We start from the raw sequence: 57197 nt of genomic DNA on the forward strand, positions 1-57197 counted from the left end.
GACCAGCTGGCGCAGGGATTCCTGCCACTCCCCGGTCTCTTCCGGGTCGCTGTCCTGCGGCCCCTGCGAATACGGATCCTGGTCGTGAACAGTCACGGAAGACCTTTCGTCGTCTGGCAGGTCATGCCAGAGAATCGCCATACGAGTGCGGCAACCCTTGTTCGCTCCGCACAATCAACCAGCGTCCAGCCTAGCGAGTCGCGACGACATCGGCTGCGCGCGGCGCTCGCGAGCCCGCCCCGGGTCGCCGCGACGGTTCGACGTCGAGACGACGCGCCCTGCGCCAAGACGTAGAGCGGCGGATGCCGTGTGCCGACGCGCCCGCCCGGTGCGGACGTCCGACCGGTCTAGCCTGAGCGCGTGAGCACGCACGAAGGCTTCCGCACGAGGCCCGAACACCGCTGGCCGGTCCTGATCGCCCTCGGCGTGGGCACGGGGCTCTACGCCGTGCTACCGAGCGAGGCCAGCGGCATCCTGCGCTACGTCGTGGTGGTCGTCGGCATCCTGTGCGCGATTCCGATGGTCGTGACGAACCCCTCACGTCTGACCCGCGACTCCCGAATCGGCCGCGTGTTCGCGATCGCGTTCACGGTCATCCTGCTGGTCGCCAACCAGATCGCGTTCTTCCTGCTGGTGAACCAGCTGCTGCAGGGGCAGGGGAGCGGCGCCTCGACGCTGCTCGGGGCGGCGCAGGTGTGGGCGATCAACGTCATCGGCTACGCCGTCGTCTATTGGGAGATGGACCGCGGCGGTCCCATCGCCCGCCGCCGCGACGCGCGCGACGAGCTTCCGCCCGCCGACTTCCAGTTCCCCCAGGACTCCGACCGCGACGCGGTGAGCGAGGTGGCGCGCCGCTCGTCCGACACCGAGGACTGGGCGCCCGGCTACGTCGACTACCTGTACTTCTCGGCATCCAACGCCATGGCCTTCAGCCCCACCGACGTCATGCCGCTGTCGAGCAGGGCGAAGCTGTTCATGATGGTGCAGGCGGTGTCGGGCTTCATCCTGCTGGCGCTGGTGATCGCGCGCAGCGTGAACATCCTGAACTGACCTGCTCGGATCCGACACGGGCGTCGCCGAGTCGTAGGTGGTGGGCCCTGCCGGGATCGAACCGACGACATCCACGGTGTAAACGTGGCGCTCTACCAGCTGAGCTAAAGGCCCTGGTCCCTCGAGTCTAGCCCGGTAGACGCCGCACTCCTGGGGCGTGGTGTCCGGATGCCGCGACCTCACCGATCCGCCGCGGAGCGATGCGGGCGTCGGCGCTCGCGTGCCGCGGATGTCGGAGGCCCGGGGTAGCGTGGGGGACGTGAATGCCGATCCCGCCGACCAGCGCAAACTGCTCGACCTCGCCGACCTCGACGCGCGTATCCACCGTGACGAGAAGGTCGCCGGCAACCCGCCGCAGGCCGAGCGCGTGCGCGAGCTGATCGCGCAGCGGGCGACCCTCACCCAAGAGCTGACGACGCGTGCCAACGCCCGCGACGACATCAACGCCGAGCTGAGGCGCCTCGAGTCCGACGTCGCCGTGGTCGATGCCCGCATCGCGCGCGACACCGAGCGTCTCGCCGCGTCGTCGAACCCCAAGCAGGCTCAGGGCTTCGAGAGCGAGCTGACCTCGCTCAAGCGCCGCAAGGGCGACCTCGAAGACATGGAGATCGCGCTCATGGAGCGCCTCGAGGCAGCGGATGCCGCTGTCGCCGAGCAAGAGGCAGTGATCGCCGACACCAATGCGCAGGGCGCTCAGCTCAGCGCCGAGGCGAAGACCACCGTCACCGACGCGAACACACGCCTCGACGGCGCGCGTCGCGACCGTGACGCCGTGGCCGCCTCCATCCCCGCCGATCTGCTCGGGCTCTACGAGCGTCTCGCATCGCGTGGCAACGGCGCCGGGCTCCTTCTCGCCGGTGCGTGCGAAGCGTGCCGCATGGTGCTCCCGCCGAGCGATCTCGCCATCGTCCGCCGCGCGCAGACCGACGAGGTCGTGTTCTGCCCCGAGTGCGGCGCGATCCTCGTCCGCACCGAAGAGTCCCGATGACCCGAGACGGCCGTGGCCTCTGACACGGTCGTCGTCGCCCGCGCGGCATCCGGGTCACCCGTCCTGATCGACCTCGACGCCGACGCGAACCCGGTCCGCTCCGTCGAAGTCGACGACCTCGTCGCGGCCGTCCACGAGCGCGAGCAGGCGGGCGACGTCCGCTGGGTCTGGCCCGACACCGCGTCCGCCTACCCGCCGCTGCTCGACGCCGGCGTGCGCGTCGCGCGTGCGTGGGACCTGCGGCTCGTGCACGCGATCCTGCGCGACGCCGTCGCGGTCACCGACGACGCCGGGCTCCGCCGCGCGACCGCCTGGGACGCGGCCTCCAGCGAACCCGACGCGGGCGACGCCCTCTTCGACCTGGGGGAGTCGGCAGCCGGGGTCCCCGAATCCGCCGAAGAGGCCGTCGCCGAATACCGACGTCAGCACTCCGCCCTTGCCGCCTCAGCGACTCCCGGCGCGCTGCGGCTGCTGGCCGCCGCCGAGTCAGCCGGTGCGCTCATCGCCGTCGAATTGCACACCGCGGGCGTGCCGTGGAGCATCGACGCGCACGAACGCCTGCTCGAGGCCGAGCTCGGGCCGCGGCGCGGCGGCGGGCTCCCGGAACGCATCGAGCAGACGGCCGCCGTCGTCCGCGACGCCCTGGGCGACCCGCGGGCCTCTCTCGACTCGCAGCCGCGTCTGCTGCGCTCCCTGCACCGCGCCGGCCTGCTCGTGCAGTCGACGAGTCGGTGGGAACTGTCGGAGCACGATCACCCGGCCGTCGCCCCGCTCATCGCCTACAAGAAGCAGATGCGCCTGTACACCGCGAACGGCTGGGCATGGCTGGCCGAATGGGTGCGCGACGGTCGCTTCCGCCCCGTCTACGTGCCGGCCGGCGTCGTCACCGGGCGGTGGGCGTCCTCGGGCGGGGGCGCCCTGCAGATCCCGCGTGCGCTGCGCACCGCGGTGCGCGCCGACCCCGGCTGGACGCTCGTGACCGCCGACGTCGCCCAGCTCGAGCCCCGCGTGCTCGCCGCGATGGCGCGCGACACGGCCTTGGCCGAGGCGGCCGCCGGGCGCGACCTGTACGCGGGCATCGTCGACCGCGGAGCCGTGGCGAGCCGCGCCGAGGCGAAACTCGCGATGCTCGGGGCGATGTACGGCGCCACGACCGGCGAGAGCGGCCGACTGCTCCCGCGGCTGCGACGTACCTTCCCGCGCGCGATGCAACTCGTCGACGACGCCGCACGCACCGGCGAAGAGGGCGGCGTCGTGCACACGTGGCTCGGCCGCACCTCGCCCGCGGCGGGGGAGTCGTGGCGCGCCCTGCAGTCGCTGGCGAGCGAGTCGGCGGCATCCGGGATTGACGAGAACAGGGCACGCCGTTCCGCGCGCGATCGCGGACGCTTCACCCGCAACTTCGTCGTGCAGGGCACCGCCGCCGAGTGGGCGCTCGCGTGGCTGGCCGACCTGCGGGGGCGCCTGGCGGCGTTCCCCGAGACGGATGCCGATGCCCCGGCCGCGGCCTCCGGTGCGGTGTTCTCGCGACGACCGCACCTGGCGTTCTTCCTGCACGACGAGATCGTCGTGCACACTCCGATCGAGCACGCGGATGCCGTCGCCGCGGCGGTGCGCGAAGCCGCAGCCGCTGCCGGGCGGCTGCTGTTCGGCACGTTCCCCATCGACTTCCCGCTCGACCTGCGCATCGGGGCGACCGCGGAGAAGGGCTGAGGCCGCCCACCGGTAGACTGGCCGATGCGAATGGGTCGGCTGGACGGTCGCGTCACGGGTTCGCCCGTGCCGAGGAACGTCCGGGCTCCACAGGGCAGGACGGTGGGTAACGCCCACCCGGAGCAATCCGCGAGACAGTGCCACAGAGAGCAGACCGCCCCACGGTCCCTGAGCTTGTCGAAGGGCCGCGGGGTAAGGGTGAAAGGGTGGTGTAAGAGACCACCGGGGTCGTGGTGACACGACCCGCGAGGTAAACCTCGTCCGGAGCAAGGCCAGACAGGGGATGACGACGCGGCTCGCCGAGTCCCCGGGTAGGCCGCTGGAGCGTCACGGCAACGTGTCGCCGAGAGAGATGACCGTCCACGGGGTTCCTGAGCTTGTCGAAGGAACCCTCGGACAGAACCCGGCGTACAGGCCGGCCCATTCGCACACACTGCATGACGACAGTCCGCGTCAGTGAGGATCCTCGGGGCTGTCGCCCTTGCGCCGATCGATCAGACGAGCGATCACGGCACCGATCGAGTCGATGACCGACGCGACGAACTCCCACACGACGCTCATCGGCTGCGCCGGCCCCGCACTCGCCAGTACCAGCCGTACGCGATGAATCCGATGCCACCCACCCAGAGCACAGGGAGCGCGAGCCACATCGGGATCCCGCGACCGGTCGTTCCCAACGGGTCTGCGAGGAACAGGGGAAAGCCGAGCAACCCGCCCAGCACGAAGGCGATCCCTAGGCCGATGAGGACGGTGGGGCGCTGGGGTCCGGATGCCATACGCCGGATGCTGTCAGCCACGGCAAGCTGCCGCAATCCTCGGTCGACGCGAGCGCGCTCTCCTATCGCGAGCGCGTAGGGCCCCTGCATACGACGACGGCCCCGCCCGCTCCCTCGAGCGATGCGGGGCCGTCGTGGCGATCGGCGGGTTACGCCCCCGGACCCGAGTCGTATCCGCCTGCCGGCGGCGCCATGCCCCCACCCGGAATGCCGCGACGCGCGCGCTCTTCGTCGGCACGCAGGATGCCGTTCTTCACCGCGGTCCGCATGATCAGGTACGAGACCCAGATCGCGAGCGCGAGGATCGCGATATAGACGATGAACCCGATGATCAGAACCCCGATACCGAGACCTGCGGCCGCGCCGCTGTAGTCGTTGCTCACGATAATTCCCCCTCTGTGTCGTGTGCGTGGATGACGCTGACACTAGGGGGCGGCAGGGCAGGAGCGCATCAGGTTTGACCCGCGGAGCGCGGTTCGGTACGGATGCGCGCAGCGTCCACCACCCGTCGAGTGTCGGACATATGTTCTACACTCGAACTCGGCCGGGGAAGGGGTCCGGTGCATGGGATCGACGAGGGTCAGCGATGAGATGGTCGCTCGGGTACTGGCATCCATCGCCCCCTGCACGCTGCAGCCCGAGACCTGGGGCGCGCGCCCCATCGAGTGGTACGCCGACAAGCGCCCGGTGTGGGCGTGGGTCACCTGGCCGAACCGCGCCGCCACCCGCGAACCCGCGTGGGCGACGGGCGGCAACGACCGCGTCGTCATGCTCGAGGTGCCGTGCGAGGGCGGACACTGGGCGCCGGTGGTCTGGCGCAACGCCGTCAGCGTGCGTCAGGTCGCCGCAGCCTGAGCGGGCTCCGGATGCCGTGCCCTCAGCGACCTCAGCTCGGGTCGGCCTTCGGGGCCACCGCCGGCAGCGCCTCGGGCACCGGCACGGCGAGCGAGGCCGCGCCGATGATGCCCGCGTTGTTGCGGTGCTTCGCCGGCAGGATCGGCGCGCGCAGCTTCAGCAGCGGCAGGAAGTGCTCCGAGTGCTTCGACACGCCGCCGCCGACGACGATGAGGTCGGGGCTGAAGAGGAACTCGACGTAGTCGTAGTACCACTGCAGGCGCTTCGCCCACTTCTCCCACGACAGCTCTTCGCGCTCCAGCGCCGAGTACGCGGCGAAGTGCTCGGCGTCTCTCTTGTGGCCGGCGCGCTGCAGGTGACCGAGCTCGCTGTTGGGCACGAGGACGCCGTCGTAGATCATGGCCGAGCCGATGCCCGTGCCGAGCGTCGTGAGGATCACGAGGCCGTCCACGCCCTTGGCCGCGCCGTAGCGGACCTCGGCGATACCGGCGACGTCGGCGTCGTTGGCGAAGTGGATGTCGCGCGACAGTCCGTGCTCGAAGAACTTCTCGGCCTCGAAGCCGATCCACGACTTCGACACGTTCGCGGCCGAGAGCGTCTGGCCGTTCTTCACGATTGCGGGGAACGCCACGCCCAAGGGCAGGTCCTCGGGGGCCTCGAGGGTCTCGAGCACCTGCTTCACCGCGGCCAGCACGTCGGCCGGCTCCGCACCTTCCGGCGTCGCGACCTTCACCCGGTCGCTGACGAGCTCCCCGGCATCCAGATCCACGATTCCGGCCTTGATGCCGGTTCCGCCGATGTCCACTCCGACCGCGCGAGATGCATTCGTTGCCATACCCCTCAGCCTAGCCAGCCGGACGGTCGGGATCAGTAGGATCGGGGGAGCACCGGCGGTTCGCGCCGAGGGGCGCGACCCATGTGAGGAGCCATCGTGAGCGACGAGAACAAGCAGTACTGGTACAACCTCGAGACCCGCGAGGTCGAGCAGGGGTTCGAGTCTCCGGCGGTCGATCGTGCCGGCCCCTTCGCCACCGCCGAAGAGGCCGCTCAGGCTCCGGAGCTGCTGAAGAAGCGTTCGCAGCAGTGGGCCGAAGAAGAGGCCCGCGACGACTGGGGCTCCGGCTCCGCCCGCTGAACGCCCACCGAAACGAGGGATGACGATGGACAAGCAGCGCGATTTCGTCTTGCGCACGATCGAGGAGCGCGGCGTCAAGTTCGTGCGCCTGTGGTTCACCGACGTGGTCGGCACGCTTAAGTCGGTGGCGATCGCCCCGGCCGAGGTCGAGGGTGCCTTCACCGAGGGACTGGGCTTCGACGGCTCGGCGATCGAGGGGCTGACGCGGTCGTACGAGTCCGACCTGCTCGCGCACCCCGACCCCACGACCTTCCAGATCCTGCCGTGGCGCGGTGAGATCGACCCGACCGCGCGCATGTTCTGCGACATCACGACGCCCGACGGGCAGCCGGCGGTCGCCGATCCGCGGCACGTGCTCAAGCGCACGCTCGCCAAGGCCGCCGACGCCGGGTTCACGTTCTACACGCACCCCGAGATCGAGTTCTACCTGCTGAAGTCGTCGCAGCTGGGTCCCGACGGACGCCCGCAGCCCGTCGACTCGGCCGGCTACTTCGACAACGTCCCCGGCGGAACGGCGCACGACTTCCGTCGCCGGTCGGTGCGCATGCTCGAAGACCTCGGCATCTCGGTGGAATTCAGCCACCACGAGGGCGGCCCGGGCCAGAACGAGATCGACCTGCGGTACGCCGACGCGCTGACCACGGCCGACAACATCATGACCTTCCGCACCGTCGTCAAAGAGGTCGCGATCGAGCAGGGCGTCTACGCGACGTTCATGCCGAAGCCCATCAGCGGCCAGCCCGGCAGCGGCATGCACACGCACCTGTCGCTCTTCGAGGGCGACATGAACGCCTTCTACGAAGAGGGCGGCCAGTATCAGCTGTCGAAGGTCGGGCGTCACTTCATCGCGGGCCTGCTGCGTCACGCCAACGAGATCTCGGCCGTGACCAACCAGTTCGTGAACTCCTACAAGCGACTGTGGGGCGGCGACGAGGCTCCGAGCTTCATCTGCTGGGGCCACAACAACCGCTCTGCTCTCGTGCGCGTGCCGCTGTACAAGCCCAACAAGGGGCAGTCGACGCGGGTCGAGTACCGTGCGCTCGACTCCGCCGCCAACCCCTACCTGTCGTACGCGCTCATGCTCGCGGCCGGCCTCAAGGGCATCGAAGAGGAGTACGAGCTCCCCGCCGAGGCCGAAGACAACGTGTGGTCGCTGAGCGACTCGGAGCGCCGCGCCCTCGGCTACGCGCCCCTGCCGGCGAGCCTCGACCACGCTCTCGAGTACCTCGAGGAGTCGGAGCTGGTCGCCGAGACGCTCGGCGAGACAGTGTTCAAGTACGTGCTGCTCAACAAGCGTCGCGAGTGGCAGCAGTACCGCGCTCAGGTGACGCCGTTCGAGCTCGCCAGCAACCTCGAGGCGCTCTGACGGAGGGTCCATGACCTCGGGCGATCGGTCGACCGCGCTCACCGCGCTCGCCCGCACCGGCTTCTCGCGGCTCGCCAAAGCAGATTCCCTGCTCGGTGAGCTCGAGGAGCAGCTCGGTGCGGAGCGGGCGGATGCCATGGCGCTCGCGCAGCGCGTGGCCGACCCCGATCGGGCGGTGCTGGCGATCCTGCAGGTCGCCCGGCGTGACAGGGAGGCGGTTCGCTCCGTCTCAACTGACGCCGGCGCGTGGCGTGCCCTGTGGGATCTGGTGGGCGCGTCCGACGGGTTCGCGGAGTTCTACCTGCGACACCCCGACGAGCTGGTGCACCTCTCGGGTGCCGGGCTCACCGTGCCCGACGAGCAGACGATGCGCGCCGAGCTTCTGGCATCCGTGCACGATGTCGACGGGTTCGCGGGAGATGCGACGGATGCCGCGTGGGTGGCGCTGCGCGTGCGCTACCGGCGCCTGCTGGCCCGCATCGCGGCGTACGACCTCGGCCAAGACGACCCGGCCGGCGCGATCAGCGTCGTGTCGTCGGCCCTCGCCGACCTCGCGGGGGCGGCCCTGGAGGCGTCGCTCAGTGTCGCGCGTGCGCGGGTGAGCGGCGCGGGGCCCGGCGCGTTCCCGCGCGAGCAGGTCGAAGCAACGCGCTTCGCGATCATCGCGATGGGCAAGACCGGCGCGCGGGAGCTCAACTACGTCAGCGACGTCGACGTGATCTTCGTGGGCGGTTCGGCCGACGAAGAAGTGGTGACCGAAGCCCGTGCCATCGACATCGGCACACGCTTGGCCGTGCAGACGATGCGCGGCATCTCCGGCGCCGAGATCGAGCCTCCGCTCTGGGAGGTCGACGCGAACCTGCGCCCCGAGGGCAAGCAGGGCGCCCTGGTGCGCAGCCTCGCCTCGCACGAGCAGTACTACGCGCGCTGGGCGAAGAGCTGGGAGTTCCAGGCGCTGTTGAAGGCCCGTGCGATCGCGGGCGATGCGACGCTCGGCGCCGAGTACGTCTCCGCGATGCAGCCCCTGGTCTGGCACAGCGCGGAGCGCGAGAACTTCGTCGAGGGCGTCCAGCGCATGCGCGAGCGCGTCACCGACAACATCCCCGCGGCGGAGGTCAACCGTCAGTTGAAGCTCGGGCCCGGCGGCATCCGCGACGTCGAGTTCACCGTGCAGCTGCTGCAGCTCGTGCACGGCTTGACCGACGAACGCATCCGCCAGCGCGGCACGCTCGAAGCCCTCGACGCGCTGGTCGCCGAGGGGTACATCGGTCGCACCGAGGCCGAGGCCTTCGGCCGCGACTACCGCCTGCTCCGCCTGCTCGAGCACCGTCTGCAGCTGCGCGGCCTGCGCCGCACGGCGCTGCTGCCTGAAAAAGACGACGACCTGCGGGTGCTCGCGCGAGCGTCGCGGCTGGCCGACTCGGCATCCGGAGTGCAGGCCGTGTGGGAGGGCATCAAGCGCGAGGTGCGCGACATCCACGTGCGCCTGTTCTACCGCCCGCTGCTGTCGGCGGTGGCCGCGCTTCCCGAGGGCGAGCGCACGCTGTCGACCGCGCAGGCCCGCGATCGCCTCGCCGCGATCGGCTTCCGCGACCCGGCCGGTGCTCTGCGCCACATCGCCGCCCTCACCAGCGGGCTGAGCCGCAAGTCGACCATCCAGCGCCACCTCATGCCGATCATGATCCGGTGGTTCGCCGACGGGGTCGATCCCGACTACGGGCTGCTGGTCTTCCGTCGCATCAGCGAGCGCCTCGGCAACACCCCGTGGTTCCTGCGGATGCTGCGCGACTCCGCCGGCGCGGCCGAGAGCCTCACGCGGGTGCTCTCGGGCTCGCGCTACATCGGCGAGCTGATGGAGTGGATCCCCGAGTCGGTCGCGTGGCTCGACGACGACGCGCTGTTGCGCCCGCGCTCGGGCAAGGCGCTCGAAGAAGAGGCGCGAGCGATCCAAACGCGCTGGCAGAACATCGACGACGCGATGCGCTCGGTGCGTGCGCTGCGACGTCGCGAGATGCTGCGCGTCGCGATGGCGGCGGTGCTGGGCACGGTGTCGCTCGAAGAGCTGTCGGATGCGCTCAGCACGATCACCGAGGTCACGATCCAGGCGACGCTGCGGGCCGTTCGCCGCGTGGTGGTGCCCCCGGAAGACGACGACCTCGACTTCGCCATCATCGCGATGGGGCGCTTCGGCGGTCGCGAGCTCGGCTTCGGGTCGGATGCCGACGTGATGTACGTCTACCGGGCGAACGGCGTCGACCCGCAGCGCGCCAGCCAGTTGGCCCTCAAGATCGTCGCGGGCGTGCGCGAGCAGTCGGAAGACCACCGTCTGCCGCTCGATCTCGATGCCGAGCTCCGACCCGAGGGTCGCAGCGGCCCCCTGGCACGCTCGCTCGACGCGTACGCCGAGTACTACCGGCGCTGGTCGCTGTCGTGGGAGGCCCAGGCACTGCTGCGGGCGCGCGGTGTCGCCGGAAGCGTGAAGCTGATCACCGCGTTCATGGAGCTGGCCGACGAGGTACGCTACCCGGTCACGGCCGACCAGAACGGATTGCGCGAGATCCGCCGCATCAAGGCACGGGTCGAGAACGAACGGCTGCCGCAGGGTGCCGACCCCGCGCGTCACCTGAAGCTCGGCCCGGGCTCCCTCAGCGACGTCGAGTGGCTCGTGCAGTTGTTGCAGCTGCAGCACGCGCGCGCGGTTCCGGGCATGCGCACGACCTCGACGCTCGATGCGCTGAGCGCGGCGGCCGACGCGGGCATCATCGAGCACGACGCCGCCGACAAGCTCGCCGCGGCCTGGCACCTGGCCAGCCGCCTGCGCTCGGCGAACACCCTTCTCTCGGGCCAGACGAGCGACGTGCTGCCGGTCGACCGCGGAAAGCTCGACGGCATCGGCCGCATTCTGGAGTACGCGCCGCGCTCGGCGACGCAGGTCGAAGAGGACTACCTCGGCGCCACTCGCCGTGCGCGCCGCGTGTTCGACAAGCTCTTCTACGGGTGAGATCGGCGGATGCCGCATGCGTGGCATCCGCCGATCTCGACCTCACTTCATCAGACGCTCGCGCACCTCGCGCCGCAGGACCTTGCCGATCAACGAACGGGGGAGGTCGTCGACCACGATGACCCGGCGCGGCACCTTGTAGGCGGCCAGGCGGGTCTTGCAGAAGTCGCGGATCGCTTCGGGCTCGAGCTCGACGCCGTCACGCAGCACGATGGCGGCCGCGACGTCTTCTCCGCCCTGCGACTTCGGCAGCGCGACGACGGCGGCCCCGGCGATGTCGGGGTGCGAGGTGAGCACGTCTTCGACCTCGCTCGGCGAGACGTTGAAGCCTCCGGTGATGATGATCTCTTTCAAGCGGTCGACGATGGTGACGAAGCCGTCGGTCGAAACCGTCGCGATGTCACCCGTGCGCAGCCATCCGCCCCGCAACAGGGTCTCGGCGGTGTCGCCCGGTCGGTTCCAGTACCCCTGGAACACCTGGGGTCCGCGCAGAAGCAACTCACCGGCCTCACCGAGCGGTCGGTCGACGGACGGGTCTTCGGGGTCGACCACGCGGATGTCGGTGCTCGGGAACGGCACGCCCACCGTGCCGGGACGACGTGACGGCCCGATGGGGTTGCCCAGCGCCACCGGGGACGACTCGGTCATGCCGTACCCCTCGACGAGCAGGCCACCGGTCGCGGCCTCCCAGCGGTCGACGGTCGCGACCGGAAGGCTCATCGCCCCGGAGATGGCGAAGCGCACGCTGGTGAGGTCGATCGTGCCGCGGGCGGCGGCGCGGGCGAGCTGGTCGTAGATCGGCGGAACGGCCGGCAGGAACGTCGGCGGGCTCTTCTTCGCCGCGGCGGCCACCAGCTCGAGGTCGTACTTCGGGAACAGCACGAGCTTCGCGCCGATGCTCATCGCGAAGGTCAGGCACAGGGTGAGCCCGTAGGCGTGGAACAGCGGCAGCACGCCGTAGAACGTCTCTTCGCCGTCATGCAGCCCTGGAACCCAGGCGCGCCCCTGCATCGCGTTCGCGCGCAGGTTGGCGTGGGTGAGCACGGCGCCCTTCGGAGTGCCGGTCGTGCCGCTGGTGTACTGCAGCAGGGCGATGTCGTCGAGCTGCGGGCCTCGATGCTTGCGCGAGAGCGCGCCCCGGGTCAGCAGCTTCGCCCACGCCGTCGGGCGCTTCGAGGTCGGCTCGGCGGTGAGCTGGGCACGTGCGGCGCGGGCCTTCGCGATCGGCAGTCGCAGCGCGAGGCGCTTTCCGAGCGGGAGCGCGGCGGTGATGTCGACGCTGACGATGTGCTCGAGCGCGAGATCGGAGGGGAACTCGGCGACGGTGTCGGCGATCTTGTCCCACACGATCGCGAACCGCGCGCCGTGGTCTTCGAACTGATGGCGCAGCTCGCGCGGCGTGTAGAGCGGGTTGTGCTCGATCACGATCGCGCCGAGCCGCAGCGTGGCGTAGAACGCCACGACGTGCTGCGGGCTGTTCGGCAGGATGAGCGCGACGCGATCGCCCGCGCGCACGCCGAGCCGGCGCAGCCCCTCGGCCGCGCGCGATACCTGGTCACCCAGTTCGCGATAGGTCGTCGTCGCGCCGAAGAACTCGAGCGCGGCCTTCTTGCCGTACGCCGCGACGCTCGCGGCGAGCATCTCGGGCAGCGTCTGCGACGGTGCGTCGATGTCGAGCGGCACTCCCTCGGCGTAGGAGGTCGACCACGGACGCGAGGCGTAGGGGGAGTCCTGCATGCTCCCATCCTTGCGTGGACCTCCGACATCGCGGCGGAGGGGCGCCTGTGCGGATGCCGGGAACCCGGCCGGTCTCGCCATCCGGCGCCGCGAGGCCTACCCTGGCGGGCATGTGCCGCAACATCGTCCCCCTGCACAACTTCGAGCCTCCGGCGACGGATGCCGAGTGCCACGACGCCGCGCTCCAGTTCGTCCGCAAGATCGTGGGCACGACGAAACCGTCACGGGCCAATCAAGAGGTCTTCGATCGCGCTGTCGCCGAGATCTCGGCATCCGTCCGGCATCTGCTCGACGACCTAATCACCGCTGCCCCTCCGAAGGTGCGTGAGGAGGAGGCCGCCAAGCGGCAGGCCCGTTCCGCGGAGCGCTACGAGGCGATCCGGGTGTTCCAGGAGCAGAAGCGCGCGGCGCGCGCCGGCTGAGAGCTGACACGACGAAGCGACGCCCGCCCTCACCGCGAGGGCGAGGACGGGCGTCGAGCAGGCCGAGCTCAGACGAACTCGGTGTGACGACGACGACGCGAACGCAGGTACGCGCCGAGAGCGAGCAGACCCGCCGCGAGCACCGCAGCGCCGATCGGCAGGGCCGCACCCGTGGTGGCGAGCGGCGATCCGCTGCCGCCCTGACCGGCACCCGTGCCGGCACCGGCACCCGCGCCCGCCGACTGCGAGGGCTCGGGGGAGGGAGCCGTGGTCGGGGCGGGCGAAGCAGCGGCCGACACGGTCACCGAGGTGGTCTTGGTCGTGCCGGTCTGCGCACCGCGGACGGTGACCTCGTACGTGCCCTCGGCCTCGGGGGCGGTCGCTTCGAACCGGGCCGATCCCCGCAGCGCGTCGCGCTGACCGAGGTCCGCGGCATCCGTCACCGCACCCGTCAGCTGCCAGTCGGCCGCGAAGCCGTCGGCCGCCACGATGAAGGTGTCGCCGGGGCGCACCTCCGACGGAACCGACACGGTCGCCTCGGCGCTCAGCGCGACCAGGTTCTGGTTGAGCGCGAGACCGTTCGCGGCGGTGAAGAACAGGTCGGTCTGATCGGTCAGCCCCACCACGTTGGCCGCGCCCGGACCGTAGCCCGCGATGCGCACCTGCGCGCCGGTGTGCTGCTGGGAGCCACCCTCGGGCGAGGTGCCGTACGCGACGATCATCGGCTGACCGTCGGCGGTGACGAGGTGCGTGTTCAAACCGGGGATCGCCGAGCCGACGATCTGGCTGGTGTGGGCGTGGTCGGCGGTCACGACCACGAGGGTGTCGCCCTGGGTGCGTGCGAAGTCCATCGCGACCTGCACGGCCTCGTCGAGGTCGACGGTCTCACCGATCTGGCCGCACGCGTTGGCAGCGTGATCCTGCTTGTCGATGCTCGCGCCCTCGACCTGTAGGAAGAAGCCCTCGTCGCCGTCGAGCAGGTCGATCGCCTTCGAGGTGAGGGATGCCAGCGACAGGCCGCTCGCGAGACGCTCGGGGTTCTCGGTGCACGACACGGCCTCGGGCAGGTCGCCGCCCGCCGTGAGGTCGGTGGCCTCGGGGCCGTTCCACCGCACGGGGAAGTTGCCTTCGCTGAACAGCCCGAGCAGCGGCTGATCGGCGTCGGCCGCGGTGACCGCGTCGAGGCCGGCGGCGTCATCGACGAGCGTGTACCCGCGGTCCTCGGCCTGCGCGAACAGCGTCTCGCCCTTCCAAGCGCCGGCCGCGGCGGTCTGCGTGAAGCTCGCCGAGCCGCCACCCAGGGTGACATCGGGGCGCACGTTCAGCAGCTGCTCGCTGATCGAGCCGAGGCCACCGTTCTCGAGAGCCTCCGACGAGCACTTCTCGGTGGTCTGCTCGGGGCCGTAGCAGCCGCGCGCCGAGATGTGCGCAATCTCGGCACCGGGGGTCGCGTCCTGGATCTCGGCGGTCGAGACGTTGCCCGTCTTCAAGCCGTTTGCCTTCGCGATCTCGAGCAGGGTGGACTGCGGCTTGTTCTGGAAGTCGACGCTGAGGCGACCGTTGACGGTCTTGGTGCCGGTCGACCAGGCGCTGGCCGTCGACGCCGACTCGGAGGCGTAGTTGGGCTGACCCTGCTCGTTCACCGAGTAGGTCGTGTACTGGCCCGTGAGCGGCAGCGCGTCGATGCCGGCGAAGCGTCCGCCCGCACCCTCGGCGTAGTTGCGGGCGACCGTGATCTCCGAGTCGCCCATGCCGTCACCGATGAGCAGGATGACGTTCTTGGCGGGGCCGTCGACGATCGACTCGCGCAGGGCGTCGGTCATGTCGCCGTCGTTGCGCGTGGCGCCGCCGTGCTCGGCCACGTCGCCGGGGGTCGCCGCGAGGGCGGGAGCTGCGAGCATCGCCACCGAGGTCGAGGCGGTCAGCGCCACGGCGACCGCGGCGGCGGCCGTTCTGAGGCGTCGAGAAGTGCGTGAGTCCATGGGGGGATTCCTTCGTCCTATCGAGGCGGTCGTCGACCGCTGTTCCAGACCATCCGCGTCAGGGCACCTCCGACCCGCGCGCAGGTGAAGATCAGGTGTCCGATCGGTTGCCACTCGCCCACTTCGGCCCGGTGTGAGGGGTTCGTCCGTAGGCTCGCAGCGATGACCTCCGCCGTCTCGCCTCCCCCCGGCCGGCGCGCCGTCGGGCGCGCGATGCGACTCGTGTTCGCACTGTTCCTGCTGTGCAGCGCGTGGGCGACCACGCACCTGGATGTCGATGCCGGCGATCACGAAGGCACCGCCCACACGGCCGTCACCGTGGGGTCGTGGGCGCACACCGACCAGGACGGCACACCGGCGGTCGATCTCGTCCCTCCCGTCGAGGCGGATGCCGTGCACACCTCGACCGCTGATGGCACGACGGTCCTCGTGCTCGCTCTGGCCGCCGCGGTCGCCGTGGTGCCGTTCGTCACGCGGCGCGAACCGCTTTCCGTCGACGTCCCCGGCGCGCCACCGCCGCGGCATCCCCTCCTCCTCTCTTCCATCTCCCGTACCTGATCCGACACGCAGCCGCGCCTCCGCGGCTCGACGGCCGTCGTCCGATGGCCGGTTCCGTGTCGATCAGCGTCGGGAGACCTCCATGTCCTCTGTACCCGCGGTGCCCCGCACCGTTCGTTCCGCGCCGCGCGGTCGTCGGCAGGTCCGCCTGGCCGCTGACGACCTGGCCGAGATCATCGAGCTCGCTCTCGCGAGCCCCGGCCCCTCGACGGTCGCCGTCCTCGAGCAGATCGCCGGTCATGACGGCGACGGCGCGAGCGAGGTGATCGCGCGGATCCTCGCCCGCACTCGTCCTACCCCGCGTCGCGCTGCCGCCGGTCGTGGCCCACGCCGCGGCATCCGAATCGAGGGAACGGTGCCCGCGAGCCCGAGACCCATGACCGGAGCCGACGCGCCCGCGCGAGCTGACGGGACTATCAGCGTGGTCGGCAGCCCCGGAACCGGCAAGTCCACCCTCATCCGCTGGATGGCGCACCGACGGGCACGCCCGCTCGCGACGATCGACCTCGACTCGGCCGACGCGGTCGATCAGCTCGCCGACGGGATGCGGCACGAGGTCGGCCCCGGCATGACCGTCGCGCTGCTCCACGCGCACACGCGCGAGCCCTCGCTCGTGGCGACTCTTCTGGCCGCCGTCCCGCGGGGATGCCTGACCCTGGTCGAGACAACGGTTCCGGATGCCGTGCCCCCGACCGACCACGTGATCACCGTGCAGCTTCCCTCGGTCGACGCGATCGATGAGCTGCTGCGGACCGAGATCGACGGACTCGACCCGCGCGAGGCGCGGATCCTCGCGGCGTTGAGCCTCGGCGAGACGCCCCGCGCGCTCATGCGCGGGATCGAGCGCGCCCGCCGCTTCGCCGCGGCCACCACCGTGCCCGGGGACCGGGCGCTGCGCACGGTGACGCAGGAGAGGTTCGCGGCGCTGCCGCCCGCACGACGACGCGCGGCCGCCGAGGCGCTGCTGCGCGACGGTCAGCTGAGCCAGCGGGCCGTCAGCGAGCTGACCGGGGTCAGTCGCGACACCTTGCGGCGTTGCGCGGTGTGAACCGGGCGGCGTGCGGCTTCACCGTCGAGTGCGCGGGGAACGGCATCCGGAATCGAGTGCCGAGCAACCGGCGCGTGAGAGGGGGAGCGACCGGTGTCGCGCATGCGAAGACACCCCCGCCGAACGCGGCGATGCCCGCCCCCGCGAAACGGCGGGGACGGGCGTCGACGTGGATGATCGGGTGATCAGACCCCGAAGTACAGCTCGTACTCGAAGGGGTGCGGGCGCTGGGCGATCGGCTGGATCTCGTTCTCGATCTTGTACTCGATCCAGGTGTCGATGAGCTCCTGCGTGAAGACGCCACCGGCGAGCAGGAACTCGTGGTCGGCGCGCAGAGCCTCGAGCGAGTCGAGCAGCGAGTTCGGAACCTGCGGGATGTTCTTGGCCTCTTCGGCGGGGAGCTCGTAGAGGTCCTTGTCGACGGGCTCGTGCGGCTCGATGCGGTTCTTGATGCCGTCGATGCCGGCCATCAGCTGCGCCGCGAACGCGAGGTACGGGTTGCCCGAGGCGTCGGGAGCGCGGAACTCGATGCGCTTGGCCTTGGGGTTGGTACCCGTGATGGGGATGCGGATGGCCGCGGAGCGGTTACCGGCCGAGTACACCAGGTTGACCGGAGCCTCGAAGCCCTTCACCAGACGGTGGTAGCTGTTGAGGGTCGGGTTGGTGAAGGCGAGGACGGCGGGCGCGTGCGCCAGCAGACCACCGATGTACCAACGGGCGACGTCGGAGAGCCCGCCGTAGCCGGTCTCGTCGTAGAACAGCGGCTTGCCGTCGTTCCACAGCGACTGGTGCGTGTGCATGCCGGAGCCGTTGTCACCGAAGAGCGGCTTGGGCATGAAGGTCGCGACCTTACCCCACTGCTCGCAGGTGTTCTTGACGATGTATTTGAACTTCAGGATGTCGTCGGCCGCGTGCAGCATCGTGTCAAAGCGGTAGTTGATCTCCTGCTGACCACCGGTGCCGACCTCGTGGTGCGAACGCTCGAGCGCGAAGCCCGCCTCGATCAGCTTGAGGGTGATGTCGTCACGCAGGTCGGCCGTCTTGTCGACCGGCGAGACGGGGAAGTAGCCGCCCTTGTAGGGGGTCTTGTTGGCGAGGTTTCCGCCTTCTTCTTCGCGACCGGTGTTCCAGGCGCCCTCTTCGGAGTCGACCGAGTAGAAGCTCGAGTTCTGCTTCACCTCGTAGCGGACGTCGTCGAAGATGTAGAACTCGGCCTCGGGGGCGAAGAACGCGGTGTCGGCGATGCCGGTGGAGGCGAGGTACTTCTCAGCCTTCTTGGCGACCTGGCGCGGGTCCTTGCCGTAGATCTCACCGTTGCGGGGGTTGTAGATGTCGAAGATCATGACGAGGGTCTTGGCCTCGCGGAACTGATCGACGTACGCGGTCGTCACGTCGGGGATCAGCTGCATGTCCGACTCGTGGATGTTCGCGAACCCGCGGATCGACGAGCCATCGAACAGCTGTCCGACGGTGAAGAACTCCTCGTCGACGGTCGAGGCGGGGATGTTGAAGTGCTGCTGCACACCAGGAAGATCCGTGAAACGGATGTCGAGGAACTTGACGTCCTCGTCCTGGATGAACTTGAGCACCTCGGACGAATCTTTGAACATGAAGACTCCAGAGGTAGAACATTCGGGATCATGCCGGCCTCGGCCAGCCTCCTCGACCCTACCCAGAACCGGTGTCCCGGTCATATCTCGCGTGTTTCCGGGATGTTACGTCGGCCCGATTACGCTGGATGCCGTGACCCTCCCCGCAGAGAACGACTACCCGGGCCAACGGCTCGGCCTTCCCCGCGAAGGACGCGGCTCGATCGCCCGTCCGGGCCGGAGGATCGCCGCCCTCCTGATCGACGTCGCGAGCGCGGGACTCATCGGGTTCGCCTTCTTCTCCACCCCCGACCCGGTGACGGGAGTGCCGTTCGCGAACCCCGTCGCGACCAACCTGATCTTCTTCGCCGTGCAGATCCTGTTCATCCCGCTCATCGGCGGAAGCCCCGGGCACCGGATCATGGGGATGCGCCTCGAGCTGGCATCCGGAGGCTGGGTCGGCCTGTGGCGCCCGATCGTCCGCACGATCCTTCTGGCCCTGATCATCCCCGCGGTCGTCTTCGACTCCGACCAGCGCGGCCTCCACGACAAGGCCGTCGGCACGATCCTCGTCCGCGGCTGACACGAAACGGCCCCCGCCTGAGCGGGGGCCGTCGTCGTGTGGGGGTCAGCGCGGGCGCGGAGCGCGCATCTTGGTCGGGTCGACGCCCTTGGGGATCGGCAGCGACGACAGGCCCTGCGACACCGACGACACGCGCTTGATGACGGCGGCCATCGTGGAGCGGTCGACCTTCTTGGGCAGCGCCTTGATGGTCGAAGCGAGCTTGGCGATCGGCACCTCGTCGTCGCCGTGTCCGACGTAGAGCACCGTGACCGGCACACCGGCGGCTACGCGCAGCACGCGCGAGCGCTCTTCGCCGACCAGGCGGGTCAGGCGGCTGCGGTTGCCCTCGCCGATCAGCACGACGCCACCGCGGCCGATGGCGCGGTAGAGCGCCTCCTGCGTGCGCGGGTTGACGCCGACGGGCGCCTCGGAGGCCTGCCAGTTGCGGCCGAGCGACGACGACAGCACGTGACCGGTCGCGCCGGGCATGCCGTCGATCTTCTTGTACATGGCCGTCGTCGACAAGCGGGTCATCGTGATCATGCCGGCCAGGATGCCGGCGAGCAGACCGGTGACCGCCCAGAGGATGACGCTCCACACCGCCAGCGGCGGGATCAGGAAGCCGACGAGCACGCCGAGGGCGATGCCCACCAGCACGATGCCGGCGAGCAGGAACGGCAGCCACTTGTACTCCTTCTGCGTGAAGGTGTACAGGGTTTTGATCTGCGAGAAGAAGCCCGGACGCTTCTCGGGCGTGGTGGTGCGAGCGGCCATGGTGACGATTCTATCTTCGACGCGGACTCCTCCTCCCCAGTGCGTGGATCGGACACATCGTCCACGGATCGAGCGAGCGGCTCCGCGCAGTCGTGTGGAGGTCGACGACGATCGGCGCATGAGCACTGCCACGGCATCCGTCCTCGTCGAATCCTTCGACGCCTACCTCCGGCGTCGCGCCCTCAGCGCCGTCGCACTCGTCCCCGGCGAGGCCGTGACCGCCGCCGTCGGGTTGCTGCGCGGGTGCCGCTCCGTCGTCGGGAGGATCGCGCGCACAACGTGGTGGCTCACGGCGGAGGGGCGCCCCGTCGCCATCCCCGACGAGGCCGGAGGCGACCCCATCGAGGAGACGGCGTCGTGTCTGGAGCGATTGACGGATGCCGCTGCAGACGACGACACGCGAGGTCTGCTGACCCGCGCACACGAGACGGTGCTGACGAGACCCCCGCGCGAGTGGGACGCCCTCGAACGGCGGCTGTTCGCGCATGCCGCACCCGAGCCGCTCGTGCTGGGACCATTGACTCCCGCGCACGTCACCTCGCCGCCCCCGAGCATTCGCTCGGACGAGGGCGAGTCGCCACTGGCGCTGCGGCTCGTCGACGCTGATCTGGCCGAGGCCGTCCGTGAGAGTCTCGCCCAGCTGCGCACGCGGTGGCGGTCTTCGCCAGGGATGCGCATGGCGCTGATCGGTACGGCGACGGCGGCCGTCCTCGCGGTCGCCCTGGCGCTGCTGCTCCCGGCAGGCCAGCACGACCCCGCCGCGACCACTGCGACGACGATCGTCGCGGATTCAGCGTCGACGCCCACGCCGACCGTCGTGCTGTCGACGGCCGAGCCCGCCGACGAACGCCTTCCCCTGATCGACGACGTGGTCGAGGGCGCTCGCGCGCTGTTCGGCGAGATCGACGCCTGCCAGGACGAACCGGCCTGCGTAGCGGCTCACGAGGAGGACTCGGCGTTCCCACGCGAACCGCTGCTGCCGATGGCCGCGGGCGGGCAGATCTCGTTGATCGACGACTTCGGGGGAGTGGCCGTCGTCTCGCTCGAGAGCGCCGACGTCACGCAGTACGTCACGCTCGTACGCCAGAAAGACCGATGGCTGGTCCGCGCCGTCAGAACGGTCGCGGACCAGCCATCATGAGCTGGGGCTCGGTCGGATCAGATCCCGAGGTCGCCCTCGAACTGCGCCGCCTCGAGACGGGCCTTGACCGTGCCCAGGAAGCGGGCGGCGTCGGCACCGTCGATGATGCGGTGGTCGTACGACAGGGCGAGGTAGACGTACGAACGGACCGAGATCGCGTCCTTGCCGTCGACCGAGACCACACCAGGCTTCTTCACGACGGCACCGAGGCCGAGGATCGCCGACTGCGGCAGGAACACGATGGGCGTGTCGAACAGCGCGCCGCGCGAACCGGTGTTGGTCAGCGTGAAGGTGCCGCCAGCGAGCTCGTCGGGCTTCAGCTTGTTGTCGCGCGTGCGGGCGGCCAGATCGGCGATCTCGCGAGCCAGCTGGGCGATGTTCTTGTCGCCTGCGTCCTTGACGACCGGAGTCAGCAGGCCGCGCTCGGTGTCGACGGCGATCGACACGTTCTCGTGGGCGGGGTAGACGATCTCGTCGCCCTCGACCGTCGAGTTGATGATCGGGTAGGCCTTGAGACCCTCGATCGCGGCGATCGCGAAGAACGGCAGGAACGAGAGCTTGTCGCCCGTCTTCTGCTGGAACTCGCCCTTCATGCGGTCGCGAAGCGAAGACAGCTTGGTCACGTCGACCTCGACGACGGTCGTCAGCTGGGCCGTGGCCTGCATCGACGCGACGGCGCGCTCGGCGATGACCTTGCGCAGACGCGACATCTTCTGCGTCGTGCCACGCAGGGGCGAGACCTCGACGGGAGCGGGGGCTGCGGTCGGGGCCGACGCGGCGGGAGCCGCAGCAGCGGGAGCCGACTTCGCGGCCTCTGCGGCCTTGAGCACGTCTTCCTTGCGGATGCGTCCACCGACGCCGCTGCCCTTGACCGAAGCCAGGTCGACGCCCTGCTGCTGAGCGAGGCGACGCACGAGCGGGGTGACGTAGGTCACATCGTCGTTGGACGACGCGGCCGGAGCCGATGCCGGAGCGGACGCAGCCGGGGCGGGCTGCTCAGCGGGCTTCTGCTCGGCGGGCTTCGCCTCGGCGGCGGGGGCGGGCTGCTCGGCCGGCTTCTCCTCCGCCACGGGGGCGGGCTGCTCGGCCGGCTTCTCCTCGGCGGCCGGGGCGGCGGGCGCCTCGGGCTGCGCGGCCGGAGCGGCACCGCTGCCGATGCGGGCCAGAGCGGCACCGACGTTCACGGTCTCGTCTTCCTGGACCAGGATCTCCTGCAGCGTGCCGGCGACCGGCGACGGGATCTCGGTGTCGACCTTGTCGGTCGAGATCTCGAGCAGCGGCTCATCGACCGCGACGTCGTCGCCGACGGCCTTCAGCCAGCGGGTGACGGTGCCCTCGGTCACGCTCTCGCCGAGCTCGGGGAGCTTGACCTCGGTGGAGTCGCCGCTCGCGGCGGGCGCGGACTCGGCGGCGGGCTGCTCGGCGGCCGGCTGCTCGGGAGCGGCCTCGGCGGGGGCCGCCTCTTCGGCGGGAGCGGACTGTTCCTCGGCCGGGGCCTGCTGAGGGGCGTCGTCGGACGAGGCGGCGCCGGAGCCGTCACCGATCTTCGCCAGGACGGCGCCGACCTCGACGGTCTCGTCTTCCTGCACGAGGATCTCTTCGATCACGCCCGAGACGGGCGAGGGGATCTCGGTGTCGACCTTGTCGGTCGAGATCTCCAGCAGACCCTCGTCCTCCTGGACGGTGTCACCGACCTGCTTGAGCCAGCGGGTGACCGTTCCCTCGGTGACGCTCTCCCCGAGAGCGGGGAGGACGACGGAAGTGCTCATGAATATGTCTCCTTCGTACCGGATGCGGTATCTAGCTTAGTGACCGGTTTGTGGTCAGAGTGCGTGCAGCGGCTTGCCCGCGAGTGCCAGGAAGGCCTCGCCGAGCGCCTCGCTCTGCGTGGGGTGTGCGTGGATGAACGGGGCGATGTCTTCCGGATGCGCTTCCCAGCCCACGGCGAGCTGGGCCTCCGAGATGAGCTCGCCCACGCGGTCGCCCACGAGATGCGCGCCCACGACCGGGCCATCGACGCGGCGGACGATCTTGACGATGCCCGAGGTGCCGATGATCTCGCTGCGGCCGTTGCCCGCGAGGTTGTACTCGTACGCCTTGACGGCCTCGGATCCGTAACGATCCTGAGCCTGCGCCTCGGTGAGGCCGACGGAGGCCACCTCGGGGTGCGAATAGGCGACGCGCGGAACGTCGATGTCGGAGACCAGCACGGGGGAGAGCCCCGCGATCTCCTCCGCGACGAAGATGCCCTGCTGGAACCCGCGGTGGGCCAGCTGGAGTCCGGGGACGATGTCGCCGACGGCCCAGACGTGCGGTGCGGCGGTGCGCAGGCGCTCATCGGTCTGCACGAAGCCGCGGTCGAGCACGACGCCTGCCTCCTCGTAACCGAGACCGGCGGTGACCGGACCGCGACCGACCGCGACGAGCACGCAATCGGCGACGAGTTCGCTGCCGTCGTCGAGCGTCACCGTCACGGCGTCGGCCGTCTGAGTGAGCGTGTCGTAACGACGACCGAGCTGGAACGCGATGCCGCGCTTGCGGAACGCGCGCTCGAGGGCCTTGCTCGACGAGACGTCCTCGGCCGGGAGCAGGTGGGGGAGAGCTTCGACGATCGTGACGTCGACGCCGAACGAACGCCAGACGCTCGCGAACTCCACGCCGATCACGCCACCGCCGAGCACCACCACGCGGTCGGGGATCACGTCGAGGTCGAGGGCTTGCTCGCTGGTGAGCACGCGTCCGCCGATCTCGAGGCCCGGAAGGCTGCGGCTGTACGAGCCCGTCGCGAGGATCACGTCGGTGCCGCGGTACACATCGTCGCCGACACGGACGGCGGGTCCGGCCTCGAGCGAGCCCTCGCCCGACACGACACGGATGCCGCGGGCGGAGATCAGTCCTTCGAGGCCCTTGAACTTTTTCGCGACGATCCCTTCGCGGTACGACCGCACGCGCGCCGGGTCGATGCCACCGAAGGTCACGTCGACGCCGATGTCAGCCGCGCCGCGGGCGGCGTCGGCCACCTCGCCGGCGTGCAGGAGCGCCTTGGTCGGGATGCACCCACGGTGCAGGCACGTGCCGCCGAGCTTGTCCTTCTCGACCAGCACGACGTCCTTGCCGAGTTCGGCGAGACGCAGGGCCGCCGCGTAGCCGCCGCTGCCGCCGCCCAGGATGACGACGTCGGCGGTGTGATCGGTCATCGCGCGCCGCCCGCGGAGATCATCTCCACCAGCGAACGCACGGTCGCGCCGGTGACGCCCTTGTCGGTGTACCCGAACGGCGCCGCCTTGTTCATGCCGACGCCGGCGATGTCGAGGTGCACCCACGGGATGCGAGGCGCGTCGGCCGCATCGGACACCCGACCGACGAAGTGGCGGAGGAAGAGCCCCGCGAACAACGATCCACCGGCGGGGTCGCCGATCTTCGCGTTCTGCAGGTCGGCGATGGGGGAGTCGAGGTCGTCGACCATGTGGTCGGGCAGCGGCAGCTGCCACGCGAGCTCGGCGGTGCGCGCCGACGCCGCGAGGTACTCGGCCACTGCCGCTTCCTCGCCCATGACGCCGGTGTGGCGGTTGCCGAGGGCGACGGTGATGGCGCCCGTGAGAGTCGCCACGTCGACGATGAGGTCGGGGTTGTCACGGCTGGCCGCGGCGAGACCGTCGGCGAGCACGAGGCGCCCCTCGGCGTCGGTGTTGAGCACCTCGACGGTGGTGCCGTCGAGGGTGCGCAGCACGTCACCCGGGCGCGTGGCGCGACCCGACGGCATGTTGTCGGCGATGCACAGCCAGGCGCTGACCTTGACCGGCAGCTCCATCTCGGCCGCAGCCTTCAGCACGGCGAGGACCGTGGCGGCTCCGCACATGTCGTACTTCATGCCGACCATGGATGCCGGCGGCTTCAAGGAGAGTCCACCGGTGTCGAACGTGATGCCCTTGCCGACGAGGGCGACGTGACGCTCGGCGCCGGCCGGTGCGTAGTCGAGGCGCACCATGCGCGGCGGGCGGTCGGATCCCTGCCCGACGCCGAGGATGCCGCCGTAGCCGCCCTCGCGGAGGGCGTTCTCGTCGAGCACCTCGACCTCGACCGGCAGGCCCTTGACGGCCTCGACGGCCGCGTCGGCGAAGTCGGCGGGTCCGAGCCACTCGGCGGGGGTCGTCACGAGGTCCTTCACCAGGGCCACGGCGCCCGAGACGGCGGCCACGGCCGCGACGTCGGCGTCGGACGGGGCGTCGGTGCCCGTGACCGTCACCTGGGTGGCGCGGGGTTTGGCGGACTTCTTCTTGTAGTCGGCGAACCGGTAGCCACCCAGGGCGGCTCCCTCGGCAAGCGGCTTCCAGGCCGAGGCGACCAACGACTGCACGGCGACGTGCGCGAAACCGGTGAGCTGTCGCAGCCCGGTGCCCGCGGCATCGCGCAGGGCGGCCTCGCTCGGGTCGGTGCCGGCGCCCGCGACGGCGACCGGGGTCGACACACCCGGAACGTGCACGCGCTGGAACGAGCCGGAGGCCCCCGTGAAGCCCACCGCCGACAATGCGGCGAACAGTCCGGACCAGCCGTCCGGATCGGCCGCTCCTTCCGAAACGGTCGGGACGATCAAGAGGATCGCGTCGGCGTCGGATTCGAGGGAGGGGGCGGAGGTGTACGCCACGGAGGGGAACGGCATGAGATCCATCCTAGGTTCGCCCGTGTTCGCTAGCAGCGGGACGCACCGCCGCCGACGCATTCGCGACCGCTCGTAGAGTGGAAGCATGCCCTCATCCGTCCCGCTGTACGACCGCGCCCCCGCGGCGCCGCCCGTGCCGTCGGGCCTGCCGCTCGTGATCGCTCTCACCGGGTTCACCGACGCAGGCGGAGCCGTGTCTCGTCTCGTGGAGTACTTCCGCGACGACCTCCAGCCGAACCCCGTGTTCGTCTTCGACAACGACGCGCTCCTCGACTACCGGGCGCGTCGGCCGGTCATCACCTTCGTCGAAGACCACCTGACCGACTACCGCCCCGCGCGCCTCGAGCTGTCGCTCGCGCACGACTCGCTGGGGCACCCCTTCCTCCTGCTCGCCGGCTACGAGCCGGACTTCCTCTGGGAGGCCTTCGCCGAGACGGTCCTCGAGCTGTCGGCGGGCCTGCAGGTGTCGTCGGTCAGCTGGGTGCACGCGATCCCCATGCCCGTCCCGCACACGCGCCCCATCGGCACCACCGTCAGCGGCACACGCCCCGACCTCGCCGAGGCCCACTCCGTCTGGCGTCCGCACACGCAGGTGCCCTCCACCGCCGGACACCTGCTCGAATACCGCTTCGCCGAGGCGGGCGCCAAGGTCGCCGGCTTCGCTCTTCTCGTTCCGCACTACCTCGGCGACACCGAGTACCCCGCCGCCGCCCTGGCCGGTCTCGACAGCCTCACGGTGGCGACCGGCCTGGTCTTCTCCGGAGAAGTGCTGCGCGAAGAGAACCGCGAGTTCATCGCCAAGGTGACCGAGCAGGTCGAGGGCAGCGACGAGCTGACCCGCATGCTCGAGGGACTCGAGGAGCGCTACGACGCCTACATGGCCGGCTCCACCTCGGCCACCCCGATCATCCACACGGGCGACCTGCCGAGCGCAGACGAACTGGCCGCGGAGCTCGAGCGCTTCCTCGCCTCGCGCCCCGGCGACGACGACCGCCGCGGCAAGCTCGGCTGAACCCGGCCTCGACGGTCCCGGATACCGGGGGACTCGGCATCCGCCCGCACTGCTCTCCCCGCGCCGTGTTCGGAGATCCCGGATGCCGAGAACTCGGCATCCGGTTCGCTCTTCTCCCGCAGCGCTGGGCGATGTTCCCGGCCTGACCGGGCCGGCGGGAATGCACGGGGGCGCCGAGGCGTTCTCTACGCATAGATCCCCGGTCCACGTCAAGTCCCGGTCTGGGGATGTGAGACAATGAAGAACCTGACCCGTTGTCACCCGGTCCAGGAGCCCCGCTCCTCGGCTCGGGACTTGACAAGGGTCTTACTAGTGTCCGAGAACGACCGGCGGCCGTGCAACGTACGTTCCCGGTGAAAGGCGAAACGTGGCAGGCACGACAACCAAGACCCGCTCCCGGAGTGCGAAGGACACCGAGCTCGAGAACTCCGAGGAGACCGTGACGGCGTCGACGACGACGACCGCGAAGAAGGCTCCCGCGAAGAAGGCCCCCGCCAAGGCCAAGGCTGCGCCCGCGAAGGCGAAGACGAAGGCCAAGAAGGACGACGACCTCGAAGACGAAGAGGACGCCGAAGTCGAAGCCGACGTCGACCTCGAAGCCGACGACACCACCGACGCCGACGATTCCGACGACGCGGCCAAGACCGACACGAAGAAGACCGACGACGACGAGGACGACGAGACCCCGGCGGCGCCCGCCGAGGCTCTTCCCACCGGCGCGATCGTCATCTCCTCGAGCGACGAAGACGACGTCCCCGTCTACTCCGCGCAGATCACCGGCGCCACCGCCGACCCGGTCAAGGACTACCTGAAGCAGATCGGCAAGGTCCCGCTCCTGAACGCGGCCGAAGAGGTCGAGCTCGCGATGCGCATCGAGGCCGGCCTGTTCGCCGAAGAGAAGCTGTCGAACATGTCGGCGGCCGAGAAGACCGGCCAGCTCGGACTCGACCTGCAGTGGGTCGCCCGTGACGGTCAGCGCGCCAAGAGCCACCTGCTCGGCGCCAACCTCCGCCTCGTGGTCTCGCTCGCCAAGCGCTACACCGGTCGCGGCATGCAGTTCCTCGACCTCATCCAGGAGGGCAACCTGGGCCTGATCCGTGCGGTCGAGAAGTTCGACTACACCAAGGGCTTCAAGTTCTCGACCTACGCCACCTGGTGGATCCGTCAGGCCATCACCCGCGCCATGGCCGACCAGGCCCGCACCATCCGCATCCCGGTGCACATGGTCGAGGTCATCAACAAGCTCGCGCGCGTCCAGCGTCAGATGCTGCAGGACCTCGGTCGCGAACCCACGCCCGAAGAACTCAGCCGCGAGCTCGACATGACCCCCGAGAAGGTCATCGAGGTGCAGAAGTACGGCCGCGAGCCCATCTCGCTGCACACGCCCCTCGGCGAAGACGGAGACAGCGAGTTCGGTGACCTCATCGAGGACACCGAGGCCGTCGTCCCCGCCGACGCGGTGGGCTTCACCATGCTGCAGCGCCAGCTCGAGTCGCTCCTCGACTCGCTCAGCGAGCGCGAGGCCGGCGTGATCCGCATGCGCTTCGGCCTCGGCGACGGTCAGCCCAAGACCCTCGACCAGATCGGCGACACGTTCGGCGTCACGCGCGAGCGCATCCGCCAGATCGAGTCGAAGACCATGGCGAAGCTGCGTCACCCCAGCCGCTCGCAGTCGCTGCGGGACTACCTCGAATGAGCGCGGAGGCCAACGCCGGCAAGGCGCTCACCGTCACCGTCGAGGGCACCTCGTACGCCCGCATCCCGATCCGCACGCGGGTCGTCATGCCGGGCGACGACCTCGACGCGTTCATCCTCGAGTACGCGAAGGATGCCGTGCAGCCGGGCGACCTGCTGTTCGTCACCGAGAAGATCGTCGCGATCACGCAGGGCCGGTCGTTCAAGCTCGACACGATCAAGCCTCGCAAGCTCGCGCTCTTCCTGTCGAAGTACGTCACCCGCACGCCCTACGGCATCGGCCTGGGCATGCCCGAGACGATGGAGATGGCGCTGCGCGAGTGCGGAACGCCCCGCATCCTGTTCGCCGCGGCCGTGTCGGCCGTGACCAAGGCGTTCGGGCGCAAGGGTGACTTCTACCGCATCGCTGGCGACAAGGCACGCGCGATCGACGGTCCGACCAAGGGCACGATCCCGCCGTACAACCAGGCCGTCGTGCTCGGTCCCGAGCGCCCCCGCGAGGTGGCCGCCCGCCTCAAGTCGCTGCTCGGCGGCGACCTTCAGGTGGCCGTCGTCGACATCAACGACCTGGGTGGCAACATCCTCGGCTCCACGATGGACAAGGCCGGCGAGAAGCGCCTCGTCGCGATCCTCAAGGACAACCCGCTCGGTCAGGGTCACGAGTCGACGCCGCTCGGCATCGTGCGCCACAACTGACAGAACTCGTCGAAAGGCCCGTCCCGTTCTCGGGGCGGGCCTTTCGCGTTCCCGGATGCCGGCAACTCACGGAACCGAGGTGGCTGACCCTGTCGAAGCCACCGCAATCCGCAGAGCCCCCAACCCAGGTGGCTGAGCCTGTCGAAGCCACCGGACCCCACGCCACTCCCGACCCAGGTGGCTGAGCCTGTCGAAGCCACCGGACCCCACGCCCGCCCCGGCCCCTTCCGACAAGCTCAGGGACCTCGCCAACCCAGGTGGCTGAGCCTGTCGAAGCCACCGGACCCCACGCCACTCCCGACCCAGGTGGCTGAGCCTGTCGAAGCCACCGGAGCCCACGCCCGCCCCGGCCCCTTCCGACAAGCTCAGGGACCTCGCCAACCGCTCCGACGACGAGAGGCCCGGCCCCACGCGGGGGACGGGCCTCTCGGCATCCGGATCAGAACCCGATGGCGGCCTGGTAGCGCGGCTTGTGTCCGGTGCGGATTCCGGTCACGCTCGGCTTGTTCTCGTACACACCGGCGCCCCAGTTGCCCTCGACGAGCACGGGGCCGTCGGGGCCGACGACGATGTCCCAGCCGACGTACTGCACCTGCGGAACGACGCGCGCGACCTCGTCGACGAACGCCTTGACCTCGTCGATCATCGGCAGCTGGAAGTCGGCGATGCGCGCGCCCGAGTCGGGGTGCAGCTCGTGCACGTGACCGTGCGAGTCGTAGCCGGCGCCGAGGGCGTGGCCGTTCTCGTCGAGCATCGTGTAGAAGCCGCCGAAGGTCATCTGGTCGCTGACCGCGCCGCGGCCGAACTTCTGCGCCATGGCGAGGATGTGGGTCTTCTGTCCGTCGAAGAACGCGGTGACGCGAGTGGTGTTGACAGTGCCGGGGCAGACGGCCGCGAGGTCGTCGTGCTGGCGGATGACCTCTTCGACGAGGATCTCGCCGCGCTCGAGCAGTCCGCGGTGGAAGGCGCTCCAGTCCTCGACCTCGGCCGCATGGTAGCGGTGCACGCCGGTGCCCGCCTGACCGACCGGCTCCTTGGTGACAATGGTGCCGAGGCGCTCGGTGAAGGCGCGCAGTTCGTCGGCGTTGCCGGCATCCACCACCATCCACTCACGGCGCAGGAACTCGCTGAACCGCCGGTCGAACTCGACCTTGTCCTGGAACAGGCCGCGGAAGTCGGGGTGGTCGTACTTCTGCGAGATCTGGTTCGACACCGGGTGCGTCATGTACGTCGAGCGCTCGGCGGGGGTGAGGATCGCGAAGTCGTAGTCGATGTAGTCCTGGAAGCCGACGTTCTTCACACCGGCCTGGTAGAGCATGTCGGCGACGACGAGCGGCAGGGCCTTGCCGTGCTGGCTCGAGGCCTCTTTGGCTCGTTCGACGACCGAGCCGACATCGATGCGGCGGGCGCGTCCGGCGAGGTAGCGGAGGCGCGTGACGGGGGAGAAACCCTTGTGAGGCATGAGGCTCCGGGGTCGGGGATCACGGACCTCGTTAGTCTAGAGGGGTGACCTCCACGCTCCCTGCCCGCTCGCCCGAGGCCGGGGGAGTGGCACCCGTGGCCCTCGTCTCCGAGTCCGCCTTGCGCCGCAATGCGCCCCTCGCCCTTGCCGCCGGCATCGCGACCGGCGGCGACGACGTGCTCGCCGCCGACGCGTGGGGGCACGGCGCCGAGTGGGTGCGCTCGGTGCTGGAGGATCTCGGAATGGATGCCGCCCCTCTCGATGCCGCGGTCCTGTTCGGCATGCCCGGCTCGCACGCGCAGCCCGTTCTGTCGCTGCGCGGGCGCGCGCTGGGCACCAAGCCGCTGCTGCGTGGAGAGGGCGTCTCGTATGGCTACACGCATCGCGCGCCCCATGACACCACCGTGGCCCTCGTCACCGGCGGTTACGCCCAGGGCGTGGTGCGCTCTCTCGGCAACGCCGCCACCGTCGCGATCGGCGGGCGTCGGCACCGTATCGTCGGGCGCGTCGCGATGGACGTCTGCGTGGTCGACGTCGAGGAGGCGACGGTCGAGCGCGGGGCCGAGGTCGTCTTCTTCGGCGATCCGGCGGAGGGTCATCCTTCGCTCGAGGAGTGGACGGATGCCACGGGCCTCGGCGCCGCGGAGATCGTCGCCGTCGTCGGTGTCCGCGCCGATCGGCGGGTGAGCGCATGAGCGCCGTCTACCGCGTCGACCTCGACGCCTTCGCGCGCAACCTCCGTCGCGTGCGCGAGGCCGTGGCCCCCGCGGCGCACATGCTCGTCGTGAAGGACGACGCCTACGCCCACGGGCTGGAGCCGATCGTGACGCGCGCCGTCGCGGAGGGCGTCCGCTGGATCGGCGCCTTCGACGTGGTCACCGGGGCCGCTGTCCGGCGCATCGCCGGGCCCGACGTGCGGATCTTCGTGTGGCTCATCGGCGGACCCGACGACCTGGCGGCGGGTATCGCGGCCGACCTCGATCTCGGTATCGGCGACGAAGCGCTCCTCGACGATCTCTCCCGACTCGAGGCCGATCGGCCCGCCCGCGTGCACCTCAAGATCGACACGGGCCTGCACCGCAACGGCATCCGTCCGGAACGGTGGGAGGCCGCTCTCGCGCGGACCGCGGAGCTGGTCACGGCGGGGCGCGTCGCGTTCGAGGGAATCTGGTCGCACATCTCCGAGGCTTCGGACGCCGATGACGACGACGCCCGGGCGCTGTTCCTGGCGGCGCGCGAGACGGCCCGCGCAGCGGGACTCGACCCGCGTTTCTCGCACCTGGCCGCCAGCGCGGCCGGTTTCGCGAGAGGCGAGTTCCGCGAAGACCTCGTGCGGGTCGGCGCGTTCTCGTACGGCATCCGTCCCGCCGGAGGCCCAGGGGAGCAAGAGCTCGGCATCGAGCCGATCGCGACGCTGTGGGCCTCGGTGACAGCGGTGGATGCCGCGGGCGTGCACCTCGACGTGGGGAGCCTGCACGGGCTGCCCAGCGCTCTGGGCGCGCGCTTCGACGTGCTCACCCCCGAGGGACCGCGACGGGTCGAGGCGATCGCACCGACCGAGACGGTGCTCGCGCCGTGGGTCGGCGCTCAGGCGGGAGACGTGATCGCTGTGTTCGGTCCCGCGGCCCTGCATAGCGCGACCGATCTCGCCGAACTCATCGACACCATCGGTGAGGAGATCGCGCTCCGCGTGTCGCCCACCGTTGCGCGCACCTACGTCTCCACCGCCCCCTGAAACGCGGAACGGGCCCCGTCGCACTCGATGGAGTGCGCGGGGCCCGTTCCGACGTGATGGTCTCAGTCGGCGGCGTTGAGTCGCGCCGTCTCGTCGTGCCACGAGGTGGCGATGCTACGGAGCTTCTCTTCGTACTTGCGGCCGTGGTGTGCGCAGAACAGCAGTTCGCTGCCGTTCACCTCGGCGGCGATGTAGGCCTGCGCGCCGCAGGAGTCGCAGCGATCCGCCGCCGTCAGGCGGTGATCGAGGACGGCTGACGCTTCGGGTGCAGTCGTGGTGGTCATGTCGGGTGCCCTCCTCAGGTGGTCGTGGGCGAGTCTCCATATACAACCACGCGGATGTTTCCCTTATGCCGCGGCTTGATCACATTTCGCTGTGCGCGTACGGTGACCCGACCTCGCTGTGTGTCTGGCAGGCGATGTCGGTACCCCCGATTACGCTGGGAGATCGTGACGTCCGAGTACTCCGCCCATCATCTGCAGGTCCTCGAGGGCCTCGAAGCCGTGCGCAAGCGCCCGGGCATGTACATCGGGTCCACCGACTCGCGTGGTCTCATGCACTGCCTCTGGGAGATCATCGACAACTCCGTCGACGAAGCCCTCGGCGGCCACGGGTCGCGCATCGACATCGTGCTGCACGCCGACGGCAGTGTCGAGGTGCGCGACCGCGCCCGCGGCATCCCGGTCGACGTCGAGCCCCGCACCGGCCTCACCGGTGTCGAGGTCGTGTTCACTAAGCTGCACGCCGGCGGCAAGTTCGGGGGTGGCTCGTACGCGGCATCCGGTGGTCTGCACGGCGTCGGCGCCTCCGTCGTCAACGCGCTGTCGGAGCGCCTCGACGTCGAGGTCGACCGCGGCGGCAAGACCTACGCGATGTCGTTCCACCGCGGCGAGCCCGGGCAGTTCGCGGGCGACACCCCCGACTCGACCTTCACGCCCTTCGAGCGCAGCAGCGAACTGCGCGTCATCGGCAAGGCGCCGCGCGGGGTCACCGGCACGCGCATCCGCTACTGGGCCGACCGGCAGATCTTCACGAAAGACGCCGCATTCGGTCTCGACGAGCTCGTGCAGCGCGTGCGCCAGACGGCGTTCCTCGTGCCGGGCCTCGAGATCGTCGTGCAAGACGAACGGAGCGAGGAGCGCGTCGAGACGAGCTACCGCTTCGACGGCGGCATCTCGGAGTTCGCGGAGTTCCTCGCGCCTGACGCCGCGGTCACCGACACCTGGCGGCTCACCGGAACCGGCACGTTCACCGAGACCGTGCCGGTGCTGCAGCCCGGCGGATCGATGATCCCCACCGAGGTCGAGCGCGAGTGCGAGGTCGACATCGCGGTGCGCTGGGGCACCGGCTACGACACTACGACCCGCTCATTCGTGAACATCATCGCCACCCCCAAGGGCGGAACGCACCAGCAGGGCTTCGAGCAGGGGCTCATGAAGGTGCTGCGCGCGCAGGTCGAGCAGAACGCCCGCAAGCTCAAGGTCGGCAATGACAAGATCGAGAAAGACGATCTGATGGCCGGCCTCACGGCCGTCATGACCGTGCGCCTGCCGGAGCCGCAGTTCGAGGGACAGACCAAGGAGATCCTCGGCACGCCCGCGGTGCGACAGATCGTGGCATCCGTCGTGCAGAAAGAGCTCGCGGTCCGCTTCGCCTCGCCCAAGCGCGACGACAAGGCGCAGACCGCGCAGCTGCTCGAGAAGATCGTCTCCGAGATGAAGGCGCGCATCTCGGCGCGCACCCACAAAGAGACGCAGCGGCGCAAGAACGCCCTCGAGTCGTCGTCGCTGCCGGCCAAGCTCGTCGACTGCCGCTCGAACGACGTGAACGATTCCGAGCTGTTCATCGTCGAGGGCGACTCCGCCCTCGGAACGGCCAAGCTCGCGCGCAACAGCGAGTACCAGGCGCTGCTGCCCATCCGCGGCAAGATCCTCAACACGCAGAAGGCCTCGATCAGCGACATGCTGTCGAACGCCGAGTGCGCCTCGATCATTCAGGTGATCGGCGCCGGCTCCGGCCGCTCGTTCGATCTCGACGCCGCCCGCTACGGCAAGATCATCCTGATGAGCGACGCCGACGTCGACGGCGCGCACATCCGCACGCTGCTGCTGACGCTGTTCTTCCGGTACATGCGGCCGCTGGTCGAAGAGGGCCGCGTGTTCGCCGCCGTGCCGCCCCTGCACCGTGTGATCGTCATGAATCCGGGCTCCAAGCCCAACGAGACGGTCTACACCTACAGCGAGCAGGAGCTGCACGCCCTGCTCGCCAAGCTCAAGCGCGGCAACAAGCGCTGGCAGGAGCCGATCCAGCGATACAAGGGTCTGGGCGAGATGGATGCCGACCAGCTCGCGACCACGACCATGGACCGCGCCGGCCGCATGCTGCGCCGCGTGCGCGTGCAAGACATGGAGGCCGCGGCATCCGTGTTCGACCTGCTCATGGGCAGCGACGTCGCCCCGCGCCGCGAGTTCATCATCGACTCCAGCGACCGCTTGGCGCGCGAGCGCATCGACGTCTGAGCCTGCCGGGGTCCGTCGTCGAGCGGGCTCGCCGTCCTGCGGATTCGAGCCCCGACACGCCCCGACTCCGTGAGGCCGGACCGGCGTGTCGGTCACCGGTTCCGCACGACGGTCGACCACATCACCGGCCGCGCCGCGAGCCGCCGTCCTGCGGACACCAACCGCGACACACCGCCGCCCCGGTCGCCGGACCGGCGTGTCGGCACCCGCGTCCGCACGACGGCAGCCGTGACCGACCCGGCCCCCGCCCGGCCGCGGGCTCAGCGGACGACGGTGCCGATCGCGCCGACGACGGCGTCGAGGGGCTGACCTGAGGCGTCGCGCTTCGCGCCGGCATCCGGCAGCGCACGCACCGAGCCGTCGGGGCCGACCGCGCGGGGATCGGTGCCGACCCACGCCAGCACGAGGGCGTCTTCGCCGCGCAGGAGGCGCTGAGCGCGCACTCCGCCAGTGGCGCGCCCCTTGGCGGGGAACTCCGTGAAGGCCGACACCTTGGCGCTTCCGGCATCGGTGCCCGGCAGCGCGGCCGACGAGCCGGCCACGGTCACCACCACCGCGTCGAAGGCCGAGGCCCCGACGACGGCGAAGTCGATCACCCGTGCGCCGTCGGAGAGGCGGATGCCGGCCATGCCGCCCGCCGATCGTCCTTGGGGCCGCACGGAGGAGGCCTCGAAGCGCAGCAGCTGCGCATCGCTCGCGATGAACACGAGCTCGGCGTTGTCGCCGGCGGGAGCGGCGCCCACGACCCGGTCGCCGTCGCGCAGCGAGATGATCTCGATCTCGTCCTTCGTGCCGAGCTCGGTCGCCGCGACCCGCTTGACGACGCCCTGCTCGGTGCCGAGCGCGATGGTGGGGGAGTCGATCAGGGGCACGAGGGCCACGACCTTCTCGCCCTTCGCGAGCGCCAGGTACTGCTCGACCTTCGTGCCCGCGGCGACCTGCACCGAATTGGCCGGGACCGACGGCAGATCCACCGGTGAGAAGCGCACGAGACGCCCGGCGGAGGTCACCGCGCCGATGTCGCCGCGCGTGGTCGTGTCGACCGACGAGCGGATCGCGTCGTGCTTCGACCGGCGCGCGGGCGGCACCACACCACCGGCGGGGGCGTCGGCGACGAGCTCGGCGCGCACCATGCGGCCGGTGGCCGACAGGTACACGCGGCATGGGGCGTCGGCGATCTGCAGGTCGGCGGCGGCGGCCGCGGCCCTCGCCGAACGGGGCTGCACGGGTCCGCCGTTGAGCAGCATCGTGCGGCGCGGGGTGCCGTAGGCCTCGGCCGCGGCATCCAGTTCTTTCGCCACCTGCTGGCGCAGCAGCGTCTCGCTGCCCAGCAACTCGACCAGCTGCGCGATCTCGGCGTTCAACTGGTCGCGCTCGGCCTCGAGCTCGATGCGCGAGAACTTCGTGAGGCGGCGCAGCCGCAGCTCGAGGATGTACTCGGCCTGCGGGTGCGAGAGGTCGAAGACCTCCTGCAGGCGCGTGCGCGCTTCTTCGCTGTCATCGGACGAGCGGATGACCTGGATGACCTCGTCGATGTCGAGGATCGCGATGAGGAGGCCCTCGACCAGGTGAAGGCGCTCGCGCTTGCGCGCCAGACGGAACTCGCTGCGCCGCGTGACGACGCGGATGCGGTGATCGATGTACACCCGCAGCATCTCGCGCAGTCCCAGGGTCTGCGGCTGGCCGTCGACGAGGGCGACGTTGTTGATGCCGAAGGAGTCCTCAAGCGGCGTGAGGCGGTACAGCTGCTCGAGCACGGCCTTGGGGTCGAAGCCGGTCTTGATGCCGATCACCAGGCGCAGGCCGTTGTTGCGGTCGGTCAGGTCGGTGACGTCGGCGATGCCGGTGAGCTTCTTCGCCTGCACGGCGTCTTTGATCTTCTCGATCACGCGCTCGGGGCCGACGAGGTAGGGCAGTTCGGTGATGACGATGCCGGTGCGGCGCGGACCGAGCGACTCGATCGACGCCTTCGCGCGGGTGCGGAACGTGCCGCGACCGTTCGTGTACGCGTCTTTGATCCCGTCGAGACCCACGATGATGCCGCCCGAGGGCAGGTCGGGGCCGGGCACGAACTCCATGAGCTCTTCGACGGTGGCATCCGGATGCTGCAGCAGGTGGATCGCGGCGGCGACGACCTCGATGAGGTTGTGCGGCGCCATGTTCGTCGCCATGCCGACCGCGATGCCCGTCGCGCCGTTGACCAGCAGATTGGGAAAGGCGGCCGGGAGCACCTCGGGCTGCTGGAATTGACCGTCGTAGTTCGGGATGAAGTCGACGACATCTTCGTCGAGGTTCTCGGTCAGCGCCATCGCCGGGGGAGCGAGGCGCGCTTCGGTGTACCGGGGCGCGGCGGGACCGTCGTCGAGCGAGCCGAAGTTTCCGTGGCCGTCGACGAGGGGCACCCGCAGCGAGAAGTACTGGGCCAGGCGCACGAGGGCGTCGTAGATGGGGGCGTCGCCGTGGGGGTGGAGCTTTCCCATCACCTCGCCGACGACGCGGGCGCTCTTGACGTGCCCGCGGTCGGGCCGCAGCCCCATCTCGGCCATCTGGTAGAGGATGCGGCGCTGCACCGGCTTGAGTCCGTCGCGGGCGTCGGGGAGGGCCCGCGAGTAGATGACCGAGTAGGCGTACTCGAGGAACGACCCCTGCATCTCGGTCGAGACATCGACGTCTTCGATGCGCTCGACGACGGGTGACGTCGCGGAGGAGGAGGAACGGGAATCGGGCATAGGTGCGGCCTCGGGTCGGGCGGGCGTCGCGTCAGGACGGGGATCGGGAGTCGTGTGGAAGACTTGCCGAGATGTCACTCAGCCTACCGGCGGACCCGCCGCGCTCCCGGAGCCTCACCGGTGTGGTGGAGCAGTCGATCGCCGCCCTCACCGGCGAATCGGAGTGGTTCGCCCCCGCGCGCAGTGCCATCGTGTTCCTCATCGACGGCCTCGGCTCGCACAACCTCGCCGCCCGTCGCGGCCACGCGCGCTTCCTCGGCTCAGTCGGGGGGCGGCGCGACGTGGCGCGCACCGTCTTCCCCTCGACCACCGCGGCGGCCCTGTCGAGCCTGCTCACGGGCACCGATCCGGGCGTGCACGGCATCGTCGGCTATCGCGCCCGCGTCCCCGGCACCGATCTGGCGCCCAACCAGCTGCACGGGTGGGAGACCGACGGCCTCGACCCGCACACCTGGCAGCGCAGCGAGCCGCTGTTCGCCCGCCACGCCGCCGCGGGGCGCCCGAGCTTCGTCGTGTCCCGCCCGTCGTACACCGGCACCGGCTTCACCGAGGCGACGTTGCGCGGGGCGGAGTTCTTCCCCTCCGACGATCTCGACGAGCGCGTGCGTCTCGCGGCCGACCTGGCGGCGCGGCATCCGGGATCGATCACCTATCTGTACGCCCCCGAACTCGACACCGCCGGTCATCGCGACGGGTGGGAGTCCGACCGCTGGACCGACACCCTCGAGCGGGTGGATGCCGCTGCCCGCCGCCTCGCCGACGGCATCGACGCGCACACGGGCGTGCTGGTCACGGCCGATCACGGCATGGTCGACGTGCCGGCGCACAAGCACGTGCTGCTGCGCGCGGGCGACGCGTTGCTCGACGGTGTCGAGATCGTCGGCGGCGAGCCGCGCATGCTCCACCTGTACACGGCCGAGGGGCGGGCGGATGCCGTGGCCGCGGTGTGGCGCGAGAGCGAGGCCGCACGGGCCTGGGTCATGACCCGCGACGAGGTGATCGACGCGGGGCTCTTCGGCCGGGTCGACGACGAGGTGCGCCCCCGCATCGGAGACGTGCTCGTGGCCGCGCGCGGCCGATTCGCCTACTACGACGACCGCGAGGCCGACAAGCGACCGCAGCGCATGCTCGGTCAGCACGGATCGCTCACCGACGAGGAGCGCACGGTGCCGCTCCTGCGCCTCGGTGCCTTCGCCTGACGCGGGGCCGAGACACGGCATCCGGATGCCGTCGTGCGGATGTCACGCGCGACAGACCGTCGACGGGCACGACCGGTCCCGCGGGTCGGATGTCCGATCCGCAGGACGGCGGGGTGTCAGCTCTCGTCGGAGCGGGCGCCGAAGACGATCTCGTCCCACGACGGCATCGACGGACGGCCCTTCGTGCGTCGGGCGCCATCCGCCTGCGGGCGCTCGGGCTCCGACGTCTTCTCGTCGACGTCGTCGACGTAGCCCGACTCCGCGGCGTCGAACAGCGCCACCGGCGGGGCTGCGGGACGCGGCTCGGGCTCGACCTCGGTGACGCCGGGCAGCGGCTCGCGCTGTCCGCGGCGGCGGCGCAGGGCCTCGAGCAGATCGGCCGTCTCGGATGAGGCGACCGGGGCGTCGGGGGAGCGCTTGATGGCCGCGGCCTGCACGGCCGGAGCGACGGGACCGGTGGCCTCGACGCCCGGCTCGTCGTCGATGTCGAGGCGACGCGGGCCGAAGGCTCCGCTGTCGAAGCGCGAGTCGTCCTTGGTCATGCTGTCGAGGGCACGCAGTCGCGGGATGAGCCCCTCGGGCAGCGAGCCCTGGCGGGACAGCTGGATCGCGTCGGCGTTCTGCGGCGACAGGCTGCTGCGGCGCGGGTCGAAGCTCCAGCGGGCGTCGTGATCGATGCCGTTCGCGGTGAACTCGAGCTTGACCATCCAGCCCGTGCTCTCCTTCCAGCTCGTCCAGCGTTCGGCCGACGCGCCGGCCTCGGCGAGCTTCGCGCGCACGGCGGCGCCGAAGGTGACGGGGGCGTCGTGCTCGAGGGTGCCGCCCAGCAGCACGGGCACGGCGAGGGCCTGAGCAACGACGTGCTCGCGCTCGGCCAGCACCGGGCCCTCGAAGCGCTCGACGTCTTCGACGCGGGCGTTCAGCAGAGTGGCGACCTCGCGCGCCGACATCCCGGAGCGGATGTGCGCCTGGATCTCGCGGGGGCTGGGCCGGGGGGCACGATCGTCGTCGGCGCGGTCACGGCGTGCGCGGCGCGCCTCGGCGCGCAGCACATCGTCGATGGCGAGGGCGAATCGCTCGCCCGCCTGCGTCGCCACGACGAGGACGTCATCTTCGGTTCCGATGACTTTGAGCTGTTCCATACGAAACACCCCTCCGATCTGCGGTCAGGGCCCATGCTGACATGCGCGCCCCGCGCTTTCGGGAATATCGCGGGCGCGCCGCGAGTTTCCCGTCTCGCCAAGACACGCACGCCCACCGGCGAGCATTTGCTTATCGGGATCGGGTCATGCAAACTATGGCCGCCCGATCGGGCACCCGATAGGGCACAGCACCACGAAATCCGGAAGTAGAGACCTGCACGCATGGCAACCGATTACGACGCACCGCGCAAGACCGAGGACGACAGCGAGTCGATCGAGGCCCTCAAGGAGCGCGTGCCCGACAAGGCGTCGGGGTCGATCGACAACGAGGATGCCGACAACCCCTCGGGCTTCGAACTGCCCGGCGCCGACCTTTCCGACATCGAGCTCGATGTCGTCGTCCTGCCCCCGCAGGAAGACGAGTTCACCTGCATGAACTGCTTCCTCGTGAAGCACCGCTCTCAGATCGCCGAAGAGAGCGGCCCCGGCTTCATCTGCCTGGAGTGCGCAGCCTGACCTGAGCGCGCTGGATCGCCGCCACCAGGCGGTCCGGCGTGCGGGTGGACACCACCCACATCGGGGTTGGATCGTCGGGATCGGTCACGGGAACCGTGACGATGCCGTCGATCCCGCCCCGGATCACATGCCACGCCTGATGGTCGAGACCACTCCCACGGGCAGTGCGGGCCTGTTCCGCGACGACGCCGGCGGGAACTCCCAGCAGATCGACGGGAATGTGCGCGCGACCGGCGCGCAACTCCCCGTCGCGCACCTCCACCACGGGCGAGAACGCCAGCAGGGCGACGACGATCGCGACCGACACCACCAGCCCGATGAACAGGGCGAGTGTCGTGTCGAGCGGCGAGAAGACGACGGCGGCCATCGGGCCGCAGACGGCGGCTGCCACCAGCGCCCACAACGACGGACTCAGGCGCTCGCGGTACTCGGCTGCGGTGCGGATGCCGCACCTCCTCTTCTGCATTACCCTCGGGGGGTGACCGAAACGGTGGACGTCCCAATTGTCGCATCCGAGCCCCCGGTCTTCGCCCACCCCGGCGACGCCGGAGCCGACCTGACCGCCGCCGAGGCCGTCCGTCTCGAGCCCGGCCGGCGCGCGCTCGTGTCGACCGGCGTGCGCATCGCCCTGCCCGAGGGATACGCCGCGTTCGTGGTTCCGCGCAGCGGCCTGGCCGCCAAGCACGGCATCACCATCGTGAACTCGCCCGGCACCATCGACGCGGGATACCGCGGCGAGATCAAGGTCGCCCTGCTGAACACCGACCTCGACGAGGCCTATGACATCGCGGTCGGAGACCGCATCGCCCAGCTCATCGTGATGCCCGTCCCGCCCGTGCGTTTCGTCCCCGTCGACGAACTCCCCGACAGCGTGCGCGGCGACGGCGGTTTCGGATCGAGCGGATACCAGAGCTTGCAAGGGAGCACCCGATGACCGACGACGAGTCGCAGACCACCACCACCGCCGCAGACGAGGCGGGCACCGAGCTGGCCCCCGCGATCAAGAGCGCGCCGCTCGACCGCGAGAACGCGGGCCCGTTCGACGAGTCCGAGGCCAACCCCGTGCGCCCCTACATCGACCTGGGCGGCATCAAGATCCTGCCGCGAGAGGGCCTCAACCTTCGTCTCGAGGTCGAGGAGCAGACCAAGCGCATCGTCGCCGTCGGTCTCGACTACGCCGAATCCACGCTGCAGGTGCAGCCGTTCGCCGCGCCGCGCACGAGCGGACTCTGGGAGGAGACGCGCGAGCAGATCCGCCAGCAGGTGAAGCAGCAGGGCGGCCGTGTCGAGGAGCGTGAGGGCCCGCTCGGGCCGGAGCTGCTCGCCGAGGTCCCCGTGGCAGGAGCCGACGGCGCGGGCAAGCGTCTCGCGCGCTTCGTCGGCGTGGACGGACCGCGCTGGTTCCTCCGCGGCGTCATCGGGGGAGCGGCGACCAGCGACGTCGAGGCCGCGGCCGCCGTCGAAGACCTCTTCCGCTCGATCGTCGTGGTGCGCGGTTCGTCGCCCATGCCCCCGCGCGATCTCATTCCTCTCCGGATGCCGTCGACCCCCGGCACGGCATGAGCGACGACTCCGTCCGTCCCGGGCGCGAGGACGACCGCGTCCCCCTCGACCCGCCGTCGGCGGCCGACAGCGTGAGCGCGGCGCTCGGCAACGCCGCGCGCCGCGCGGGCCTCGACCCCGCCAAGCACTCCAGCACCGGCGCGGTCGTCTGGGCGGCGATGGGCGGGGTGCGCGGCATCCTGGAATCCGTTCTGCCGTCGCTGGCGTTCGTCGTGCTCTTCACGGTCACCATCGACCCCGAGACGCGCCAGGGCAACCTCTGGCTCAGCCTGGGCGTGTCGGTGGGTCTCGCGGTGGTCTTCACCCTCGCGCGCCTCATCGCGAAGTCGCCACCCAGCGCCGCGATCGGCGGTCTGCTGGCCACGGTCGGCGCCGCGGTGCTGTCGCTGGTGACCGGCCGCGGGCAGGACAACTTCGTGCTCGGCTTCTTCACCAACGGCGCGTACGGCACCGCCTTCCTCGTGTCGGCGCTGGTGGGCTGGCCGCTGATCGGTCTCGCCGCGGGGTACCTGCTGGGCGAGGGCACGCGGTGGCGCGCCGACAAGCGCAAGCGCCGCGCGTACACATGGCTGTCGATCGCCTGGGCCGCGCTGTTCGCCGCGCGCCTGGCCGTTCAGCTGCCGCTGTATTTCGCGGGAGACGTGACCGCGCTGGGCACCCTGAAGATCGTGATGGGCCTGCCGTTGTTCGCGCCGATGCTCGCCGTGACGTGGCTCGTGGCGCGTGCTCTGCACCCCAGGCGCGAGTCCTGATAATATCTTGACATCAAGATAAATCCGACGCCCTGCGCGGTTAGGTCGACCTTCCTGGTTTCGACCGAGCGGCACGGGGAAGATGGAGAAATGCGGGCCTGAAGCCTGCGCATTCGCCGACGAAGGAGACGATCGTGTCCACGGTTGACAGCTTCGGTGCAAAGAGCACCCTGACGGTCGGCAGCACCGACTACGAGATCTTCCGGGTCGACACGGTCGCCGGTTACGAGAAGCTCCCCTTCAGCCTGAAGGTGCTGCTCGAGAACCTGCTCCGCACCGAAGACGGTGCCAACGTCACCAAGGAGCAGATCCAGGCGCTCGGGTCGTGGGACCCCACGGCCGAGCCCGACACCGAGATCCAGTTCACGCCCGCCCGCGTGGTCATGCAGGACTTCACCGGTGTGCCCTGCATCGTCGACCTCGCCACCATGCGCGAGGCCGTCACCGCCCTCGGCGGCGACCCGAACAAGATCAACCCGCTCTCGCCCGCCGAGATGGTCATCGACCACTCGGTCATCGCCGACCTGTTCGGCAGCGAGAACGCCCTCGAGCGCAACGTCGAGATCGAGTACGAGCGCAACGGCGAGCGGTACCAGTTCCTGCGCTGGGGCCAGACGGCGTTCGACGACTTCAAGGTCGTTCCCCCGGGAACCGGCATCGTGCACCAGGTCAACATCGAGCACCTGGCCAAGGTCGTCTACGACCGTGCTTCGACAAGCTCAGCAACCGGTGAAGAGGTCCTCCGCGCGTACCCCGACACCTGCGTCGGCACCGACTCGCACACCACGATGGTCAACGGCCTGGGCGTGCTCGGCTGGGGCGTCGGCGGCATCGAGGCCGAGGCAGCCATGCTCGGCCAGCCCGTGTCGATGCTCATCCCGCGCGTCGTCGGCTTCAAGCTCAGCGGCGAGATCCCCGCCGGTGTGACCGCGACCGACGTCGTGCTCACCATCACCGACATGCTCCGCAAGCACGGCGTGGTCGGCAAGTTCGTCGAGTTCTACGGCGAGGGCGTCGCCTCGGTGCCGCTGGCCAACCGCGCCACCATCGGCAACATGAGCCCCGAGTTCGGTTCGACCGCCGCGATGTTCCCCATCGACGACGTCACGATCGACTACCTGCGCCTGACCGGCCGCGACGAGCAGACCATCGCGCTCGTCGAGGCGTACGCCAAGGAGCAGAAGCTCTGGCACGACCCCGACCGCGAGCTGGCCTTCAGCGAGTTCATGGAGCTCGACCTGTCGACGGTCGTCCCCTCGATCGCCGGCCCGAAGCGCCCCCAGGACCGCATCCTGCTGTCCGAGGCCAAGTCGCAGTTCGAGAAGGACATCCTCAACTACGCCGACACCTCGATCTCCGACTCGATCGTCGACCTCGAGGTCGACGGCACGTTCCCGGCATCCGACCCGGGTTCGGTCCCGGGTGAAGAGCACGAAGACGTCACCGACAGCGACGTGCTCATCTCGTCGGGTCACCCCGTCAACGCCTCGAAGCCCGTCAAGGTCACCACGCCCGACGGACAGTCGTACCTCCTCGACAACGGTGCTGTCACGCTCGCGGCCATCACCTCGTGCACGAACACCTCGAACCCCTCGGTCATGATCGCGGCGGGCCTGCTCGCCAAGAACGCCGTCGACAAGGGCCTCAAGCGCAAGCCGTGGGTCAAGACGACGCTTGGACCGGGCTCGAAGGTCGTCACCGACTACTACGAGAAGTCCGGCCTCGACAAGGCGCTCGAGGGCCTTGACTTCTACACCGTCGGCTACGGCTGCACCATCTGCATCGGCAACTCGGGACCCCTCATCGAGGAGGTCTCCGAGGCCGTCAACGAAAACGACCTCGCCGTCACGGCAGTCCTCTCGGGCAACCGCAACTTCGAGGGCCGCATCAGCCCCGACGTGAAGATGAACTACCTGGCCTCGCCGCCCCTCGTGGTCGCGTACGCTCTCGCCGGCTCGATGAACTTCGACTTCGAGACCGACGCCCTGGGCAAGGACCAGAACGGCAACGACGTCTTCCTGAAGGACATCTGGCCCGCTCCCGACCAGGTGCAGACGATCATCGACGCGTCGATCTCGCGCGAGCAGTTCATCCAGCAGTACGCCACGGTCTTCGAGGGCGACGAGCGCTGGAAGAACCTGCCCACCCCGACCGGCCCGATCTTCGAGTGGGATGCCGACTCCACGTATGTCCGCAAGGCTCCGTACTTCGAGGGCATGACCATGCAGCCCGACCCGGTGCGCGACATCACCGGTGCGCGCGTCATGGCGACCCTGGGCGACTCGGTCACCACCGACCACATCAGCCCGGCCGGCAACATCAAGGCGGGCACCCCCGCCGCGCAGTACCTGATGGAGCACGGCGTCGCGCAGAAGGACTTCAACTCCTACGGCTCGCGTCGTGGAAACCACGAGGTCATGATCCGCGGCACCTTCGCCAACATCCGCCTGAAGAACGAGATGGTCGCCGCCGTCAACGACGGTCAGGTCATCGAGGGCAGCTGGACGCGCGACTTCACGCAGGCGGGCGGCCCGCAGACGTACATCTACGACGCGAGCCAGAACTACCAGGCGCAGGAGACCCCGCTGGTCATCTTCGGCGGCAAGGAGTACGGCTCCGGCTCGTCGCGTGACTGGGCGGCCAAGGGCACCAAGCTCCTCGGCGTGAAGGCGGTCATCACCGAGAGCTTCGAGCGCATCCACCGCTCGAACCTCATCGGCATGGGCGTCGTCCCGCTGCAGTTCCCCGCTGGCGAGAGCTGGAAGTCGCTGGGCCTCGACGGCACCGAGATCATCTCGATCGAGGGGCTCGAGCAGCTCAACGAGGGCGTCACCCCCAAGACCGTGAAGGTCACCGCCGAGCCGAGCGAGTTCTCGCCCGAGGGCAAGCAGACCATCACGTTCGACGCCGTGGTCCGCATCGACACCCCCGGTGAGGCCGACTACTACCGCAACGGCGGCATCCTGCAGTACGTGCTGCGTTCGCTGGTCTGATCCACGCACGACGGTGCCCCGGGAGCCTCGAGCTCCCGGGGCACCGTCGTTCGCGCAGAGAGTACACGGCGGCCGAACGCAAGCCGTTGCCGGGCCCGCAGCAGCCCCGGAGACTAGAATCGACCCGTACGCGCGCCCCCGCGCGCACCGCACGAGAGGAGTCGTATGGCTCTCCTACCCGGTATCCATGGACCGCGCGACCTCGACGCGCTGAACCCCGATCAGCTGCGTCAGCTGGCCGCCGAGGTCCGGTCCTTCCTCGTCGAGAACGTCGCCCGCACCGGCGGGCACCTCGGTCCGAATCTGGGCGTCGTTGAGCTGACGATCGCCCTGCACAAGGTCTTCGACTCGCCCTCCGACCCGATCATCTTCGACACGGGACACCAGTCGTACGTGCACAAGATGCTCACCGGGCGCCAGGACTTCTCGCTGCTGCGCTCGCGTGGCGGCCTCGCCGGCTACCCGCAGCGCTCCGAGAGCGAGCACGACGTCGTGGAGTCGTCGCACGCCTCCAGCTCCCTCAGCTGGGCCGACGGCGTCTCGCGCGCCTTCAGCCGCACCGGTCGCCGTGACCGTCACGTCGTGGCCGTCGTCGGAGACGGTGCCCTGACGGGCGGCATGACCTGGGAAGCACTGAACAACATCAGCGACGACAACGACCGCAACCTCGTCATCGTCGTCAACGACAACGGTCGCTCGTACGCCCCGACGATCGGCGGCATGGCGCGCTACCTCAACCGCGTGCGCACGAACGAGGCGTACCGCACCCTCCATCGCGGCTCCGACACGCTCTTCCGCCGCCTCGGGCCCGCCGCCCGCGCGGTGTACCGCGGCGTCCGCGGCGGCACCCACGGCTTTTTGTCGCGCTTCACGAACAACGAGGCGCTCTACAGCAACCTCGACATCAAGTACCTCGGACCCATCGACGGCCACGACTTCGAGTCGCTCATCGAGACGCTCGAGCTGGCCAAGTCGTACGGCGCCCCGGTCATCGTGCACGCCATCACCGACAAGGGCAGCGGCTACGCCCCGGCGATGAGCGACGAGGCCGACCAGTTTCATGCGGTGGGCAAGATCGACCCGATCACCGGCGAGGCCCTCGGCTCGGGCGGCGGTCTGCAATGGACCGACGTCTTCGCCGAAGAGCTGGTGAAGGTCGGCTCCGAGCGCAGGGAGATCATCGCGATGACCGCGGCGATGCTCCGCCCCACCGGTCTGCAGCAGTTCGCCGAGCGCTTCCCCGAGCGCGTGTACGACGTGGGCATCGCGGAGCAGCACGCCGTGGCATCCGCCGCCGGTCTCGCCTTCGGCGGCCTGCACCCGGTCGTGGCGATCTACGCGACGTTCATGAACCGCGCGTTCGACCAGGTCATGATGGACGTCGCCCTCCACAAGGCCGGCGTCACGTTCGTGCTCGACCGCGCCGGGGTCACGGGCCCCGACGGTCCGAGCCACCACGGCATCTGGGATCTCGCGATGCTGCAGCTCGTCCCCGGCATCCGCATCGCCGCTCCGCGCGACGCCGCTCGCCTGCGCGAGGTGTTCCGTGAAGCGACCTCGGTCGAAGACGGTCCCACCGTGGTTCGCTATCCCAAGGGCAAGGTCAACGACGACGTCGAGGCCGTCGAACGCCTTCACGACGGCGTCGACGTGCTGAGCCGCGGCTCGAGCGAAGACGTGCTGCTGGTCGGCATCGGCCCGATGGTGCACCTCGCCCTCGAGGTCGCCGAACGGCTGAAGGCGCAGGGGATCGGAGCCACGGTCATCGACCCCCGTTGGGCGATCCCCGTGCAGCCCTCGATCGTCGAGCTGGCGCGCGAGCACCGCCTGGTGATCACGATCGAAGACGGCATCCGCGTCGGCGGCGTCGGCACACGTGTGCGGCAGGTGCTGCGCGAGGCGGGCGTCGACACGGCCGTCGACGAGCTCGGCATTCCCGACGAGTTCATCGACCACGCCACGCGCGAGCAGATTCTCGACGACGCCGGCCTCACGGCATCGAAGATCGCCCACGACGTGGTGGCGCAGGTGCTCGGCACGCGCATCCCCATGGCGCGGCAGACGCCGACCGGCTCGATCCCCACGATCGAGCAGTGGGAGAAGTCGCGCCCGTAGGCCCTTGATCGACGCGAACAGGCCGGGATGCCAACATCCCGGCCTGTTTCACGTCTCGGGCCCCACATCACGGCGTCACGAGAACAGGGCGGTGCATCGAATACAGGACGATACGCCCGCAAACGCCCTGTTCTCGTCGCGCCGCCTGTTCTGATGACCGGACGGCGGGCGAGCCCCGCCGTCACGAGAACAGGGGAGAGCACCGAGAACAGGCAGAAATCGCCGCAATCGCCCTGTTCTCGTCGCGCCGCCTGTTCTGGTGACGCCCGCACGAACGACGGCGGCGCCGCCCCCTCGGGGACGGCGCCGCTGTCGTTTCGGGGGTCAGGCCCCGATGCCGCGGATGGGCGGGTGGTGGAACGTGTCGCCGAAGGCGCGCTCCGATGCCCCCTCGCGGTCGAGGTAGGGCGAGGCCCCACCGTCGATGAAGGGCCAGCCGGCACCGAGGATCAGGCACAGGTCGATGTCCTGCACCTCGGGGACCACGCCCTCATCGAGCATGATCTTGATCTCCTCGGCGAGGCCGTCCTGCACGCGGGCGAGGATCGTCTCGGGCGCGACGGGCGTCTTGCCGGTGACGAGCACCTTCTGCGCAGCTTTGGTCCAGCCGGTCACCCGGCCGCCCTTGTCCTTCTCGACGACCTCGGGCAGGGCCGCGAGCTCGTGGAAGTTCTCCGACGAGAAGAACCGGTCGGGGAACGCGTGCGCCATCGTGTCCTGCACGTGGGCGGCGACCTTCCAGCCGACCAGGTCGATGAGCTGGAACGGCCCCATCGGCAGACCGAGGGGCGCGAACGCCTTCTCCACCACCGTGATCGGTGTTCCCTCGTAGACCGCGCGAGCGGCTTCCCCCATGACCTTGGCGAGCAGGCGGTTCACGACGAACCCGGGTGCGTCGGCGGTCAGCACGGCGTTCTTGCCGAGTCCCTTCGCCACGACGAAGGCGGTGGAGAGAGCGGCGTCGGATGTGGCATCCATCTTCACGACCTCGATGAGCGGCATGACCGCGACGGGGTTGAAGAAGTGGAAGCCGACCAGGCGCTCCGGGTTCTGCAGCACCGAGCCGATCTCGGCGACCGAGAGCGACGAGGTGTTCGTGGCGAGGATCGCGTCGTCGGCGACGATCTTCTCGATGGCCGAGAAGACCTCCTGCTTGACGCCCACCTCTTCGAACACGGCCTCGATGACGAAGTCGCAGTCGGCGAACTCCGACCGGTCGGTCGTTCCGTGCACGAGGGCGCGCAGCTGGTTGGCCGTGTCGCCGTCCAGGCGGCCCTTGGCCTCGAGCTTGCCGATCTCGTCTCGAATGGATGCCACGCCCTTGTCGACCCGACCCTGATCGAGGTCGGTGATGATCACGGGCACCCGCAGCTTGCGCACGAACAGCAGCGCGAACTGCGAGGCCATGAGGCCGGCGCCGATGACGCCGACCTTGGTGACCTTCTTCGCGAGCGCCTTGTCGGGGGCCCCGACCGGACGCTTGGCGCGCTTCTGCACGAGGTCGAAGGCGTACATGGATGCCGCGAACTGGTCGCCCGTGATGAGCTCGGCCAGCGCTTCGTCTTCTCGCGCGAAGCCCTCGGCCTTGGTGCCGCTCTTCGCCTTGTCGAGCAGGTCGAGCGCGACGTAGGGGGAGCGGGGCACGGTGCCGATCTTCGACTCGAGCATGCCGCGGGCCATCTTGATCGCGATGGGCCACTTCGTCAGACGCTCGAGCTTGCCAGGCTCGTTCTTGCGCTCCACGCGCAGTCGACCGGTGAGCACGCCGTCGGCCCACCGCAGCGAGTCCTCGAGGTAGGAGGCCGCCGGGAAGATGGCATCCATGATCCCGAGGTCGAACGCCTGCTGGGGCTTGAGCATGCGGTTCTGCTTGAGCGGGTTCGAGATGACGACCTCGAGCGCGTTCTCGATGCCGATGAGGTTCGGGAGCAGGTAGGCGCCGCCCCAGCCGGGGATGATGCCGAGGAACACCTCGGGCAGCGCGACCGCCGCGGCCGAGGAATCGACGGTGCGGTAGGTCGAGTTCAACGCGATCTCGAGACCGCCGCCGAGGGCGAGGCCGTTCACGAACGCGAACGAGGGCACGCCGAGCTCCGACAGCGAGCCGATCACCTGGTGACCGCGCTGCGCGATGAGACGGGCCACGTCTTTCGAGGGCAGCTTCGCCACGTCGGACAGGTCGGCACCCGCCGCGAGGATGTACTGCTTGCCCGTGATCGCGACCGCGTGGATCTCGCCCTTCGCAGCACGCTCCTTCAGCGTCTCGAGCGTCTGCCCGAGCTCGGCGAGGGTCGCGGGTCCCAGCGTGTTGGGCCGGGTGTGGTCGCGCCCGTTGTCGAGCGTGATCAGCGCGAGCACGTTGCCCGAGGGCAGCCGCACGTCGCGAACGGGGGAGTGGGTCACCACCTCGTCGCCGGTGAGGGCGTCGAGGGGCGTGAAGTCGATCGAGGTGTAGTCGGTCACTTGCGCTTCTTCTTTCCGTCGAAGAACGGGTTCTCCCAGATGACCGAGCCGCCCTGGCCGAGACCCACGCACATGGCGGTAAGGCCGTAGCGCACGTCGGGACGCTCGGCGAACTGAGCGGCCAGCTGGATCATGAGACGGACTCCGGATGCCGCGAGCGGGTGGCCCAGGGCGATGGCACCGCCCCAGGGGTTCACGCGCGGGTCGTCGTCGGCGATGCCGAAGTGATCGAGCAGCGAGATCACCTGGATGGCGAAGGCCTCGTTGAGCTCGAACAGGCCGATGTCGTCGATCGTGAGCCCGGCCTTCTTGAGGGCCTTCTCGGTCGAGGGGATCGGTCCGATGCCCATGATCTCGGGCTCGACGCCCGCGAACGCGAACGAGACCATGCGCATCTTGGGCGCGAGGCCGAACTCCTTCACGGCGCCGGCGCCCGCGAGCAGGCTGATGGTCGCGCCGTCGGTGAGCGGCGACGACGTACCGGCCGTGACCCGCCCGTGCGGGCGGAACGGCGTCTTGAGCGTCGCGAGGCCCTCGACGGTGGTCTCGGGCCGGCGTCCCTCGTCCTCCGTGGCGAGGCCCCAGGCGCCCTCGGCGTCCTTGACGGCGACCGAGACCAGGTCGGGCTGGATCTTGCCCGCCTCGTAGGCGGCCTGCACCTTGTGCTGGCTAGCGGCGCCGAAACGGTCGGCGCGCTCCTTCGTGAGGTGCGGGAAGCGGTCGTGGATGCGCTCGGCGGTGACGCCCATGTTCAGCGCGCCCGGGTCGACGAGCTTCTCGGCCACGAAGCGCGGGTTGGGGTCGACGTTGCCGCCGATGGGGTGACGGCCCATGTGCTCGACGCCGCCGGCGAGGGCGAGGTCGTACATACCGACGCCGATCGACGCGCCCATCGTGGTGACGCTCGTCATGGCGCCGGCGCACATGCGCTCGATCGCCAGCCCCGGCACGGTCATCGGCAGACCCGCGAGGATCGCCGCCGTGCGTCCGAGGGTCAGTCCCTGGTCACCGGTCTGCGAGGTCGCGGCGATCGCCACGTCGTCGATCCGGTCCTTGGGCACGTCGCCGTTGCGTTCCATCAACCCGATGATCGCCTTGACCACGAGGTCGTCGGCGCGGGTGTTCCAGTACATGCCTTTTTCGCCGGCGCGCCCGAAGGGGGTGCGCATTCCGTCGACGAAGAAGACGTCCGTCATCTCGGCCACTCTGCCTCCATAGTTTGGGATGACCCCAGCCTAGGAAGACCGATCAGGGGAGAGGAATCGGTTGTCCGAACCTACGAATCCGTGCCGGACGGCTCGTCGACGTCGTTGACGGAATCTACAAAGCTATCGACGATCACCTGTGCGGTCTGCTCAATCTGCCACGGGCGGGCGCCGAGCTCGGCGAGAGCCGCACCGACGGCCTCGACCGTCAACTCCGCCGGCGGCGCCCACGCCACGCGGCGCAGCGTCTCGGGAGTGAGCAGGTTCTCGGTCGGCATCCGGAGTTCTTCCGCGCGCGCCTCCACCGCCGGACGCGCCGCCTTCAACCGCTGGTCGGCATCGGGATTGCGATCGACCCAGGCGCGGGGCGGGGGGAGCGTGTCGCTGGGCACGCGGTCGGGCGGCAGATCGGTCGCCTCGCGGCCGGCCACGATCGCGTTCCACCAGCGGTCCAGCTGCGTGCGGCTCGCGCGGCCGTTGAACTCCTTGACACCGGCGAGCGCCTGCTTCGTGGCGGGGTCGGCCATCACGGCGGCGACCAGGGCGCGGTCGGGCACGAGGCGGCCGGGGGCGACGTCCTGCTCGCGGGCGTAGTCCTCGCGCGCCTGCCAGAGCGAACGGGCCACGGCGAGCGACCGGCGACCGCGCACGCTGTGCAGACCGCTGAGGCGGCGCCACGGGTCGTCGCGCGGCGGCTTGGGCTCGCGATCGAGCACGGCCTGGAACTCCTGGCGGGCGATCTCGGTCTTGCCCTGCTCGATGAGTTCGGCGTCGAGCACGTCGCGCACGTCGATCAGGTGCTCGACGTCGAGGGCGGCGTACTCGAGCCACGATGCCGGCAGCGGGCGCGTCGACCAGTCCGCGGCCGAGTGGGCCTTGGCCAGCGTGATGCCCAGCGTCTGCTCGACGACGGCCCCGAGGCCCACGCGCTCGTGACCGAGCAGGCGCGCGCCGAGCTCGGTGTCGAAGATGCGCGGCGGCTCCAGACCCCGCTCGCGCAGCGACGGGAGGTCCTGGCTCGCCGCGTGGAACACCCACTCCACGTCGCCGATGGCCTTCTGCAGGGGCGAGAAGTCCTCGATCGTCGACGGGTCGAAGAGGAAGACGCCCGCCTCACGGCGGAAGACCTGGATCAGGTAGGCGCGCTGCGAATAGCGGAACCCCGAGGCGCGCTCGACGTCAACGGCGACCGGGCCGGTGCCACCCGCCAGGGTCTCGCAGGCGGCGAGGAAGCGCTCGGCGTCCTCGATGACGTTGTACTCAACCACGCGTGGGCCTCCGGGCTCCGAACACGGCAACGCCCTCCGACCCCGGGGGGAGGCCGGCGAGCATGCACACGAGCTCCGCCCACGCCTCGAGGTGCGGGCGGAAGGGACCGCGCGGCGACCATGACGCGCGAAGTTCGATCTGCGAGCCCTCACCCTGGGCGGCCAGCGCCCCGAAGCCGGTGGAGAGCGTCTTGGTGGCGGTGCCCGACTCGGAATGCCGGTCGGCGCCGCGGGAGTCGAGGGCGTCGATCAGCCATGACCAGGCGACCTCGGCCAGCAGCGGGTCGATCCCGATCTCGGGCTCGAGAGGAGCCTGGGCGAAGCAGACGATGCGCCACGCCCCACCCCACGGCTCGGGCTCGTCGGGGTCGTGCAGCAGGATGAACCGGCCCGTGCCGAACGGCGAGTCGGTGGCGTGCTCCTCGGGCCGCACATCGCCGGCGAGGGCGAGCGAGAACGGGGCCAGACCCGTCGGGGAGGGGATCTCGCGGACCACGAGATCGTCGCGGAACGAGGTGTCGCGCACCTCCGCTGCAGCTCGCGCGAAGGGGCTGTCGGCCTCCGCCGGGCGCTGGTCACTCACGGCAGCAGACTAGAGTGAGGCCACGATGAACGCTCCCAGGCGCGCCGCGGGTTCCCGCGCATCGCGGCGCACGACCACCGGCCTCGGCATCGCCCTCTCGGCTCTGAGCGTCACTCTGGCGGCCTCGGCCGCCGCTCTCGGCGCCGTGTCCCTCCGCGTCGCGCGCACGGTCGTGCGCCCCGCCGGCCGCCGCCCCGACACCCGCATCGTGCGTCTCGACGCCGCCGCCCAGACGATCACGCTCGCGCGCACCCCCGACACGTCTCTGCCCGGCCGCTACGGCCTGTTCACCGTCGGCTCGGCCGACTACCTGCGCCTGGGCTCGATCGTCGGCAGCGACGAGTCCACCGTCACGCGCAAGCTCCTCACCCACGTGCCCGCCGACGGCGACCTCGCGGCCGAGGCGGCGTTCAGCGGCTGGTACTTCGACAAGCCCGAGCAGCTGCACCTGCCCGTCGAAGAGGTCGACATCGACACCCCGGTCGGCGCGTGCCCCGCGTGGCTGTTCCCCGCGGCATCCGCCACCGACGTCTGGGTCGTGCAGGTGCACGGTCGCGGGACCACCCGCGCCGAGGCCCTGCGGGCGGTGCCGGTGTTCCACGACCTCGGGATCACCTCGCTCGTGGTGTCGTACCGCAACGACGGCGACGCCCCGCACAGCGCGTCGGGCACCTACGCGCTCGGGGCGACCGAATGGCGCGACCTCGACGCGGCGATCGGCTACGCCCGCCGCCACGGCGCGAAGCGCGTCATCCTCATGGGCTGGTCGATGGGCGGCGCACTCTCGCTCCAGGCGGCGCTGGAATCGCCGCACGCCGACGTGATCGCCGGTCTCGTGCTCGAGTCGCCCGTCGTCGACTGGCGCACGGTGCTGAGCTTCCAGGGCCGCATGATGCGCCTGCCGCTGCCCGTGATCACGTTGGCGCAGTCGACGATCGCCTCGAACTGGGGGGCCGCGGTGCTGCGCAGCGGCGAACCGATCCCGCTCGATCGCCTCGACGCCGTCGCGCGGGCCGCGGAGTTGCGGCATCCGACGCTCATCCTGCACAGCGACGACGACGGCTTCGTGCCCTCCGACGCCTCGCACGCCCTCGCGGCGGCGCGACCCGACCTCATCACGATGGAGACGTTCACCGTCGCCCGCCACACGAAGCTCTGGAACTACGACGAGATGCGCTGGACCACGGCGATCCGCGACTGGGTGCGCGCGCAGGATCTCGCCCGCGATTGAGCGCGGGGCGGCGGATGCCGGGTCTCAGGCCTCGCGCTTGGAGCGCACCTGGCGCTTGACGCGCATGAGCATGCCGGTCATTCCGGCGATGCGCAGAGGACTCACCGCGCGGGTGAGTCCGATGCTCTGCGGGAAGTCGTCGGGCACTGCGAGCACCTCGTCGGCCGACAGCCCCGTCAGTCCCTGCGACAGGATGCTCGCGAATCCGCGGGTCGTGGGCGCCTCGGCGGGAGCCGTGGCGTGCATCGCCACCCGCTCGTCGTCGTCGACGGTCACGATGATGTAGACCGGCGACTGGCACTCGACGACGCGCTCGCGCATCTCGGGGTGGTCGGCGTACTCGGCCGGCACCTCGGGAAGCTCCTGCGAGAACTCCAACAGCAGCTCGAGGCGGTCGGGCTCCTCGAGTTCGAGGAATTCGTCGCGGATCTCGGCCAGGCGGGCGGGGAGGGCGGTATCGGACATCTCCGTCATCCTCCCACGCCCGCGGCATCCGGGATCAGCGGGAGGGGACCTCGCCGGGCTCGGAGCCGGCGACGATCGGCACGCGCACCGCGCTGCCCCACTCGGTCCACGACCCGTCGTAGTTGCGCACGTCGTCGAATCCCAGCAGGTGCTTCAGCACGAACCACGTGTGGCTCGACCGCTCGCCGATGCGGCAGTAGGCGACGACCTTGTCGCCGTCGGAGAGGCCCGCGCCGTCGCGGTAGATGGCGTCGAGCTCGGCGCGCGACTTGAACGTGCCGTCCTCGGCGACGGCCTTGCCCCACGGCACGCTCTGCGCGCTCGGGATGTGACCCGCGCGCAGGGCGCCCTCTTCGGGGTACGCGGGGGCGGTGGTGCGCTCACCGGAGTACTCCTCGGGCGAGCGCACGTCGATGAGCGGGTTGCCGAGGTGGGCGAGCACGTCGTCCTTGTAGGCGCGCAGCGCCGAGTCGTCGCGCTCGACGACGGGGTAGTCGGTGGGCTCGACGACCGTCTTGTCGGTCGTGATCGGGCGACCTTCGGCGATCCAACGGTCGCGGCCGCCGTCGAGCAGGCGCACGTCCTCGTGGCCGAACAGCGAGAACACCCACAGGGCGTAGGCCGCCCACCAGTTGTTCTTGTCGCCGTAGATCACCACGGTGTCGTCGCGCGAGATGCCCTTGCGGCTGAGCAGCTTCGCGAAGCCCTCGCCGTCGACGTAGTCGCGCACGACGGGGTCGTTCAGCTCTGTGTGCCAGTCGACCTTGACCGAGCCGGGGATGTGACCCGTCTCGTACAGCAGCACGTCTTCGTCGGACTCGACGACGACCAGGCCGGGCTGACCGAGGCGCTCCTGCAGCCAGTCGCCCGTCACGAGCCGGCCGGGCTCGGAGTAGTCGGCGAATTTGGGGGACGTGGTGTCGAACTCGACGGTCACGGAGAACTCCTCGGTCAAGGCGGCGGATGCGGCGGCATAGGGTGGACACCGCACCTTCGACCCTAGATCCGCGGCGTCGGGGCATGCACCCCCTCGTAAGACTGCGACACAGGACGGCCATGACCTCTACGCCCGCGACGACCGGCCTCATCCACCTCACCGATCGAGAGCCCGCGGTGTCGGGAGTCGAGATGGTGAACGCGCTGGTTCCGCCCCCGCAGTTCGACGGCGCGACCTTCGAGTCGTATCGGGCGGATGCCGCATACCCGTCGCAGCAAGAGGCGAAGGAGCTGCTGCAGACCTTCGCCGGCGCACAGTCCGCCCCGGCGAAGAAAGGCGGCTTCTTCCGCCGCGCCGAGAAGACACCGCCGGTCAAGCCGGGGGTCTACCTCGACGGCGGCTTCGGTGTCGGAAAGACCCACCTGCTCGCCGCGATCTACCACGCGATGCCGGCCCGCCGGAAGTACTTCGGCTCGTTCATCGAGTACACCGCGCTCGTCGGCGTGCTCGGCTACGCCAAGGCGGTCGAGCTGTTCCGCGGTTCCGACCTGCTCTGCATCGACGAGTTCGAGCTCGACGACCCGGGCGACACGATGGTCATGACGCGCCTGCTGGGCGAGCTCGTGGCATCCGGAACCCGCCTCGCGGCCACCTCGAACACCCCGCCGAACGCCCTGGGCGAGGGCCGCTTCGCCGCGCAGGACTTCCTGCGCGAGATCCAGTCGATGTCCGACAGCTTCCGCACCATCCGCATCGACGGCACCGACTTCCGTCAGCGTGCCATCGACGGAGAAGCCAAGACGCTCTCCGACGAGGCGTACCGCGAGGCGCTCGACGCTGCGGCGGCCGGGGGAGTGGCCTCCGACGACTCCTTCACCGATCTGGTGACCCACCTCGCGCGCGTGCACCCCTCGCGGTTCATCCGCCTCATCGACGGGGTGAACGTCATCGGCCTGCGCGACGTGAAGGTGCTGCACGACCAGTCGGCCGCTCTGCGTATGGTCGCGTTCGTCGACCGCGCCTATGACGCGCAGATCCCGATCCGCGCGACCGGAGAACCCCTCAGCAGCGTCTTCAGCGAAGAGATGCTGGGCGGCGGATACCGCAAGAAGTATCTGCGCGCGGTGTCGCGTCTGGTCGCGCTCACGCATTCGTAAAGGGCGTTCATCAGTGGCTCGCGGCCACGCGAAACGCGATGTTTACCGGGGCGGTCGGGCTGTAACGCCCCCGAAACACGACTCGAACGCCCGCCGAAACCGGGGCTGACGAAACTGTGGGGACCCGACGCTTTACCTGCGTCCCTGCAGAGAGGTTTCCTCCGAGATGGATCAAGGCAACACCGCATTCATCCTGATAGCAGCGGCACTCGTGCTGCTCATGACGCCAGGACTCGCGTTCTTCTACGGCGGCCTCGTCAAGGCCAAGAGCGTCATCAGCATGATGATGATGAGCTTCGGCGCGATGGGCCTCATGGGCGTCCTCTGGGTGCTCTACGGCTACTCGATCGCCTTCCCGACCACGGACGCCGGCACCACGCAGTTCCCGTGGGCGATCGAC

The 57197-nt window shown here is 69.9% G+C and carries 50 protein-coding genes, 1 tRNA gene and 1 other RNA gene (2 of these 52 cut by a window edge); 29 read left to right on the forward strand and 23 right to left on the reverse strand.

The features are described from left to right. Positions 1 to 96, reverse strand: the 5' portion of a protein-coding gene (gene aceE, locus ABXS86_RS02420; protein ID WP_353665504.1) for a pyruvate dehydrogenase (acetyl-transferring), homodimeric type. Its footprint begins 2631 nt before the window's first position; 96 of the gene's 2727 nt are visible here — the first part of the coding sequence; its start codon is at positions 94 to 96; its stop codon lies off the left edge, out of view. Positions 97 to 360: 264 nt separating this feature from the next. Between aceE and ABXS86_RS02425 the strand changes: the two genes are divergently transcribed. Beyond that, positions 361 to 1050 (forward strand): DUF1345 domain-containing protein, encoded by a 690-nt coding sequence (locus tag ABXS86_RS02425; RefSeq protein WP_307211184.1) that lies wholly within the window; start codon positions 361 to 363, stop codon positions 1048 to 1050. A 38-nt stretch (positions 1051 to 1088) separates the two neighbouring features. Here ABXS86_RS02425 and ABXS86_RS02430 read toward each other — a convergent pair. Continuing rightward, positions 1089 to 1164: transfer RNA gene (locus ABXS86_RS02430), tRNA-Val, on the reverse strand. Between the two features lie 145 nt (positions 1165 to 1309). Here ABXS86_RS02430 and ABXS86_RS02435 point away from each other — a divergent pair. From ABXS86_RS02435 to rnpB, 3 genes are all read left to right on the forward strand, one after another. Further along, on the forward strand, positions 1310 to 2038 hold the full coding sequence (locus ABXS86_RS02435) for a zinc ribbon domain-containing protein (protein ID WP_353665505.1): 729 nt from the start codon (positions 1310 to 1312) through the stop codon (positions 2036 to 2038). 12 nt (positions 2039 to 2050) lie between these two features. After that, a complete protein-coding gene (locus ABXS86_RS02440; protein WP_353665506.1) occupies positions 2051 to 3751 on the forward strand; it encodes a bifunctional 3'-5' exonuclease/DNA polymerase in 1701 nt (566 codons plus the stop codon). A gap of 31 nt (positions 3752 to 3782) precedes the next feature. Continuing rightward, an RNA gene (gene rnpB / locus ABXS86_RS02445) (RNase P RNA component class A) lies at positions 3783 to 4178 on the forward strand. A 130-nt stretch (positions 4179 to 4308) separates the two neighbouring features. Here the strand turns inward: rnpB and ABXS86_RS02450 are convergent. Together ABXS86_RS02450 and ABXS86_RS02455 are read right to left on the reverse strand one after the other, a co-directional pair. Further along, a complete protein-coding gene (locus ABXS86_RS02450) occupies positions 4309 to 4548 on the reverse strand; it encodes a hypothetical protein (RefSeq protein ID WP_353665507.1) in 240 nt (79 codons plus the stop codon). 128 nt (positions 4549 to 4676) lie between these two features. Continuing rightward, positions 4677 to 4910, reverse strand: coding sequence for a hypothetical protein (locus ABXS86_RS02455; protein WP_353665508.1), 234 nt, complete (start codon positions 4908 to 4910; stop codon positions 4677 to 4679). A 181-nt stretch (positions 4911 to 5091) separates the two neighbouring features. On the opposite strand from ABXS86_RS02455, the gene ABXS86_RS02460 reads away from it, so the two are divergent. Then, positions 5092 to 5382, forward strand: coding sequence for a hypothetical protein (locus ABXS86_RS02460; RefSeq protein ID WP_144785099.1), 291 nt, complete (start codon positions 5092 to 5094; stop codon positions 5380 to 5382). Between the two features lie 31 nt (positions 5383 to 5413). Here the strand turns inward: ABXS86_RS02460 and ppgK are convergent, their stop codons facing one another. After that, the gene (gene ppgK, locus ABXS86_RS02465; RefSeq protein WP_307211174.1) at positions 5414 to 6217 is read right to left on the reverse strand and encodes a polyphosphate--glucose phosphotransferase; all 804 of its coding nucleotides are present in this window, start codon (positions 6215 to 6217) and stop codon (positions 5414 to 5416) included. Between the two features lie 96 nt (positions 6218 to 6313). On the opposite strand from ppgK, the gene ABXS86_RS02470 reads away from it, so the two are divergent. From ABXS86_RS02470 to ABXS86_RS02480, 3 genes are read left to right on the forward strand one after another with little or no spacing between them, the layout of a single operon-like run. Then, positions 6314 to 6517, forward strand: coding sequence for an SPOR domain-containing protein (locus ABXS86_RS02470; protein ID WP_353665509.1), 204 nt, complete (start codon positions 6314 to 6316; stop codon positions 6515 to 6517). Between the two features lie 25 nt (positions 6518 to 6542). Next, positions 6543 to 7883 (forward strand): type I glutamate--ammonia ligase, encoded by a 1341-nt coding sequence (glnA, locus tag ABXS86_RS02475; RefSeq protein WP_144833792.1) that lies wholly within the window; start codon positions 6543 to 6545, stop codon positions 7881 to 7883. A gap of 10 nt (positions 7884 to 7893) precedes the next feature. Beyond that, entirely contained in the window at positions 7894 to 10884 is a 2991-nt protein-coding gene (locus tag ABXS86_RS02480; RefSeq protein ID WP_353665510.1) for a bifunctional [glutamine synthetase] adenylyltransferase/[glutamine synthetase]-adenylyl-L-tyrosine phosphorylase, read from the forward strand. 42 nt (positions 10885 to 10926) lie between these two features. Here ABXS86_RS02480 and ABXS86_RS02485 read toward each other — a convergent pair whose 3' ends face one another. Then, complete coding sequence (locus ABXS86_RS02485; protein ID WP_353665511.1) at positions 10927 to 12621, reverse strand: long-chain-fatty-acid--CoA ligase; 1695 nt, start codon at positions 12619 to 12621, stop codon at positions 10927 to 10929. Between the two features lie 110 nt (positions 12622 to 12731). On the opposite strand from ABXS86_RS02485, the gene ABXS86_RS02490 reads away from it, so the two are divergent. After that, complete coding sequence (locus ABXS86_RS02490) at positions 12732 to 13043, forward strand: DUF2277 domain-containing protein (RefSeq protein WP_353665512.1); 312 nt, start codon at positions 12732 to 12734, stop codon at positions 13041 to 13043. Positions 13044 to 13111: 68 nt separating this feature from the next. On the opposite strand, the gene phoA is transcribed toward ABXS86_RS02490, so the two are convergent. Continuing rightward, a complete protein-coding gene (phoA, locus tag ABXS86_RS02495) occupies positions 13112 to 15025 on the reverse strand; it encodes an alkaline phosphatase (protein WP_353665513.1) in 1914 nt (637 codons plus the stop codon). Positions 15026 to 15187: 162 nt separating this feature from the next. Between phoA and ABXS86_RS02500 the strand changes: the two genes are divergently transcribed. After that, a complete protein-coding gene (locus tag ABXS86_RS02500) occupies positions 15188 to 15583 on the forward strand; it encodes a hypothetical protein (protein WP_307211162.1) in 396 nt (131 codons plus the stop codon). 82 nt (positions 15584 to 15665) lie between these two features. Further along, positions 15666 to 16631: a hypothetical protein gene (locus ABXS86_RS02505; RefSeq protein ID WP_307211161.1), complete on the forward strand. Its 966-nt coding sequence runs from the start codon at positions 15666 to 15668 to the stop codon at positions 16629 to 16631. Positions 16632 to 16816: 185 nt separating this feature from the next. Here ABXS86_RS02505 and glnA (ABXS86_RS02510) read toward each other — a convergent pair whose 3' ends face one another. Continuing rightward, positions 16817 to 18241 carry a type I glutamate--ammonia ligase gene (glnA, locus tag ABXS86_RS02510; RefSeq protein ID WP_056231492.1) on the reverse strand — a complete coding sequence of 475 codons (1425 nt, stop codon included), beginning with the start codon at positions 18239 to 18241 and terminating at the stop codon, positions 16817 to 16819. Positions 18242 to 18374: 133 nt separating this feature from the next. Here glnA (ABXS86_RS02510) and ABXS86_RS02515 point away from each other — a divergent pair, with 133 nt between their 5' ends. Further along, complete coding sequence (locus tag ABXS86_RS02515) at positions 18375 to 18803, forward strand: RDD family protein (RefSeq protein ID WP_307211159.1); 429 nt, start codon at positions 18375 to 18377, stop codon at positions 18801 to 18803. Positions 18804 to 18848: 45 nt separating this feature from the next. Here ABXS86_RS02515 and ABXS86_RS02520 read toward each other — a convergent pair whose 3' ends face one another. Beyond that, complete coding sequence (locus tag ABXS86_RS02520; protein WP_251507138.1) at positions 18849 to 19559, reverse strand: DUF4191 domain-containing protein; 711 nt, start codon at positions 19557 to 19559, stop codon at positions 18849 to 18851. A gap of 118 nt (positions 19560 to 19677) precedes the next feature. On the opposite strand from ABXS86_RS02520, the gene ABXS86_RS02525 reads away from it, so the two are divergent. Next, positions 19678 to 20700, forward strand: coding sequence for a hypothetical protein (locus ABXS86_RS02525; RefSeq protein ID WP_353665514.1), 1023 nt, complete (start codon positions 19678 to 19680; stop codon positions 20698 to 20700). Between the two features lie 17 nt (positions 20701 to 20717). Here the strand turns inward: ABXS86_RS02525 and sucB are convergent, their stop codons facing one another. The 3 genes from sucB to ABXS86_RS02540 are packed head-to-tail and all read right to left on the reverse strand — an operon-like array spanning position 20718 to position 25360. Then, on the reverse strand, positions 20718 to 22469 hold the full coding sequence (sucB, locus tag ABXS86_RS02530; RefSeq protein ID WP_353665515.1) for a 2-oxoglutarate dehydrogenase, E2 component, dihydrolipoamide succinyltransferase: 1752 nt from the start codon (positions 22467 to 22469) through the stop codon (positions 20718 to 20720). Between the two features lie 54 nt (positions 22470 to 22523). After that, entirely contained in the window at positions 22524 to 23897 is a 1374-nt protein-coding gene (gene lpdA, locus ABXS86_RS02535; protein WP_353665516.1) for a dihydrolipoyl dehydrogenase, read from the reverse strand. Continuing rightward, positions 23894 to 25360, reverse strand: a complete 1467-nt coding sequence (locus ABXS86_RS02540; protein ID WP_353665517.1) for a leucyl aminopeptidase — start codon at positions 25358 to 25360, stop codon at positions 23894 to 23896. The genes lpdA and ABXS86_RS02540 overlap by 4 nt, the downstream gene beginning before the upstream one ends. 85 nt (positions 25361 to 25445) lie before the next feature. Between ABXS86_RS02540 and ABXS86_RS02545 the strand changes: the two genes are divergently transcribed. The 3 genes from ABXS86_RS02545 (at position 25446) to ABXS86_RS02555 (ending at position 28763) form a co-directional block, all read left to right on the forward strand. Continuing rightward, entirely contained in the window at positions 25446 to 26372 is a 927-nt protein-coding gene (locus ABXS86_RS02545; protein WP_144833574.1) for a proteasome assembly chaperone family protein, read from the forward strand. 367 nt (positions 26373 to 26739) lie between these two features. Beyond that, positions 26740 to 28068: an RNA polymerase sigma factor gene (locus tag ABXS86_RS02550; protein ID WP_353665518.1), complete on the forward strand. Its 1329-nt coding sequence runs from the start codon at positions 26740 to 26742 to the stop codon at positions 28066 to 28068. After that, entirely contained in the window at positions 28065 to 28763 is a 699-nt protein-coding gene (locus tag ABXS86_RS02555; RefSeq protein ID WP_251507150.1) for a coenzyme F420-0:L-glutamate ligase, read from the forward strand. The genes ABXS86_RS02550 and ABXS86_RS02555 overlap by 4 nt, the downstream gene beginning before the upstream one ends. Positions 28764 to 29202: 439 nt before the next feature. Here ABXS86_RS02555 and ABXS86_RS02560 read toward each other — a convergent pair whose 3' ends face one another. Further along, positions 29203 to 30225: a sugar-transfer associated ATP-grasp domain-containing protein gene (locus ABXS86_RS02560; RefSeq protein WP_353665519.1), complete on the reverse strand. Its 1023-nt coding sequence runs from the start codon at positions 30223 to 30225 to the stop codon at positions 29203 to 29205. A gap of 44 nt (positions 30226 to 30269) precedes the next feature. Here ABXS86_RS02560 and ABXS86_RS02565 point away from each other — a divergent pair, with 44 nt between their 5' ends. Together ABXS86_RS02565 and ABXS86_RS02570 are read left to right on the forward strand one after the other, a co-directional pair. Next, positions 30270 to 30920: an alanine racemase C-terminal domain-containing protein gene (locus ABXS86_RS02565; protein WP_353665520.1), complete on the forward strand. Its 651-nt coding sequence runs from the start codon at positions 30270 to 30272 to the stop codon at positions 30918 to 30920. Beyond that, positions 30917 to 31960, forward strand: coding sequence for an alanine racemase (locus ABXS86_RS02570; protein ID WP_353665521.1), 1044 nt, complete (start codon positions 30917 to 30919; stop codon positions 31958 to 31960). The genes ABXS86_RS02565 and ABXS86_RS02570 overlap by 4 nt, the downstream gene beginning before the upstream one ends. A gap of 62 nt (positions 31961 to 32022) precedes the next feature. Here the strand turns inward: ABXS86_RS02570 and ABXS86_RS02575 are convergent, their stop codons facing one another. Beyond that, positions 32023 to 32244, reverse strand: coding sequence for a hypothetical protein (locus ABXS86_RS02575; RefSeq protein WP_144833563.1), 222 nt, complete (start codon positions 32242 to 32244; stop codon positions 32023 to 32025). Between the two features lie 165 nt (positions 32245 to 32409). On the opposite strand from ABXS86_RS02575, the gene ABXS86_RS02580 reads away from it, so the two are divergent. Beyond that, on the forward strand, positions 32410 to 34479 hold the full coding sequence (locus ABXS86_RS02580; protein ID WP_409988234.1) for a type IIA DNA topoisomerase subunit B: 2070 nt from the start codon (positions 32410 to 32412) through the stop codon (positions 34477 to 34479). A gap of 260 nt (positions 34480 to 34739) precedes the next feature. On the opposite strand, the gene ABXS86_RS02585 is transcribed toward ABXS86_RS02580, so the two are convergent. Beyond that, positions 34740 to 37208 carry a DNA topoisomerase (ATP-hydrolyzing) subunit A gene (locus ABXS86_RS02585; RefSeq protein WP_353665522.1) on the reverse strand — a complete coding sequence of 823 codons (2469 nt, stop codon included), beginning with the start codon at positions 37206 to 37208 and terminating at the stop codon, positions 34740 to 34742. Positions 37209 to 37279: 71 nt separating this feature from the next. On the opposite strand from ABXS86_RS02585, the gene ABXS86_RS02590 reads away from it, so the two are divergent. Continuing rightward, the gene (locus ABXS86_RS02590) at positions 37280 to 38407 is read left to right on the forward strand and encodes an alkaline phosphatase family protein (RefSeq protein ID WP_353665523.1); all 1128 of its coding nucleotides are present in this window, start codon (positions 37280 to 37282) and stop codon (positions 38405 to 38407) included. 116 nt (positions 38408 to 38523) lie between these two features. Here the strand turns inward: ABXS86_RS02590 and sepH are convergent, their stop codons facing one another. Continuing rightward, a complete protein-coding gene (gene sepH, locus ABXS86_RS02595) occupies positions 38524 to 39549 on the reverse strand; it encodes a septation protein SepH (RefSeq protein ID WP_353665524.1) in 1026 nt (341 codons plus the stop codon). 222 nt (positions 39550 to 39771) lie between these two features. On the opposite strand from sepH, the gene ABXS86_RS02600 reads away from it, so the two are divergent. After that, positions 39772 to 40065, forward strand: a complete 294-nt coding sequence (locus ABXS86_RS02600) for a DUF4193 domain-containing protein (protein WP_056231545.1) — start codon at positions 39772 to 39774, stop codon at positions 40063 to 40065. Here the strand turns inward: ABXS86_RS02600 and ABXS86_RS02605 are convergent. Next, positions 40040 to 40531 (reverse strand): DUF3093 domain-containing protein, encoded by a 492-nt coding sequence (locus tag ABXS86_RS02605; protein WP_353665525.1) that lies wholly within the window; start codon positions 40529 to 40531, stop codon positions 40040 to 40042. The two genes, ABXS86_RS02600 and ABXS86_RS02605, sit on opposite strands and share 26 nt — an antisense overlap. Positions 40532 to 40543: 12 nt before the next feature. On the opposite strand from ABXS86_RS02605, the gene dut reads away from it, so the two are divergent. The 5 genes from dut (at position 40544) to dxs (ending at position 47488) form a co-directional block, all read left to right on the forward strand. Further along, the gene (gene dut, locus ABXS86_RS02610) at positions 40544 to 40999 is read left to right on the forward strand and encodes a dUTP diphosphatase (protein ID WP_186325527.1); all 456 of its coding nucleotides are present in this window, start codon (positions 40544 to 40546) and stop codon (positions 40997 to 40999) included. Continuing rightward, the gene (locus tag ABXS86_RS02615; RefSeq protein ID WP_307211122.1) at positions 40996 to 41628 is read left to right on the forward strand and encodes a DUF3710 domain-containing protein; all 633 of its coding nucleotides are present in this window, start codon (positions 40996 to 40998) and stop codon (positions 41626 to 41628) included. The genes dut and ABXS86_RS02615 overlap by 4 nt, the downstream gene beginning before the upstream one ends. Beyond that, positions 41625 to 42380, forward strand: coding sequence for a DUF3159 domain-containing protein (locus ABXS86_RS02620; protein WP_353665526.1), 756 nt, complete (start codon positions 41625 to 41627; stop codon positions 42378 to 42380). The genes ABXS86_RS02615 and ABXS86_RS02620 overlap by 4 nt, the downstream gene beginning before the upstream one ends. 134 nt (positions 42381 to 42514) lie before the next feature. Then, positions 42515 to 45373 (forward strand): aconitate hydratase AcnA, encoded by a 2859-nt coding sequence (acnA, locus tag ABXS86_RS02625; protein WP_353665527.1) that lies wholly within the window; start codon positions 42515 to 42517, stop codon positions 45371 to 45373. Between the two features lie 165 nt (positions 45374 to 45538). Then, entirely contained in the window at positions 45539 to 47488 is a 1950-nt protein-coding gene (gene dxs / locus ABXS86_RS02630) for a 1-deoxy-D-xylulose-5-phosphate synthase (protein ID WP_353665528.1), read from the forward strand. Positions 47489 to 47812: 324 nt separating this feature from the next. Here the strand turns inward: dxs and ABXS86_RS02635 are convergent, their stop codons facing one another. From ABXS86_RS02635 to ABXS86_RS02650, 4 genes are all read right to left on the reverse strand, one after another. Next, on the reverse strand, positions 47813 to 49951 hold the full coding sequence (locus ABXS86_RS02635) for a 3-hydroxyacyl-CoA dehydrogenase NAD-binding domain-containing protein (RefSeq protein ID WP_353665529.1): 2139 nt from the start codon (positions 49949 to 49951) through the stop codon (positions 47813 to 47815). Beyond that, positions 49948 to 51156, reverse strand: coding sequence for a thiolase family protein (locus ABXS86_RS02640; RefSeq protein WP_144785045.1), 1209 nt, complete (start codon positions 51154 to 51156; stop codon positions 49948 to 49950). Before ABXS86_RS02640 ends, ABXS86_RS02635 begins: the two co-directional genes overlap by 4 nt. 71 nt (positions 51157 to 51227) lie before the next feature. After that, complete coding sequence (locus tag ABXS86_RS02645) at positions 51228 to 52424, reverse strand: ribonuclease D (RefSeq protein WP_353665530.1); 1197 nt, start codon at positions 52422 to 52424, stop codon at positions 51228 to 51230. Further along, on the reverse strand, positions 52417 to 53007 hold the full coding sequence (locus ABXS86_RS02650; RefSeq protein WP_144833545.1) for a DUF3000 domain-containing protein: 591 nt from the start codon (positions 53005 to 53007) through the stop codon (positions 52417 to 52419). Before ABXS86_RS02650 ends, ABXS86_RS02645 begins: the two co-directional genes overlap by 8 nt. Before the next feature lie 25 nt (positions 53008 to 53032). Between ABXS86_RS02650 and ABXS86_RS02655 the strand changes: the two genes are divergently transcribed. Beyond that, positions 53033 to 54238 (forward strand): alpha/beta hydrolase family protein, encoded by a 1206-nt coding sequence (locus ABXS86_RS02655; RefSeq protein ID WP_353665531.1) that lies wholly within the window; start codon positions 53033 to 53035, stop codon positions 54236 to 54238. 24 nt (positions 54239 to 54262) lie between these two features. Here ABXS86_RS02655 and ABXS86_RS02660 read toward each other — a convergent pair whose 3' ends face one another. After that, the gene (locus ABXS86_RS02660; protein WP_307211106.1) at positions 54263 to 54703 is read right to left on the reverse strand and encodes a SufE family protein; all 441 of its coding nucleotides are present in this window, start codon (positions 54701 to 54703) and stop codon (positions 54263 to 54265) included. A gap of 34 nt (positions 54704 to 54737) precedes the next feature. Then, positions 54738 to 55640, reverse strand: a complete 903-nt coding sequence (locus ABXS86_RS02665; RefSeq protein ID WP_353665532.1) for a sulfurtransferase — start codon at positions 55638 to 55640, stop codon at positions 54738 to 54740. Between the two features lie 119 nt (positions 55641 to 55759). Here ABXS86_RS02665 and zapE point away from each other — a divergent pair, with 119 nt between their 5' ends. Next, positions 55760 to 56797 (forward strand): cell division protein ZapE, encoded by a 1038-nt coding sequence (gene zapE, locus ABXS86_RS02670; protein ID WP_353665533.1) that lies wholly within the window; start codon positions 55760 to 55762, stop codon positions 56795 to 56797. A 166-nt stretch (positions 56798 to 56963) separates the two neighbouring features. Next, positions 56964 to 57197, forward strand: the start of a protein-coding gene (locus ABXS86_RS02675; protein WP_353665534.1) for an ammonium transporter. The gene runs 1044 nt beyond the window's last position; 234 of the gene's 1278 nt are visible here — the first part of the coding sequence; it begins with the start codon at positions 56964 to 56966; its stop codon lies beyond the right edge, outside the window.

The organism is Microbacterium sp. che218 (assembly GCF_040436305.1).
Classification (GTDB): Bacteria; Actinomycetota; Actinomycetes; order Actinomycetales; family Microbacteriaceae; genus Microbacterium; species Microbacterium algihabitans.

Excerpts from the sequence above, each read along its gene's own strand:
- sepH (WP_353665524.1), bottom strand. The coding sequence starts at position 39,549 with ATGGAACAGCTCAAAGTCATCGGAACCGAAGATGACGTCCTCGTCGTG.
- ABXS86_RS02500 (WP_307211162.1), top strand. The coding sequence starts at position 15,188 with ATGACCTCCGCCGTCTCGCCTCCCCCCGGCCGGCGCGCCGTCGGGCGC.
- glnA (WP_144833792.1), top strand. The coding sequence starts at position 6,543 with ATGGACAAGCAGCGCGATTTCGTCTTGCGCACGATCGAGGAGCGCGGC.
- glnA (WP_056231492.1), bottom strand. The coding sequence starts at position 18,241 with ATGTTCAAAGATTCGTCCGAGGTGCTCAAGTTCATCCAGGACGAGGAC.
- ABXS86_RS02520 (WP_251507138.1), bottom strand. The coding sequence starts at position 19,559 with ATGGCCGCTCGCACCACCACGCCCGAGAAGCGTCCGGGCTTCTTCTCG.
- ABXS86_RS02615 (WP_307211122.1), top strand. The coding sequence starts at position 40,996 with ATGACCGACGACGAGTCGCAGACCACCACCACCGCCGCAGACGAGGCG.
- ABXS86_RS02545 (WP_144833574.1), top strand. The coding sequence starts at position 25,446 with ATGCCCTCATCCGTCCCGCTGTACGACCGCGCCCCCGCGGCGCCGCCC.
- phoA (WP_353665513.1), bottom strand. The coding sequence starts at position 15,025 with ATGGACTCACGCACTTCTCGACGCCTCAGAACGGCCGCCGCCGCGGTC.
- ABXS86_RS02540 (WP_353665517.1), bottom strand. The coding sequence starts at position 25,360 with ATGCCGTTCCCCTCCGTGGCGTACACCTCCGCCCCCTCCCTCGAATCC.
- dxs (WP_353665528.1), top strand. The coding sequence starts at position 45,539 with ATGGCTCTCCTACCCGGTATCCATGGACCGCGCGACCTCGACGCGCTG.
- ABXS86_RS02480 (WP_353665510.1), top strand. The coding sequence starts at position 7,894 with ATGACCTCGGGCGATCGGTCGACCGCGCTCACCGCGCTCGCCCGCACC.
- ppgK (WP_307211174.1), bottom strand. The coding sequence starts at position 6,217 with ATGGCAACGAATGCATCTCGCGCGGTCGGAGTGGACATCGGCGGAACC.
- zapE (WP_353665533.1), top strand. The coding sequence starts at position 55,760 with ATGACCTCTACGCCCGCGACGACCGGCCTCATCCACCTCACCGATCGA.
- ABXS86_RS02575 (WP_144833563.1), bottom strand. The coding sequence starts at position 32,244 with ATGACCACCACGACTGCACCCGAAGCGTCAGCCGTCCTCGATCACCGC.
- ABXS86_RS02505 (WP_307211161.1), top strand. The coding sequence starts at position 15,666 with ATGTCCTCTGTACCCGCGGTGCCCCGCACCGTTCGTTCCGCGCCGCGC.
- ABXS86_RS02560 (WP_353665519.1), bottom strand. The coding sequence starts at position 30,225 with ATGCCTCACAAGGGTTTCTCCCCCGTCACGCGCCTCCGCTACCTCGCC.
- ABXS86_RS02485 (WP_353665511.1), bottom strand. The coding sequence starts at position 12,621 with ATGCAGGACTCCCCCTACGCCTCGCGTCCGTGGTCGACCTCCTACGCC.
- lpdA (WP_353665516.1), bottom strand. The coding sequence starts at position 23,897 with ATGACCGATCACACCGCCGACGTCGTCATCCTGGGCGGCGGCAGCGGC.
- ABXS86_RS02605 (WP_353665525.1), bottom strand. The coding sequence starts at position 40,531 with ATGCAGAAGAGGAGGTGCGGCATCCGCACCGCAGCCGAGTACCGCGAG.
- ABXS86_RS02585 (WP_353665522.1), bottom strand. The coding sequence starts at position 37,208 with ATGCCCGATTCCCGTTCCTCCTCCTCCGCGACGTCACCCGTCGTCGAG.
- ABXS86_RS02660 (WP_307211106.1), bottom strand. The coding sequence starts at position 54,703 with ATGTCCGATACCGCCCTCCCCGCCCGCCTGGCCGAGATCCGCGACGAA.
- ABXS86_RS02460 (WP_144785099.1), top strand. The coding sequence starts at position 5,092 with ATGGGATCGACGAGGGTCAGCGATGAGATGGTCGCTCGGGTACTGGCA.
- ABXS86_RS02570 (WP_353665521.1), top strand. The coding sequence starts at position 30,917 with ATGAGCGCCGTCTACCGCGTCGACCTCGACGCCTTCGCGCGCAACCTC.
- ABXS86_RS02525 (WP_353665514.1), top strand. The coding sequence starts at position 19,678 with ATGAGCACTGCCACGGCATCCGTCCTCGTCGAATCCTTCGACGCCTAC.
- ABXS86_RS02590 (WP_353665523.1), top strand. The coding sequence starts at position 37,280 with ATGTCACTCAGCCTACCGGCGGACCCGCCGCGCTCCCGGAGCCTCACC.
- ABXS86_RS02620 (WP_353665526.1), top strand. The coding sequence starts at position 41,625 with ATGAGCGACGACTCCGTCCGTCCCGGGCGCGAGGACGACCGCGTCCCC.
- ABXS86_RS02655 (WP_353665531.1), top strand. The coding sequence starts at position 53,033 with ATGAACGCTCCCAGGCGCGCCGCGGGTTCCCGCGCATCGCGGCGCACG.
- ABXS86_RS02555 (WP_251507150.1), top strand. The coding sequence starts at position 28,065 with ATGAGCGCGGAGGCCAACGCCGGCAAGGCGCTCACCGTCACCGTCGAG.
- ABXS86_RS02490 (WP_353665512.1), top strand. The coding sequence starts at position 12,732 with ATGTGCCGCAACATCGTCCCCCTGCACAACTTCGAGCCTCCGGCGACG.
- sucB (WP_353665515.1), bottom strand. The coding sequence starts at position 22,469 with ATGAGCACTTCCGTCGTCCTCCCCGCTCTCGGGGAGAGCGTCACCGAG.
- ABXS86_RS02600 (WP_056231545.1), top strand. The coding sequence starts at position 39,772 with ATGGCAACCGATTACGACGCACCGCGCAAGACCGAGGACGACAGCGAG.